Annotated in this window: 53 protein-coding genes, 1 tRNA gene, 1 other RNA gene and 1 pseudogene (2 of these 56 running past the window's edge); 30 read left to right on the plus strand and 26 right to left on the minus strand. The window is 74.3% G+C overall.

Annotated elements, in window-relative coordinates; translation table 11 throughout:
- A protein-coding gene (locus CELGI_RS06855) for a MetQ/NlpA family ABC transporter substrate-binding protein (RefSeq protein WP_013883390.1) crosses the window boundary here: on the minus strand, positions 1 to 169 show its 5' portion. 794 nt of this gene lie to the left of the window's left edge; the window shows 169 of its 963 coding nt (coding positions 1-169); its start codon is at positions 167 to 169; its stop codon lies beyond the left edge, outside the window.
- 630 nt (positions 170 to 799) lie between these two features.
- Between CELGI_RS06855 and CELGI_RS06860 the strand changes: the two genes are divergently transcribed.
- Positions 800 to 1,300 carry a DUF3145 domain-containing protein gene (locus CELGI_RS06860; RefSeq protein WP_013883391.1) on the plus strand — a complete coding sequence of 167 codons (501 nt, stop codon included), beginning with the start codon at positions 800 to 802 and terminating at the stop codon, positions 1,298 to 1,300.
- Between the two features lie 84 nt (positions 1,301 to 1,384).
- Here CELGI_RS06860 and fabF read toward each other — a convergent pair whose 3' ends face one another.
- The 5 genes from fabF to CELGI_RS06885 all read right to left on the minus strand — a co-directional run bounded on the left by fabF (position 1,385) and on the right by CELGI_RS06885 (position 6,473).
- Positions 1,385 to 2,629 carry a beta-ketoacyl-ACP synthase II gene (gene fabF / locus CELGI_RS06865; protein ID WP_013883392.1) on the minus strand — a complete coding sequence of 415 codons (1,245 nt, stop codon included), beginning with the start codon at positions 2,627 to 2,629 and terminating at the stop codon, positions 1,385 to 1,387.
- 91 nt (positions 2,630 to 2,720) lie between these two features.
- Positions 2,721 to 2,969, minus strand: coding sequence for an acyl carrier protein (locus CELGI_RS06870; protein ID WP_013883393.1), 249 nt, complete (start codon positions 2,967 to 2,969; stop codon positions 2,721 to 2,723).
- A gap of 88 nt (positions 2,970 to 3,057) precedes the next feature.
- Positions 3,058 to 4,059, minus strand: coding sequence for a beta-ketoacyl-ACP synthase III (locus CELGI_RS06875; RefSeq protein WP_013883394.1), 1,002 nt, complete (start codon positions 4,057 to 4,059; stop codon positions 3,058 to 3,060).
- Positions 4,056 to 5,051 carry an ACP S-malonyltransferase gene (locus tag CELGI_RS06880; protein ID WP_013883395.1) on the minus strand — a complete coding sequence of 332 codons (996 nt, stop codon included), beginning with the start codon at positions 5,049 to 5,051 and terminating at the stop codon, positions 4,056 to 4,058. The genes CELGI_RS06875 and CELGI_RS06880 overlap by 4 nt, the downstream gene beginning before the upstream one ends.
- A 78-nt stretch (positions 5,052 to 5,129) precedes the next feature.
- Positions 5,130 to 6,473 carry a PucR family transcriptional regulator gene (locus CELGI_RS06885; protein ID WP_013883396.1) on the minus strand — a complete coding sequence of 448 codons (1,344 nt, stop codon included), beginning with the start codon at positions 6,471 to 6,473 and terminating at the stop codon, positions 5,130 to 5,132.
- A 248-nt stretch (positions 6,474 to 6,721) separates the two neighbouring features.
- On the opposite strand from CELGI_RS06885, the gene CELGI_RS06890 reads away from it, so the two are divergent.
- Positions 6,722 to 7,282 (plus strand): hypothetical protein, encoded by a 561-nt coding sequence (locus tag CELGI_RS06890; RefSeq protein ID WP_013883397.1) that lies wholly within the window; start codon positions 6,722 to 6,724, stop codon positions 7,280 to 7,282.
- 72 nt (positions 7,283 to 7,354) lie between these two features.
- On the opposite strand, the gene aceE is transcribed toward CELGI_RS06890, so the two are convergent.
- The gene (aceE, locus tag CELGI_RS06895; protein ID WP_013883398.1) at positions 7,355 to 10,102 is read right to left on the minus strand and encodes a pyruvate dehydrogenase (acetyl-transferring), homodimeric type; all 2,748 of its coding nucleotides are present in this window, start codon (positions 10,100 to 10,102) and stop codon (positions 7,355 to 7,357) included.
- 321 nt (positions 10,103 to 10,423) lie between these two features.
- Here aceE and CELGI_RS06900 point away from each other — a divergent pair, with 321 nt between their 5' ends.
- The 10 genes from CELGI_RS06900 to CELGI_RS06945 all read left to right on the plus strand — a co-directional run bounded on the left by CELGI_RS06900 (position 10,424) and on the right by CELGI_RS06945 (position 19,075).
- Positions 10,424 to 10,846 carry a DUF3052 domain-containing protein gene (locus CELGI_RS06900; RefSeq protein ID WP_013883399.1) on the plus strand — a complete coding sequence of 141 codons (423 nt, stop codon included), beginning with the start codon at positions 10,424 to 10,426 and terminating at the stop codon, positions 10,844 to 10,846.
- A complete protein-coding gene (locus tag CELGI_RS06905) occupies positions 10,843 to 11,304 on the plus strand; it encodes a redoxin domain-containing protein (RefSeq protein WP_013883400.1) in 462 nt (153 codons plus the stop codon). Before CELGI_RS06900 ends, CELGI_RS06905 begins: the two co-directional genes overlap by 4 nt.
- A gap of 151 nt (positions 11,305 to 11,455) precedes the next feature.
- Complete coding sequence (locus CELGI_RS06910; protein ID WP_013883401.1) at positions 11,456 to 12,820, plus strand: cystathionine beta-synthase; 1,365 nt, start codon at positions 11,456 to 11,458, stop codon at positions 12,818 to 12,820.
- A gap of 43 nt (positions 12,821 to 12,863) precedes the next feature.
- Positions 12,864 to 14,030: a cystathionine gamma-synthase gene (locus CELGI_RS06915; protein WP_013883402.1), complete on the plus strand. Its 1,167-nt coding sequence runs from the start codon at positions 12,864 to 12,866 to the stop codon at positions 14,028 to 14,030.
- 70 nt (positions 14,031 to 14,100) lie between these two features.
- Positions 14,101 to 14,177 (plus strand) — tRNA-Val (locus tag CELGI_RS06920).
- A gap of 133 nt (positions 14,178 to 14,310) precedes the next feature.
- Complete coding sequence (locus CELGI_RS06925) at positions 14,311 to 15,390, plus strand: GIY-YIG nuclease family protein (protein WP_150104684.1); 1,080 nt, start codon at positions 14,311 to 14,313, stop codon at positions 15,388 to 15,390.
- A gap of 43 nt (positions 15,391 to 15,433) precedes the next feature.
- Positions 15,434 to 16,258: an MOSC domain-containing protein gene (locus tag CELGI_RS06930; RefSeq protein WP_013883404.1), complete on the plus strand. Its 825-nt coding sequence runs from the start codon at positions 15,434 to 15,436 to the stop codon at positions 16,256 to 16,258.
- An 87-nt stretch (positions 16,259 to 16,345) separates the two neighbouring features.
- Entirely contained in the window at positions 16,346 to 17,551 is a 1,206-nt protein-coding gene (locus CELGI_RS06935; protein WP_013883405.1) for a Nif3-like dinuclear metal center hexameric protein, read from the plus strand.
- A 50-nt stretch (positions 17,552 to 17,601) separates the two neighbouring features.
- Positions 17,602 to 18,339 (plus strand): zinc ribbon domain-containing protein, encoded by a 738-nt coding sequence (locus CELGI_RS06940; protein WP_013883406.1) that lies wholly within the window; start codon positions 17,602 to 17,604, stop codon positions 18,337 to 18,339.
- Between the two features lies 1 nt (position 18,340).
- Complete coding sequence (locus CELGI_RS06945) at positions 18,341 to 19,075, plus strand: histidine phosphatase family protein (protein WP_013883407.1); 735 nt, start codon at positions 18,341 to 18,343, stop codon at positions 19,073 to 19,075.
- A 6-nt stretch (positions 19,076 to 19,081) separates the two neighbouring features.
- On the opposite strand, the gene CELGI_RS06950 is transcribed toward CELGI_RS06945, so the two are convergent.
- Positions 19,082 to 20,257 (minus strand): SLC13 family permease, encoded by a 1,176-nt coding sequence (locus tag CELGI_RS06950; protein ID WP_013883408.1) that lies wholly within the window; start codon positions 20,255 to 20,257, stop codon positions 19,082 to 19,084.
- On the minus strand, positions 20,254 to 21,030 hold the full coding sequence (locus tag CELGI_RS06955) for a YaaA family protein (RefSeq protein WP_013883409.1): 777 nt from the start codon (positions 21,028 to 21,030) through the stop codon (positions 20,254 to 20,256). Before CELGI_RS06955 ends, CELGI_RS06950 begins: the two co-directional genes overlap by 4 nt.
- A 108-nt stretch (positions 21,031 to 21,138) precedes the next feature.
- Between CELGI_RS06955 and CELGI_RS06960 the strand changes: the two genes are divergently transcribed.
- From CELGI_RS06960 to CELGI_RS17760, 5 genes and pseudogenes are all read left to right on the plus strand, one after another.
- The gene (locus CELGI_RS06960) at positions 21,139 to 21,522 is read left to right on the plus strand and encodes a tautomerase family protein (RefSeq protein WP_041574136.1); all 384 of its coding nucleotides are present in this window, start codon (positions 21,139 to 21,141) and stop codon (positions 21,520 to 21,522) included.
- Between the two features lie 136 nt (positions 21,523 to 21,658).
- Positions 21,659 to 22,055, plus strand: an RNA gene (rnpB, locus tag CELGI_RS16670) — RNase P RNA component class A.
- A 95-nt stretch (positions 22,056 to 22,150) separates the two neighbouring features.
- Complete coding sequence (locus tag CELGI_RS06965) at positions 22,151 to 22,786, plus strand: hypothetical protein (RefSeq protein ID WP_150104685.1); 636 nt, start codon at positions 22,151 to 22,153, stop codon at positions 22,784 to 22,786.
- Between the two features lie 71 nt (positions 22,787 to 22,857).
- Positions 22,858 to 23,586 carry a YcnI family copper-binding membrane protein gene (locus tag CELGI_RS06970; protein ID WP_013883412.1) on the plus strand — a complete coding sequence of 243 codons (729 nt, stop codon included), beginning with the start codon at positions 22,858 to 22,860 and terminating at the stop codon, positions 23,584 to 23,586.
- A gap of 31 nt (positions 23,587 to 23,617) precedes the next feature.
- Positions 23,618 to 23,968, plus strand: a pseudogene (locus tag CELGI_RS17760) (copper resistance CopC family protein); the annotation flags it as partial.
- A 117-nt stretch (positions 23,969 to 24,085) separates the two neighbouring features.
- Here the strand turns inward: CELGI_RS17760 and CELGI_RS06980 are convergent.
- The 4 genes from CELGI_RS06980 to map form a co-directional block, all read right to left on the minus strand.
- Positions 24,086 to 25,201, minus strand: coding sequence for a DUF817 domain-containing protein (locus CELGI_RS06980; RefSeq protein ID WP_013883414.1), 1,116 nt, complete (start codon positions 25,199 to 25,201; stop codon positions 24,086 to 24,088).
- A gap of 79 nt (positions 25,202 to 25,280) precedes the next feature.
- The gene (locus CELGI_RS06985; protein ID WP_013883415.1) at positions 25,281 to 26,087 is read right to left on the minus strand and encodes an MBL fold metallo-hydrolase; all 807 of its coding nucleotides are present in this window, start codon (positions 26,085 to 26,087) and stop codon (positions 25,281 to 25,283) included.
- Positions 26,088 to 26,101: 14 nt separating this feature from the next.
- On the minus strand, positions 26,102 to 26,857 hold the full coding sequence (ppgK, locus tag CELGI_RS06990; protein ID WP_013883416.1) for a polyphosphate--glucose phosphotransferase: 756 nt from the start codon (positions 26,855 to 26,857) through the stop codon (positions 26,102 to 26,104).
- Entirely contained in the window at positions 26,854 to 27,717 is an 864-nt protein-coding gene (gene map / locus CELGI_RS06995; RefSeq protein WP_013883417.1) for a type I methionyl aminopeptidase, read from the minus strand. The genes ppgK and map overlap by 4 nt, the downstream gene beginning before the upstream one ends.
- 90 nt (positions 27,718 to 27,807) lie before the next feature.
- On the opposite strand from map, the gene CELGI_RS17080 reads away from it, so the two are divergent.
- Positions 27,808 to 27,984, plus strand: coding sequence for a hypothetical protein (locus CELGI_RS17080; protein ID WP_013883418.1), 177 nt, complete (start codon positions 27,808 to 27,810; stop codon positions 27,982 to 27,984).
- Positions 27,985 to 28,002: 18 nt separating this feature from the next.
- Here the strand turns inward: CELGI_RS17080 and panB are convergent, their stop codons facing one another.
- Positions 28,003 to 28,815 (minus strand): 3-methyl-2-oxobutanoate hydroxymethyltransferase, encoded by an 813-nt coding sequence (gene panB / locus CELGI_RS07000; RefSeq protein ID WP_013883419.1) that lies wholly within the window; start codon positions 28,813 to 28,815, stop codon positions 28,003 to 28,005.
- Positions 28,816 to 28,876: 61 nt separating this feature from the next.
- Positions 28,877 to 30,625, minus strand: coding sequence for an NAD+ synthase (locus tag CELGI_RS07005; protein ID WP_013883420.1), 1,749 nt, complete (start codon positions 30,623 to 30,625; stop codon positions 28,877 to 28,879).
- A 164-nt stretch (positions 30,626 to 30,789) separates the two neighbouring features.
- On the opposite strand from CELGI_RS07005, the gene CELGI_RS07010 reads away from it, so the two are divergent.
- On the plus strand, positions 30,790 to 32,127 hold the full coding sequence (locus tag CELGI_RS07010; protein ID WP_041574140.1) for a glutamine synthetase family protein: 1,338 nt from the start codon (positions 30,790 to 30,792) through the stop codon (positions 32,125 to 32,127).
- Positions 32,128 to 32,134: 7 nt separating this feature from the next.
- Positions 32,135 to 35,179, plus strand: coding sequence for a bifunctional [glutamine synthetase] adenylyltransferase/[glutamine synthetase]-adenylyl-L-tyrosine phosphorylase (locus CELGI_RS07015; RefSeq protein WP_013883422.1), 3,045 nt, complete (start codon positions 32,135 to 32,137; stop codon positions 35,177 to 35,179).
- Positions 35,180 to 35,183: 4 nt separating this feature from the next.
- On the opposite strand, the gene CELGI_RS07020 is transcribed toward CELGI_RS07015, so the two are convergent.
- A complete protein-coding gene (locus tag CELGI_RS07020) occupies positions 35,184 to 36,443 on the minus strand; it encodes an AI-2E family transporter (RefSeq protein ID WP_013883423.1) in 1,260 nt (419 codons plus the stop codon).
- 129 nt (positions 36,444 to 36,572) lie between these two features.
- Between CELGI_RS07020 and CELGI_RS07025 the strand changes: the two genes are divergently transcribed.
- Together CELGI_RS07025 and CELGI_RS07030 are read left to right on the plus strand one after the other, a co-directional pair.
- Positions 36,573 to 37,826 (plus strand): hypothetical protein, encoded by a 1,254-nt coding sequence (locus CELGI_RS07025; RefSeq protein ID WP_013883424.1) that lies wholly within the window; start codon positions 36,573 to 36,575, stop codon positions 37,824 to 37,826.
- Positions 37,827 to 38,083: 257 nt separating this feature from the next.
- Positions 38,084 to 39,076: a hypothetical protein gene (locus CELGI_RS07030; RefSeq protein ID WP_041574141.1), complete on the plus strand. Its 993-nt coding sequence runs from the start codon at positions 38,084 to 38,086 to the stop codon at positions 39,074 to 39,076.
- 94 nt (positions 39,077 to 39,170) lie between these two features.
- On the opposite strand, the gene glnA is transcribed toward CELGI_RS07030, so the two are convergent.
- Entirely contained in the window at positions 39,171 to 40,595 is a 1,425-nt protein-coding gene (gene glnA, locus CELGI_RS07035; RefSeq protein WP_013883426.1) for a type I glutamate--ammonia ligase, read from the minus strand.
- A 176-nt stretch (positions 40,596 to 40,771) separates the two neighbouring features.
- Between glnA and CELGI_RS07040 the strand changes: the two genes are divergently transcribed.
- The gene (locus CELGI_RS07040) at positions 40,772 to 41,266 is read left to right on the plus strand and encodes an RDD family protein (protein WP_041574142.1); all 495 of its coding nucleotides are present in this window, start codon (positions 40,772 to 40,774) and stop codon (positions 41,264 to 41,266) included.
- A gap of 7 nt (positions 41,267 to 41,273) precedes the next feature.
- On the opposite strand, the gene CELGI_RS07045 is transcribed toward CELGI_RS07040, so the two are convergent.
- Together CELGI_RS07045 and lipA are read right to left on the minus strand one after the other, a co-directional pair.
- On the minus strand, positions 41,274 to 41,990 hold the full coding sequence (locus CELGI_RS07045) for a DUF4191 domain-containing protein (protein WP_013883428.1): 717 nt from the start codon (positions 41,988 to 41,990) through the stop codon (positions 41,274 to 41,276).
- Between the two features lie 60 nt (positions 41,991 to 42,050).
- A complete protein-coding gene (lipA, locus tag CELGI_RS07050) occupies positions 42,051 to 43,052 on the minus strand; it encodes a lipoyl synthase (protein ID WP_013883429.1) in 1,002 nt (333 codons plus the stop codon).
- A 226-nt stretch (positions 43,053 to 43,278) separates the two neighbouring features.
- Between lipA and CELGI_RS07055 the strand changes: the two genes are divergently transcribed.
- Entirely contained in the window at positions 43,279 to 43,773 is a 495-nt protein-coding gene (locus CELGI_RS07055) for a flavodoxin domain-containing protein (RefSeq protein ID WP_013883430.1), read from the plus strand.
- A 2-nt stretch (positions 43,774 to 43,775) separates the two neighbouring features.
- Here the strand turns inward: CELGI_RS07055 and lipB are convergent, their stop codons facing one another.
- A complete protein-coding gene (gene lipB, locus CELGI_RS07060) occupies positions 43,776 to 44,459 on the minus strand; it encodes a lipoyl(octanoyl) transferase LipB (RefSeq protein ID WP_013883431.1) in 684 nt (227 codons plus the stop codon).
- A gap of 31 nt (positions 44,460 to 44,490) precedes the next feature.
- On the opposite strand from lipB, the gene CELGI_RS07065 reads away from it, so the two are divergent.
- A complete protein-coding gene (locus CELGI_RS07065) occupies positions 44,491 to 45,561 on the plus strand; it encodes a Gfo/Idh/MocA family protein (RefSeq protein WP_013883432.1) in 1,071 nt (356 codons plus the stop codon).
- A gap of 58 nt (positions 45,562 to 45,619) precedes the next feature.
- On the plus strand, positions 45,620 to 47,002 hold the full coding sequence (locus CELGI_RS07070) for a serine/threonine-protein kinase (protein WP_013883433.1): 1,383 nt from the start codon (positions 45,620 to 45,622) through the stop codon (positions 47,000 to 47,002).
- A gap of 6 nt (positions 47,003 to 47,008) precedes the next feature.
- Here CELGI_RS07070 and CELGI_RS07075 read toward each other — a convergent pair whose 3' ends face one another.
- The 5 genes from CELGI_RS07075 to CELGI_RS07095 all read right to left on the minus strand — a co-directional run bounded on the left by CELGI_RS07075 (position 47,009) and on the right by CELGI_RS07095 (position 53,270).
- A complete protein-coding gene (locus CELGI_RS07075) occupies positions 47,009 to 47,899 on the minus strand; it encodes a TIGR01777 family oxidoreductase (protein WP_013883434.1) in 891 nt (296 codons plus the stop codon).
- Positions 47,900 to 48,001: 102 nt separating this feature from the next.
- The gene (gene sucB, locus CELGI_RS07080; protein WP_013883435.1) at positions 48,002 to 49,807 is read right to left on the minus strand and encodes a 2-oxoglutarate dehydrogenase, E2 component, dihydrolipoamide succinyltransferase; all 1,806 of its coding nucleotides are present in this window, start codon (positions 49,805 to 49,807) and stop codon (positions 48,002 to 48,004) included.
- 26 nt (positions 49,808 to 49,833) lie between these two features.
- Positions 49,834 to 51,219 (minus strand): dihydrolipoyl dehydrogenase, encoded by a 1,386-nt coding sequence (lpdA, locus tag CELGI_RS07085; RefSeq protein ID WP_013883436.1) that lies wholly within the window; start codon positions 51,217 to 51,219, stop codon positions 49,834 to 49,836.
- A 176-nt stretch (positions 51,220 to 51,395) separates the two neighbouring features.
- Positions 51,396 to 51,740, minus strand: a complete 345-nt coding sequence (locus tag CELGI_RS07090) for a hypothetical protein (protein WP_013883437.1) — start codon at positions 51,738 to 51,740, stop codon at positions 51,396 to 51,398.
- Between the two features lie 48 nt (positions 51,741 to 51,788).
- A complete protein-coding gene (locus CELGI_RS07095; RefSeq protein WP_013883438.1) occupies positions 51,789 to 53,270 on the minus strand; it encodes a leucyl aminopeptidase in 1,482 nt (493 codons plus the stop codon).
- Positions 53,271 to 53,373: 103 nt separating this feature from the next.
- On the opposite strand from CELGI_RS07095, the gene CELGI_RS07100 reads away from it, so the two are divergent.
- Genes CELGI_RS07100 through CELGI_RS07115 form a run of 4 tightly spaced genes read left to right on the plus strand, consistent with a single transcriptional unit; the run spans position 53,374 to position 55,434 of the window.
- Positions 53,374 to 53,730 carry a hypothetical protein gene (locus tag CELGI_RS07100; protein ID WP_013883439.1) on the plus strand — a complete coding sequence of 119 codons (357 nt, stop codon included), beginning with the start codon at positions 53,374 to 53,376 and terminating at the stop codon, positions 53,728 to 53,730.
- Positions 53,731 to 53,733: 3 nt separating this feature from the next.
- Entirely contained in the window at positions 53,734 to 54,159 is a 426-nt protein-coding gene (locus CELGI_RS07105; protein WP_013883440.1) for a hypothetical protein, read from the plus strand.
- Positions 54,160 to 54,163: 4 nt separating this feature from the next.
- The gene (locus CELGI_RS07110; RefSeq protein ID WP_013883441.1) at positions 54,164 to 55,225 is read left to right on the plus strand and encodes a quinone-dependent dihydroorotate dehydrogenase; all 1,062 of its coding nucleotides are present in this window, start codon (positions 54,164 to 54,166) and stop codon (positions 55,223 to 55,225) included.
- Complete coding sequence (locus CELGI_RS07115; RefSeq protein WP_013883442.1) at positions 55,225 to 55,434, plus strand: hypothetical protein; 210 nt, start codon at positions 55,225 to 55,227, stop codon at positions 55,432 to 55,434. The genes CELGI_RS07110 and CELGI_RS07115 overlap by 1 nt, the downstream gene beginning before the upstream one ends.
- A gap of 2 nt (positions 55,435 to 55,436) precedes the next feature.
- On the opposite strand, the gene yczR is transcribed toward CELGI_RS07115, so the two are convergent.
- Positions 55,437 to 55,979: the end of a MocR-like transcription factor YczR gene (yczR, locus tag CELGI_RS07120; RefSeq protein WP_013883443.1), read on the minus strand. The gene runs 915 nt beyond the window's last position; only the last 543 of its 1,458 coding nucleotides appear in the window; the start codon falls outside the window, past its right edge; it ends in the stop codon at positions 55,437 to 55,439.

The raw sequence follows: 55,979 nt of genomic DNA on the forward strand, positions 1-55,979 counted from the left end.
GTGCGGCGCTGCCGGACGGGCCGGCGGCGGGGGAGTCGGACGACGAGTCGCGCGTGACGAACCACGCGACGCCACCGGCGACCACGAGGACGGCGACGACGACGGCCGCGACGAGGCCACGCCGGGACCGGGTGGGCCGCGGGGGGAGGACGGGTGCCTGATCGGACATGGTGTGCTCTCCAGGGAGTGAGGCGACGGGGACGGGTGCCGTCGACGGCGCACGCCGCGCTCGGCGTGCTGCGGGTGACGGCCGTGGCCCGCGGTGCGGGGCGACGGTCGTCGTCGGACTTCGGTGGGGCGAGGCCGGGGCGCGGCGTGGGACGCGTGAGGTCGCGTGCCGGGCCGGCCCGGCAGGCTGCCGGGGGCAGCAGGGTCCGCGGAGGACCGCGGCGGGGCGCTCAGCGCATCGACATGAGACGACACGCGGAGCGCGCACACATGACGACCGTGCCCGAGGGCTCGGTGGTCCGGGTGCTCGTGGTCCGCGTGCTCATCGTCGACCTCTCGTCGGGCGGCCCAGGGCCGCAGGGCGCGGGCGGGGCCCGCGCGGCGGACGGCGTGCTGCCGTCCGGGGCGAGTGAAGACCAGACGTGCCGGGGCTGTCAAACCCCGACCGCCCAAGTCGGCCTTGACGTGGCGGGAATCACAGCCCGCCGGACGCCGCGCGGAGGCGCACCCTGGCGTGCGCGGCCCGCATCAGGCATGCTGGGCCCGTACGCCGTGGAAATCCGTGCGTGCTCCGCGCAGTGGGACGAGGCCGTTGGGGAAGGCGAACCTCGAGCCGCTGATGGAGGACGACATGGCTGGTGCGATCACCCGCGGTGTGCTTTTCGTGCACTCTGCACCCCGCGCACTGTGCCCCCACATCGAGTGGGCGGCAGGCAACGTGCTGGGTCAGCACGTGAGCCTCGACTGGACCGAGCAGCCCGCCGGGCCGGCGTTCTACCGCGCCGAGCTCTCCTGGCAGGGTGCCTGCGGGACCGGTGCGCGGCTCGCGTCCGCGCTGCGCGGCTGGGCCCACCTGCGGTACGAGGTGACCGAGGAGGCGAGCCACGGCGTCGACGGCTCACGGTGGAGCCACACGCCCGACCTGGGCATCTTCCACGCTCAGACCGACGTGCACGGGAACGTGGTCGTGCCCGAGGACCGGATCCGAGCCGCGCTCGAGCACGCCGCCGACCCGCAGCGGCTGCGCGACGAGCTGGACCTGGCGCTCGGGCAGGCGTGGGACGACGAGCTCGAGCCGTTCCGCTACGCGGGTGCGGGAGCGCCCGTGCGCTGGCTGCACCGCGTCGGCTGACCGGCGGCCCGGACGGCACGCCGGGCCGCACCCACGACGAAGGGGCGCCCCCCGGCCGGGAGCGCCCCTTCGTCGTGCCCGGTGTCAGGCGGACGTCACGACCAGCGCGACGTTGTGCCCGCCGAAGCCGAACGAGTTGTTGATGGCCGCGACGTCACCCGCGGGCAGCGCGCGCGGGGTGTCCCGGACCAGGTCGAGGACCAGCTCCGGATCGGGCTGCGCGACGTTGATCGTCGGCGGCGCCTGACGCTCGTGCAGCGCGAGCACCGTGAAGATCGTCTCGAGCGCACCGGCCCCGCCGAGCAGGTGCCCCGTCATGGACTTGGTCGCGGAGAGCGCGACGTGGTCGCTGTCATCGCCCAGCACGCCGCGGACGGACCGTGCCTCGATGAGGTCCCCGACCACGGTCGAGGTCGCGTGCGCGTTGACGTGCACCACGTCGGACGCGGCCACGCCCGACTCGGCGAGCGCGGCGCGCATCGCCCGGATCTGGCCGTCACCGCTCGGCTCGGGAGACGTGATGTGGTAGCCGTCGGCGGACAGGCCGACGCCGGCGATGCGCGCGTAGACCCGGGCGCCGCGTGCAGCGGCGTGCTCGGCGCTCTCGAGGACGACGACGCCCGCGCCCTCGCCGATCACGAACCCGTCCCGGTCCACGTCGTACGGACGCGACGCACCCTGCGGGTCGTCGTTGCGCAGCGAGAGCGTGCGCGACGCGGCGAACGCCGCGATCGGCATGGGGTGGATCGTGGCCTCGGTGCCGCCCGCGATCACGACGTCCGCGCGTCCGGCGCGGATCATGTCGACCGCGTAGCCGATCGCCTCGGCGCCGGAGGCGCACGCCGAGACCAGCGCGTGCGCGCCGGCCTTCGCGCCGAACTCGAGCGAGACGTAGGCGACGGGGGAGTTCGGCATGAGCATGGGCACCGTCATCGGCAGCACGCGCCGGGCGCCCTTCTCCTGCAGCAGGTCCCAGCCGTCGAGCGTGGTCCAGATGCCGCCGATGCCCGACGACACGACGGCGCCGAGCCGCTCGCCGTCGACCTCCGGCGAGCCCGCGTCGGACCACGCCTCACGCGCCGCGATCATCGCGTACTGCGCGGAGGGGTCCATGCGCTTGAGCTCGGGACGCTCGAGGACGTCCTCGGGCTTGACCTTGATCGTCGCGGCGAACTCGACGGGGATGCCGTAGCGCTCCGACCAGTCGTGCTCGAAGGGCCGGGCCCCGGACTCGCCGGCGAGCGCGGCGGCCCACGTGCTCCTCACGTCGCCACCCAGGGGCGTGGTGGCGCCCAGTCCGGTGACGACGACGTCGGTCGTGCGGCTCATCGTTGCTCCAGGTCGGTTCGAGGAGTCGGGTGGTTCGGCCGGCGGGCCGGCGGTCCGCCCTGCGTGCAGGGGCAGGGCGGACCGGGTGGGCTCAGGCCTGCGCGTTGGTGATGAAGCTCACCGCGTCGCCGACGGTCGCGAGGTTCTTGACCTCGTCGTCGGGGATGCGGACGTCGAACTTCTCCTCGGCGAGCGTGACGATCGTCATCATGGAGAGCGAGTCGATGTCGAGGTCGTCGGTGAACGACTTCTCGGCCTGGACCGCGTCGGCCGGCAGGCCGGTCTCCTCGCTGACGATCTTGGCCAGGCCGGCCAGGATCTCCTGCTCGCTGTACGCCATGGGTGTCTCCTTCATCGGTCGAAAGGGTCGGACGAACGGTACAGCCGGCAGGCCGGACCGAGGTTTCGGGTGATCCGTGGGGTGCGGATCAGGGCAGCACGACCACCTGCGCGCCGTACACGAGCCCTGCGCCGAAGCCGATCTGCAGCGCGAGCGCGCCCGAGGAGATCTGGCCCTCACGCAGCAGACGCTCGGTCGCGAGCGGGATCGAGGCGGCGGACGTGTTCCCGGTGTCTGCGATGTCGCGGGCGACGACGACGTCCGCGGGCAGGCCCAGCTGCTTGATCATCTGGTCGATGATCCGCATGTTCGCCTGGTGCGGGATGAACGCGTCGAGGTCCGCGGCCGTCACGCCCGCGGCGTCGAGCGCCTTCTGCGCGACCGGGGCCATCTGCCACACGGCCCACTTGAAGACGGACTGGCCCTCCTGCCGCAGCGTCGGCCAGCCCGCGCCGGTCTGCGTGTCCTTCCACGAGTGCGTCTGCCGGATCGCCTGCGCCTGCGCGCCGTCCGAGCCCCAGATCGTCGGGCCGATGCCGGGCGTGTCCGACGGTCCGACGACGACCGCGCCGGCCCCGTCACCGAGCAGGAAGGAGATCGAACGGTCCGTCGGGTCGACGAAGTCGCTCATCTTCTCGGCGCCGATGACCAGCACGTGACGCGCGCTGCCGGCCCGCACGAGCGCATCGGCCTGGCCGATGCCGTAGCAGTAGCCCGCGCACGCCGCGGAGATGTCGAACGCCGCAGCCGGCGTCGCGCCGATGCGGTCGGCGATGATCGCCGCGCCCGCGGGCGTCTGGTGGAAGTACGTGACCGTGGACAGGATCACCGCGTCGATGTCGGCGCCCGTCAGCCCGGCGTGCTCGAGCGCGCGCAGCGCGGCCGCCTCGGCGAGGTCCAGCACGTCGGTCTCGGCGCCCGCGCGGGCTCGCGTGACGATGCCGGTGCGCTGGCGGATCCACTCGTCGGACGAGTCGATCGGGCCCGCGACGTCGTCGTTCGTGACCAGGTTCTTGCCGCGCACCCCGCCGATGCCGAGGATGCGGGTGTGGGCGGGTCCGGTGGCCTGCGTGAGGGTGGGACGGGTCACGACGACTGCTCCTGGCTGCTCGCGGACGGGGTGGTGCCGGCGGCTGGGCGGCCGTGGCGGCGCACGAGGTCGCGCGCGGCATCCAGGTCGGCGGGGGTCTTGACGGCGACCGTCTCGACCCCGGGCAGCGTACGCCGGGCCAGACCGGTCAGGACACCGCCCGGCGCGAGCTCCAGCAGGCCCGTCACGCCCAGGTCCAGCAGCGACGTGCAGCACAGGTCCCACCTGACGGGGTGCGCGACCTGCGCGACGAGCAGCTCGAGCGCACGCGCGCCCGTGGGCACCACCGAGCCGTCGGAGTTGGTGAGCAGACGGAGCGTCGGGTCGCCCGGGGCGACGCCGCGCGCGGCCGCAGCGAGCTCGGCGACCGCGGGGGCCATGTGCTCGGTGTGGAACGCGCCCGCGACCTGGAGCGCGATCACACGCGCCTTCGCGGGCGGCTGCGCGCCGAGGGCGGCGAGCGCCTCGAGGGTCCCCGCAGCGACCACCTGACCGCCGCCGTTGACGTTGGCGGGCACCAGGCCGTGCGCGTCGAGCGCCGCGAGCACCTCGTCGGGGTCGCCGCCGAGCACCGCGCTCATGCCCGTGGGCGTCGCGGCCGCGGCCCGCGCCATCGCGGCGCCGCGCACCGCGACCAGGCGCAGCGCCTCGTCCTCGGTGAGGACCCCGGCCACCGCGGCCGCGGCGAGCTCCCCGACGGAGTGGCCGGCGGTCACGTCCACGGTCGCCGCGGCGGCCGCGGCGAGCGGCGCGTCGGGCGTGAGGTCGAGCACGGCGCGCAGGCTCGCGAGCGCGGAGGCCACCAGGAGCGGCTGCGCCACCGCCGTGTCGCGGATCGTGTCCGCGTCGGACGTGGTGCCGTGCGCGACCAGGTCGATGCCGGTCGTCGTGGACGCCCGGCCGATCGAGTCGGCGACGGTCGGCAGCTCGAGCCACGGGGCGAGCATGCCGGGGGACTGGGCGCCCTGGCCTGGGCAGACGACGACGAGCACGCGACCACTCTGCCCTGGTCGGGTGCGCGCACCCGGTCGCGCCGCGCACCAAGGTCGCGGCGAGGAGTTGTGCGTGTCCTACAAACGCGTGCGCTCGGACGTCTGCGGCTCGGGGCGTGCGTCGAGGCGGCCGACCGCGAGCGCGGTCTGCAGCACGTACGACTCGCGCGCGTCGAGCGGGTCCCAGCCCGTCACGTCCGCGACGCGCTTGAGGCGGTAGCGCACGGTGTTCGGGTGCACGTACAGCGACCGTGCCGCGGCCTCGAGCGACCGGCCCGTGCCGAGGTAGGCCGAGACGGTCTCGAGCAGCGCGCCCTGGCTCGCCGCGAGCGGCTCGTACGCGTGCGAGATCAGGGTCCGCCGCGCGGTGGGGTCGCCGACCAGCACACGTTCGGGCAGCAGGTCGTCGGCCTGCACGGGCCGGGGCGCCTGCGGCCATGCGGCCGCGGCCTGCAGGCCGGCGAGCGCGGCACGCGCCGAACGCGCGCACTCGGCGAGGTCCTGCACCACGGGCCCCACGACGACGGGGCCGGGCCCGAACCGGGGCAGCAGCGCGGTCACCGCGGCGCGCAGGTCGCCCCGGCCGCCCAGGAAGATCACCAGCCGGTCGCCCTGGATCCCCACGAGCGCGTCGTCGGCGGCGCGGCGCGTCGCACGGCGCAGGTCGGCCGCGCGCACCTCGTCGATCGGGGCCGCCGTCGTCCCGACCAGCACGAGCGTGGAACCCGCGCCGCTCCAGCCCAGCGCGGCGACGCGGGAGCGCACCGAGTCGTCGACGTCGCCGCGGACCAGCGCGTCGACCACGAGCGCCTCCAGCCGCGCGTCCCACGCGCCGCGCACCTCGGCGGCGCGTGCGTAGACCTCGGCCGCGGAGAACGCGACCTCGCGCGAGTACAGCAGCACCGCCTCGCGCAGCTCGCGCTCGTCACCCGGGGCGGCGAGCCGGTCGGCGTGCGACTCGACGACGTCCACGACGACGCGCACCAGGTGCAGCGTGTGCTGCAGCGAGATCGAGCGCGTGAGCTCGGTGGGTGCGCTCGCGAAGATGTCACCCACGCCGTGCGGCGGACGCGACGCGTCGGCGTACCAGGCGATGAACGCGCTGATGCCGGCCTGGGCCACGAGTCCCACCCACGAGCGGTCCTCGGCGGGCAGCGCCCGGTACCACGCGAGGTCCTCGTCGAGGCGACGCATCGCGGCCGCGGCCAGCAGGCCCGCACCCTCGCGGACGCGCCGCTGCGTCTCCGGGGTGCCGCCCACGCCGGGGCCGGCGGCCGCGGCCGACGAGGTGCGCGCGGGCGCGCGCCGTGCGCGGACGGGCCCCGCGGCGCGGTCGAGCGGGTCGCCCGCGGCCGGGTCGCCGGTTGGGGGCGCCTGCGGCGGCACGCCGGGCGGGACGGTCGCGTCGGGCGTCGGGGGCATGGCGCGAGCATAGGGGCGGCATTGTGGGAAGTCGACAAAGCCGGGCGACCGTGCCGGGGCCGCCGACGGTCCACCTCGCCGCCCGCCCGGTGGGCCGGCCGGACGCAGGCTAGTGTCACTGCATGGCTCTGCTGCCCCGTCTGAGACAGCTCATGCGTCGGCCGTCGTCGGCCTCACGTGTGGGTGCCCGCCGACCGACCACCACTGCACGGCGCGGCGACACGCTCCACGAGGATGCGCTGCGGTCCATGCTGAGCGACGACCCGAACAACGTCCGGGCGTTCGCCGCGCTCGCCGAGATCGTGCGGCGCCGCGCCGCCGACGCGGGCCCGGACGGCGACCCGCTGACCGCACCGCACGACGACGCCGAGCGGCAGCGCGCCGCCGACCTCGCGGTGTGGGCGCTCGGCGAGGAGCTCGCGGGCAACCCCCGCGCGTGGTACCCGCTCATCGAGGTGGCGCGCCTGTCGGCACGTGACGACCACGAGGGGACGCTGCGTCGCCTGACGACCGCCGCGGAGCGTGACCCGTCGGGCACCGCGCTGCGCGAGGCCCTCGCGCTGCTGCGCGAGGCGGGTCAGCCCGTGGACGCGCTCGGGCTCGGCGTGGGCCACTGGCGCCCGCGCGAGCACGACCCCGAGGTCGCGCGTGAGCTGGTGCTCGCGGCGATCGAGGCCGACCGCCCGCTCGAGGCCAAGCAGTACGTCGCGAACCTCGAGCTGTACCCGGACCAGCGCGCGGTCGCGGCGCTCCGCGACGAGCTGACCCACGTGGTCGCCGAGGCGCAGCAGACGATCCCCGGGACCTGACGCCCGGGGGAGCACAGACGGAAGGGGCCGACGAGATCGCTCGTCGGCCCCTTCCGCTGCGTCAGGACGCGGTCAGCTGTCGCCGCCCGTGTTGCCGGACGTGCCGGCCGTGACGTCGTGCAGGCGGTAGCGCTCGATCGCCTGCGCGGGTGCGTCGGCGGGCACGGCTCCCGTGCGTGCGAGCTGCTGGAGCACGCGCACCACGGTCGACGGCCCGTCGATCTTGAAGTGGCGGCGCGCCGCGGCCCGCGTGTCCGAGAACCCGAAGCCGTCGGCACCCAGGGTCGCGTACGTGCCCGGGATCCAGGCGCGCACCTGGTCGGCGACCAGGTGGTCGTAGTCCGTCGTCGCGACGAACGGACCCTCCGCACCGGCCAGCTTCTGCGTGAGGTACGCGGTGCGCGGCTCCTCGCCCGGGTGCAGGAACGCCTGGGCGTCGGCGGCCAGGCCGTCGCGCCGCAGCTCGCTCCACGACGTGACGGACCACACCGCGGCCCGCACGCCCCAGTCCTGCGCGAGCAGCTCCTGGGCCTCGAGGGCCCACGGCACCGCGACGCCCGACGCGAGGATCTGGGCCCGGGGCCCGTCACCCTGCGCGGGAGCGATCAGGTGGATGCCGCGCAGGATGCCCTCGACGTCGACGCCCTCGGGCTCGGCGGGCTGCACGATCGGCTCGTTGTAGACCGTGAGGTAGTAGATGACGTCACGGTCGCGTCCGCCGTTGTCGGCCGCGTACATCCGGTCGATGCCGTCCTTGACGATGTGCCGGATCTCGTACCCGTACGCGGCGTCGTAGTGGACCATGTGCGGCATCGTGCCCGCGAGCAGCGGCGAGTGGCCGTCCGCGTGCTGCAGGCCCTCACCGGTCAGCGTGGTGCGGCCCGCGGTGGCGCCGATCAGGAAGCCGCGCGCCATCTGGTCGCCGGCCGCCCAGAACTGGTCGCCCGTGCGCTGGAACCCGAACATCGAGTAGTAGAAGTAGAACGGCACGAGCGGCTCGCCGTGCGTCGCGTAGGACGTGCCCACCGCCTGGAACGCCGAGGCCGAACCGGCCTCGTTGATCCCGGTGTGCATGATCTGCCCCGCCTCGGACTCCTTGTAGCTCAGCATCAGGTCGCGGTCGACCGCGAGGTAGTGCTGACCCACGGTGTTGAAGATCTTCGCGCTCGGGAAGATCGCGTCCAGGCCGAACGTGCGCGCCTCGTCGGGGATGATCGGCACCAGGCGGTGGCCGAACTCCTTGTCCTTGAGGAGGTCCTTGAACAGGCGCACGAGCGCCATCGTCGTGGCGACCTCCTGCGTGCCCGACCCCTTGGCGAGGCCCTCGTACTTCTCGGCGGCGGGAGTGGTGACCGGCGTGTGCGTGGAGCGGCGCTCCGGCACGAACCCGCCGAGCTGGCGACGCCGCTCGAGCATGTACTGGATCGCCTCGTCCTGCGCACCCGGGTGGTAGTACGGCGGCAGGTACGGGTTCTCCTCGAGCTGCGCGTCCGTGAACGGGATGTGCAGCGTGTCGCGCAGCGTCTTGAGGTCGTCGATCTTGAGCTTCTTCATCTGGTGCGTCGCGTTGCGCCCCGCGAAGCCCGAGCCCAGCCCGTAGCCCTTGATGGTGTGCGCCAGGATGATCGTCGGCGCGCCCGTGTGCTCACGTGCGGCCTTGTACGCGGCGTAGATCTTGCGGTAGTCGTGCCCGCCGCGCTTGAGCGCCCAGATCTCGTCGTCCGTCATCTTCTCGACGAGCTGCTTGGTGCGCGGGTCACGGCCGAAGAAGTGCTCGCGGATGAACGCGCCGTTCTCGGCGCGGTACGTCTGGAAGTCGCCGTCGGGCGTGGTGTTCATCAGGTGCACCAGCGCGCGGTCCTTGTCCGCGTTGAGCAGGACGTCCCACTCGCGGCCCCAGACCACCTTGATGACGTTCCAGCCCGCGCCGCGGAACTCGGCCTCGAGCTCCTGGATGATCTTGCCGTTGCCGCGCACCGGGCCGTCGAGGCGCTGCAGGTTGCAGTTCACGACGAACGTGAGGTTGTCCAGGTTCTGCTGCGCCGCGAGGTGGATCAGGCCGCGCGACTCGGGCTCGTCCATCTCGCCGTCGCCCAGGAACGCCCACACGTCCTGCTGGCTCGTGTCCTTGATCCCGCGGTTGTGCAGGTACCGGTTGGTCCACGCCTGGTAGATCGCGCCCGACGGGCCCAGACCCATCGACACGGTCGGGAACTCCCACAGGTCCGGGGCGAGGCGCGGGTGCGGGTAGGACGGGAGGCCGCCGCCCGGGTGGGACAGCTCCTGACGGAACCCGTCCAGCTGGTGCTCGGTCATGCGGCCCTCGAGGTACGCGCGTGCGTACACGCCGGGGGAGGCGTGGCCCTGGAAGTAGATCTGGTCGCCGCCGCCGACGTGGTCCTTGCCACGGAAGAAGTGGTTCAGGCCGACCTCGTACAGCGTCGCGACCGACGCGTAGGACGAGATGTGCCCGCCGACACCGATGCCCGGGCGCTGCGCACGCGTGACCATGACGGCCGCGTTCCACCGGTTCCACGAGCGGTAGCGCCGCTCGATGACCTCGTCACCGGGGAAGTACGGCTCGTTGTGCACCGCGATGGTGTTGACGTACGGGGTGTTCAGCGAGGCCGGGATCGCGACGTTCTTCTCCCGCGCGTGGCGCAGCATGCTCATGAGCACGTAGCGCGCGCGAGGTCCGCCCTTCTCGTCGATGAGCCCGTCGAGCGACTCCACCCACTCCCCGGTCTCCTCGGGGTCGATGTCCGGTACCTGGCTGAGCAGGCCGCCGATGAGCGGGCCTGTCTCGTCGATCTGAGCCACCAGTGCTCCTCGCCTCTCGTCCGCGCGCGTGGCCGGATCGGCCTCGGCGCTGTCCACGGCCCCGGCGTGCGCTCGCGGCGGCTGAGAGCCGGACGGCGCGCGCGGGTAGTCCGCCCATTGTCGGACCCAGGGGGGCCGAAAGTCACACGCAGGCCAGGTCGCGGGCACGTGACGTCGATGACACACGCCCTCGTGGGGGCCGCGACGCGCCCGGAGCGCGAGCACCCTTGCCAGGTGGCGCGCGGTGCGGTGGGCTAGGTTGTGCGCACATCAGCAGCCGGTCCCGCAGGGGGTCGGCAGGAGGAAGGGATCGGTCGGGACGTGTCAGCCAGTGCGGACGACGCCGGACAGCAGGCGATTGCTCGTCTGGGGTTCGCCTCGGGCCAGGTCATCCAGGAGTTCGGCTACGACGACGACGTCGACGACGCGCTGCGCGCGGCGCTCGAGGGCGTCACGGGGACCGAGCTGGTCGACGAGGACTACGACGACGTCACCGACGGTGCGGTCATCTGGTTCCGCGACGACGACGGCGACCTGACCGACTTCCTCGTCGACGCCCTGACGGTGCTCGACGACAACGGCCCCATCTGGGTGCTGACGCCGAAGGCCGGCCGCAGCGGCCACGTGACGCACTCGGACATCGAGGAGGCCGCGACCACGTCCGGCCTGCACGCGATGACGACGTTCGCGGTCGCGCCCGACTGGTCGGCGACGCGCCTGTCCACGCGGGGCCGCGGCAAGTGAGCCAGGCCCCGGTCGTCGGTGAGCCGGCGCCCGGCTTCTCGCTGCCGGACACGCACGGCACGCCGGTCTCGCTCGACGGCCTGCGCGGCGGGCCGGTGGTGGTGGTGTTCGTGCCGTTCGCGTTCTCCGCGACGTGCACGGGCGAGCTGTGCGAGCTGCGGGACAACATCGCGGAGTTCCGTGACGCGGACGTGCACCTGGTGGTCGTGTCCTGCGACCCGATGTTCTCGCTGCGCGCGTGGGCCGCGCAGGAGGGCTACGAGTTCGACCTGCTGTCCGACTTCTGGCCGCACGGCGACGTCGCGCGTGCGTACGGCGTGTTCGACGAGGCGAGCGGCCACGCGCTGCGCGGGTCGTTCCTGATCGACGGCGAGGGCGTGCTGCGGTGGAGCGTCGTCAACCCGCGGGGGCAGGCTCGGCCGCTCGCCGCGTACCGCGAGGCGCTCGCCGCCCTGTGAGCCCCGGCCCGTGCCGCGGCCCTGCTCCCTGCGGCCCGGTCGTCCGGGGACGGCTGGGCTAGGCTGACGGCGTGCTGCGCTGCTGTCGTCCCTGACGATCACCGGACCGATCAGTCGTCGCGTGCGCGCGACCGGGCGAAGGACCTCAGCCATGCACTACGCCTCCCACATCACCGACCTCGTCGGCGGCACGCCGCTCGTACGGCTGACCGCGGTGACCGAGGGCATCGACGCCCTGGTCCTGGCGAAGGTCGAGTACCTCAACCCCGGCGGGTCGTCCAAGGACCGCATCGCCGCGCGGATCATCGACGCGGCCGAACGTGACGGTCTGCTGCGCCCGGGCGGCACGATCGTGGAGCCCACCAGCGGGAACACCGGCGTGGGGCTCGCCCTGGTCGCCCAGCGGCGCGGGTACCGCTGCGTCTTCGTCGTGCCGGACAAGGTGGGTGCTGACAAGCGCGCGGTGCTCACCGCGTACGGCGCCGAGGTCGTCGTGACCCCGACGTCCGTGGCACCCGACGACCCCGAGTCCTACTACTCGGTGTCCGACCGCCTCGCGGCGCAGATCCCCGGAGCGTTCAAGCCCAACCAGTACGAGAACCCGAACGGACCGCTCAGCCACTACGAGTCCACGGGACCCGAGATCTGGCACGACACCGACGGTCGGATCACGCACTTCGTCGCCGGCGTCGGGACGGGCGGCACCATCAGCGGCACGGGCCGGTACCTCAAGGAGGTCTCCGGCGGAGCGGTGCGCGTGATCGGTGCGGACCCCGTGGGCTCGGTCTACTCGGGCGGCACGGGCCGGCCCTACCTGGTCGAGGGCGTGGGCGAGGACATGTGGCCCGGCGCGTACGACCGCACGGTCGTCGACGAGGTCGTCGCGATCGGCGACGCGGAGTCGTTCCACCTCACGCGGCGGCTCGCGCGCGAGGAGGGCCTGCTGGTCGGCGGCTCGAGCGGCATGGCGGTGGCCGCCGCGCTGCGCGTCGCGCGCGGGCTGAGCGCCGACGACGTCGTCGTGGTGCTGCTCCCGGACGGCGGGCGCGGCTACCTCGGCAAGATCTTCGACGACGCGTGGCTGCGCTCGTACGGGTTCAGCGAGCTGCCGGAGGAGCGCACGGTGCGGGACGTCGTGACGGCCAAGGACGGGTCGCTGCCCGCCCTGGTGCACGCGCACCCGGGCGACACCGTGCGGGATGCGATCGCCATGATGTCCGAGTTCGGCGTCTCGCAGCTGCCGGTCCTCACGGCCGAGCCACCCGTCGTGATCGGCGAGGTGGCCGGCGCGGTCGACGAGGAGTCGCTGCTCGAGAAGGTGTTCTCGGGCGAGGTGGAGATGGGCGACGCGGTCGCCCGCGTGCTGCAGGACGGGCTGCCGCAGATCGGCGCCAACGAGTCCGTCGCGCATGCCCGCAAGGCGCTCACCGACGCGAGCGCGCTGCTCGTCGTCGACGAGGGCGCGCCCCTGTCCGTGCTCACGCGTGCGGACCTGCTCACGTTCCTGAGCCACTGACCTGACCACCCGGCGCACGCGCGCCCGACCGAGGAGCCCCCGCATGACGCACGCCCACGACCTGTCCGCCGCGGGGTTCGAGACGCTCGCGATCCGCGCGGGGCAGGACCCCGACCCGACCACGGGCGCGGTCATCCCGCCCGTGCACCTCAGCTCGACGTTCGTGCAGGACGGCATCGGCGGGCTGCGCGGCGGCTACGAGTACGGACGTGCGGGCAACCCGACGCGCACCGCGCTCGAGACGCAGCTCGCGACGCTCGAGGGCGGTGCGCACGGGCTGTCGTTCGCCTCGGGCCTGGCGGCCGAGGACGCGCTGCTGCGCGCGGTCCTGAAGCCCGGCGACGAGCTGCTCATCGGCGACGACGCGTACGGCGGCACGTACCGGCTCGTCTCGCGCGTGCTGGGAGCCTGGGGCGTGCGGCACCGCGTCGTGGACCTCACGAACCTCGACGCCGTACGCGCCGCGCTGCAGGAGTCCCGGCCGCGCCTGGTGTGGGCCGAGACGCCGAGCAACCCGTTCCTGCGCGTCACGGACATCGCGGCGCTCGCCGAGCTGGTGCACGCGCACGACGCGCTGCTCGTGGTCGACAACACGTTCGCGACGCCCGCGCTGCAGCGGCCCCTGCTGCTCGGTGCGGACGTCGTCGTGCACTCGACGACCAAGTACCTGGGCGGCCACTCCGACGTCGTCGGGGGAGCCGTCGTGCTGCGCGACGACACGTTCGCGGAGCAGGTGCGCTTCGTGCAGTTCGCCGCGGGCGCGGTGTCCGGGCCGCTCGACGCGTGGCTCACGACGCGCGGCATCAAGACGCTCGCCGTGCGCATGCAGCGGCACGGCGAGAACGCGCTCGCGGTGGCGCAGCGGCTCGTCGGCCACGCGGCCGTGACGCGCGTGCACTACCCGGGCCTGCCCGAGCACCCGGGCCACGCGATCGCCGCACGGCAGTCGAGCGGGTTCGGCGGCATCGTCACGGTCGAGCTCGCCGACGGCGGCGCCGCGCGCCGGTTCGCCGAGGCCACGCGGCTGTTCACGCTCGCCGAGTCGCTCGGTGGCGTCGAGTCGCTCGTCAACCACCCCGCGAGCATGACCCACGCCTCGGTGCGCGGCACGCCGCTCGAGGTCACCGAGTCGATCGTCCGGCTGTCGGTCGGGCTCGAGTCCGTCGGTGACCTCGTCGCGGACCTGGAGCAGGCGCTCGCGGCCGTCTGAGCGGCGCGGACGCGCGCCGGGCGGCCCGGTAGGCTGGGCCGCCGTCGGCCGCCCGGGTGCGCGTCGGCAGGGGCCTGTAGCTCAGCTGGTCAGAGCACCGCGCTTACACCGCGGGGGTCGTCGGTTCGAACCCGGCCGGGCCCACCACGCCGTGGCAGGGGTGTCCTGAGGCAGCAGCCATCGGCGGTGCACGCCGGTGGACCTCTGCTTGGCTAGACACACGGACTGAAGTGCTCGATGTCGGCATCATGGCAGCAGGCGGGCTGACATGATGACGCGCATGACTGCAGAGGGCGTCGCATTCGACGGCGGACGTTGGTACGTCTATGCATTGATCGACCCGATCATGTTCCGCAAGACTGGAAGCCACCTTCTGAGCGTCCTGTACGTCGGCAAGGGCACCAAGGACCGGGCCAACCAGCACGCACGTGACGAGCGCAAGGCCCTCGAGCGGGCTGCGGCGTCATTGCCGATGCACGGGTCGAAGTCGGAGCGGATCCGGTGGCTTCTGGGAAGCGGCGAGGACATCCCCGCTGTGACGCTCGCGTCGGGCTTTGTCGACGAGAATGACGCGTACCGAGCGGAGACACTCGCGATGGAGCTGATCAGCAGGCTCTTGGCGGCGCACGGTCTAGAACCGCTGGGCAACGCCGTGCCGGGGCACGGGCAGGCGTCTGGTATGCAGATCAGCGGGCAAGCGCACGAACTGGGTGGACCCAAGCGACCGGCCCTGAGCCCCGTTGCGGTCGACGGCGAGCCGACGTTCGAGTTGCGCTCGGTGAGGGAGTCTCTCTATGCATCTACGTCTCGTCGGGTCGACTGGCGATCCGCTCAGGTGGTTCGGAGGCCTTCGATTCTCGTCAAGGGAACTACCGAGGCGATGCCAAGCGGCAGCCATTCTCCGCTCCCGCGGGAGGCACTTCCCCCCAGCCTGGCGGACGTCGCGCATCGCGTGACGCCTCGCGATATCGAGATCGCGGCAGGCTCCGAGTTCGTGAGGCGCGGGTACGACCCCGACGACCCCTGGACGGACCACGAGGCTCGCGAACGGGCCACGCGATACTGGCCTTTCGCGGCCACGACGGTTCGTGAGTGGCTGCTCGACGACGATCAAGGTCCCCTCGACCTCTTGCTCGCGGTGCCTGGGACGGGCGGAACCACGGTGCGGTATGCCTGGGAGGTCAACCGTGCTGCCGTGTTCGATTTCTATCCTGCTATCGGGCGATGGGGCATTCCGCTGGGTAGGGCGTTGCTCGACCACCCAGCTCGGGGCCTGTGTCTCGTGGAAGACCGTGAGGAGCGCAAGGGCGTACAGGTGCTGCTCAACCACGTCGCCGGGTGCAGGCTCCTGATTCCATGACGTCGTCGCGGGACGGCGTCGATCGCGAAGGACCGGAGGACGCATGACGGGTGCCGCCACCGGCTGGGTGGGCGCGTTGAGCGTGCGGCCCGTCAAGTCGCTGAGCGGCGTCGCGGTCGACCGTGTCGCCCTCGACGCGCTGGGCCCGCGTGGCGACCGGCGCTGGATGCTGGTGGACGGTGACGGCGAGACCGTAACGGCGCGCGAGGTGCCGACGATGCTCGGGATCACCGCGCGCGTGCTGCCGGGATCGATCGAGCTGGCGACGCGTGACGGAGCGCGGCTCGTCGTCGCCGAACCCGTGGACGGCCGACGCACCCCGGTGGGGCTGTCGCGGCTCGGCTGGGCGCTGGCGTGCCCGGGCGAGGTCGACGACTGGATCAGCGCGGTGCTGGGTCGGCCGGTGCGCCTGGTCTGGCTCGACGACCCGGCCCGGCGGTCGGTCTCACCCCGGCACGGGGGCCTGCCGGGAGATGCGCTGAGCCTCGCCGACGCGGGGCCGGTGCACCTGACCACGACCTCGTCGCTCGATGCGCTCAACCGGTGGCTCGCCGAGGAGCAGGGGCACCCGCCGCTGCCGATGGAGCGGTTCCGGCCGACGCTCGTCGTCGACGGCCCGCTCGAGCCGTTCGAGGAGGACGGCTGGACGCGGGTGCGCGTCGGTGACGTGACGCTGCGGTTCGCCGAGCGCTGCGACCGCTGCGTCATGACGACCATCGACCTGGACTCGCTGCGCACCACCAAGGAACCCACGCGGACGCTCGCGCGGCACCGCCGTGACGAGGGCAAGGTGTGGTTCGGGATCCGCCTGGTGCCGCAGGCGCCGGGTGAGCTGGTGGTCGGGGCGCCCGTGGTGCCGCTCGGCTGAGCCGCGTCGGTAGCATCGGGCGGCGGCGCGCCGTGGGACCGCGAGCCCTGCGCGGACCGCGTGGACGTCGACGAAGGGTGCGGGCAGATGGCGCAGCGTGCTGAGGCCGGGACGGCGACGTTGGCGGACGTCGTGCGTGTCCTCGAGCGGCGCTACCCGCCGGGCACCGCGGAGTCGTGGGACGCCGTCGGTCTCGTCGCGGGCGACCCCGCGGCACCCGTGCGCCGCGTCCTGCTCGCGGTGGACCCGGTGGCCGACGTGGTCGACGAGGCGCTCGACTGGGGAGCGGACCTCGTCGTGACGCACCATCCGCTGCTGCTGCGGGGCGTGCACTCGATGGCCGCCACCACGTTCAAGGGAGCGCTGCTGCACCGGCTGGTGCGCGGCGGGTGCGGGCTGTTCGCCGCGCACACGAATGCCGACGCCGCCACGCGGGGCGTCGCGGACGCACTGGCGGGCGCGCTCGGCCTGGTCGACGTCGCCCCGCTGGTCGCCGAACCGGGACCGGCGCTCGACAAGCACGTCGTGCTCGTGCCCGTCGCCGCGGCGGGCGCCGTGGTCGACGCGATGTCCGCCGCGGGCGCGGGGGCGCTCGGGGACTACGCGCGGTGCGCGTGGACCACCACGGGCGAGGGCACGTTCGAGCCGCAGCCGGGCGCGGAGCCCGCGATCGGAGCGGTGGGCGAGCGCACGGTCGTCGTCGAGGCCCGGGTCGAGATGGTCGCGCCGCGCGCGCGGCGGGCCGCGGTCGTCGCGGCGGTGCGGGACGCGCACCCGTACGAGGAGCCCGCGTTCGACGTGCTCGAGCTCGCGCGCGAGGCCGGGCCCACCGGCACGGGCCGGGTGGGCCGGCTCGCCGAGCCGACGACGCTGCGCGGTCTCGCGCAGCGAGCGGCCGACGCGACGCCCGCGACCGTGCAGGGTGTGCGGTTCGCGGGTGACCCGGACGGCCGCGTCGAGCGGGTCGCGGTGTGCGGCGGATCGGGTGACGGCTTCTTCGACGCGGTGCGCGCCAGCGGCGCGGATGCCTACGTGACCGCGGACCTGCGACACCACCCGGTCTCGGAGCTCCGGGAGCGCGCGGAGTTCGAGGCCGCACGCTCGGGTGGACCCGCGACCCCGTATCTCGTCGACCTCGCGCACTACGCGTCCGAGTGGCCGTGGCTCACGCTCGCGGCGCAGGACCTGACGGCGGACCTGGCCGCGCTGGGCACTACGGTGGAGACCCGCGTGAGCGTGCGCCGCACCGACCCCTGGACGGGCCGGGCGGACCGCGCCGACGCCCACATCTGAAGACGCCGAACCAGCCACCGCCCCACCGGGCGCGTGCCGGAAGGACCCCCGTGCCGAACGCCCCCGCAGCGGACCAGCGACGACTCCTCGACGTGCAGGCGCTCGACACGCGCCTCGACCAGATCGCGCACCGCCGCCGCACGCTCCCGGAGCTCGCACGGATCGCGGAGCTCGACGCGCAGCTCGCCGACCTGCACACCGCGCTCGTCACGTCGCAGACGGCCGTCACGGACCTGCGGCGCGAGCTCGCCAAGGCCGAGGCCGACGTCCAGCAGGTGCGCGACCGCGCCGCACGCGACCAGGCCCGGCTCGACAGCGGGCAGGGCAGCCCCAAGGACCTGCAGGCCCTCCAGCACGAGCTCGAGTCGCTCGCCAGACGGCAGGGCGACCTCGAGGAGGTCGAGCTCGAGGTCATGGAGCGGCTCGACGCGCACGAGGGCACGCTGACCGAGGTGACGTCGGCGCACGCGCAGCTGGTCGCGAGCAAGACCGGGGTCGAGGCGGAGCGGGACGCGGCGCTCGCGCAGCTCGACGCGGAGGCCGAGCAGGTCCGCGCCGACCGCGCGGCCCGCGCCGGGGGCCTCGACGCGGGCCTGGTGACGCTGTACGACCGTCTGCGGGGCCAGCTCGGCACGGGCGCCGCGGCGCTGCGGGGCCGGCGCTGCGAGGGCTGCCGGCTCGAGCTCAACCCGCTCGACCTGGACGGCATCAAGGCCAAGGGACCGGACGTCGTCGTCCGGTGCGAGGAGTGCGGCCGCATCCTGGTCCGCCTGCCCGAGGGGGAGTGACATGACGGACCGCACGCCCACGAGCGCGCCGGACCCCGGGACCGGTCGCGTGCCGCGGCCCTCGGGTGCGGGTGTGCGGTTCGACGACGACCAGCCGGTCACCGTGGTGCTGGTGCGCCACGGCGAGACCGCGATGACGGTGGCGCGCGGGTACTCCGGCTCGAGCGTGCCCGGCCCGCCCCTCGACGAGCGCGGCCGCGAGCAGGCGCGGGCCGCCGCGGCGCTCGTCGAACGCGTGGGACGCGACCTGTGGGGCGACATCGCGTACCCCAGCGAGGTCCTCGCCTCGCCGATGGTGCGGACGCAGGAGACCGCGGCGATCGTCGCCGAGCGGCTGGGCCTGCGCGTGCAGACCGAGGACCGGGTCAAGGAGGCCGACTTCGGGCAGTGGCAGGGGTTCACCGCCGAGCAGATCGAGGAGCGGTGGCCGGGCCAGCTGGAGCCGTGGCACACGCGCGCGGACCTGCGGCCGCCGGGCGGGGAGTCCATCGTCGACGTGGGTGAGCGGCTCGCGGCGGTGTTCGACGACCTGCTCGCGGGTGCCCGCGGGCGCACGGTTGTCGTGGTCTCGCACGCCGTGGCCATCCGCGCGGCCCTCGGCGTCGCGATGGGCGCCAACCCGGGTTCGTGGAGCCAGCTGCGCGTCGCCCCGGCGTCGGTGAGCATCGTGCGCCTGTTCGCCGACCGCCGGCACGAGATCGCGGTCGCTGGTGCGCCGAGCGACGGCTGGGCGTGACGCGCGTCAGGCCGTGACGAGCAGCGCCGTGGTCGCGAGCACGAGCGTCACGGGCGCCAGGAGGAGGCCCTGCCGCACGATCGTGCGTGCGGGGACGTCGAGCAGCAGCTGACGGCAGCGCTGCCACCACAGCACGGTCGCGAGCGAGCCCCACGGGGTGAGCAGGGGCGCGACCCCGGTGCCGATGAGCAGCGCCGCGATGCGCTGCGGCTCGCCCGCGGTCGCGGGGTCGAGCGCCAGGTAGGCCGGCAGGTTGTTGACCGCGTTGGCCGTCAGCGCGCCGACCGCGGCCAGGCGCAGCAGTGCGCCCGGTCCGTCGCCCTCGCCCGCCGCCGCGTGCAGGACGGTGCCGAAGCCGTGCGCGTGCGCGGCCGCGACGACCACGAACAGCGCACCGACGACGACGAGCGTCCGCCACGGGACGAGGTCCGCGGCGGTCACCGGGAGCGGGCGGCGCCGCACGAGCGTCACGGTGAGCAGCACGGCGGCGGCGAGGGACGCGGCGAGCGCGGGTTGGACGCCGACCAGGAACGCCAGGGCCATCGCGCCCACGACGAGCCCGGCGACGCGCAGGAGCACCCGGTCCGGCGCCACCGGTCCCGCGGGCGGCTCGCTGAACCGCCCGCGCAGTGCCGTGCGGTCCCGCACGGCGAGGACCGCGACCGTGACGAGCACCGAGACGAGCGCCGGCGCCCACATCAGGGCCAGGAAGTCGGCGCCCGCCCGGCGCAGGGCGTGGTCGGCCAGCAGGTTGGTGAGGTTCGAGACGGGCAGGACCAGCGAGGCCGTGTTCGACAGCGCGAGCACCGCGAGCGCGAACGGCAGCGGAGCGGTGCCGGTCCGGCGCGCGAGCGCGATGACCACGGGCGTGAGCAGCACCGCGGTGGTGTCCAGGGACAGCACGGCGGTGCTGAACGTCGCGAGGCCGACGACCAGGAGCCACAGCACCCAGCGGCGCCCGCGCGCGAGCCGGGCCGCGATCCCCGCGGCGGCGGCGAACAGCCCGGCCCCGGCGCACAGCTCGGCCACCACCGTCAGCGCCGCGACGAACACCAGCACGGGACCGGTGCGCTCGGCGAGCGCGACGGCGTCGTCCCGCGGGAGCCAGCCGGTGGCCAGGGCCAGCACCGACACGACGAGCGCGAGCGCCCACCAGGGCCGGCGGCGGCGTCGCTCGGTCACGCCACCACGAGCGTGAGCGTGCGGGCGCCCCGCGCGGGACGTGGTGCGAGCTCGACGGCCAGCAGCGCGGAGCCGACGAGCTCGTGCGCCGCGTCCGCGAGCCCCTCGGCGTCGGCCGGTGGCTGTGCGCGCCGCGTCAGGAGGTGCCGTGTGAGGACGCCGCGCGCGTGCTTGGCATTGTGCGAGACCACCGAGCGTCGTCCCGCGAGCTCGCGCTCGACGCGGACGGTCACCCACTCCGCTCTCACCGGGCGCCACATCGCCACATAGTCGGCCGAGCGGGCGTCCACGACGAGCCCGCCCGCCGCCTGCTCGTCGAGCACGTCGCCCAGGTGCGTGCGCCACAGCGCACCGAGCGGACCCACCCCGGGCAGGTCGACGCCGCCCGAGAGCCGGTAGGCGGGGATGACGTCCTGCGGCGTCACGACGCCCCACAGTCCGGAGAAGATCCGCACGCTGCGCTCGGCGCGTGCCCGCTGCGCGGGCGTGAGGTGCGCGAGGCAGGCCGCGGTGTGCAGCACTCCGGTGTAGACGGAGCGCGCGGGTGCGGCCGGTGCGTCACGGAGGCCGACGTTGCGCGCGACCTCGTCGGCCAGGCCCGCGGACACGTGCAGCACGTCCGCCGCGTCCGGACGCGCGCTCACCTCGACCAGCGCGTCGAGCACCTTGGCCCGGACCGGCGACAGCGCGGGGCAGGAGAGCGCGTCGAGGTCGACCGGGCGACCGCGCCGCGGCGGGGTCTTGCCCTCGGACGGGGGCAGCAGCACGAGCACCGGACGACTGTAGGCCCGCGGCGCGGCCCGCGCGCTGGACGCGGGCGGCCGCGCGATGAGGCGTGCGCCACGATGACCCGGACGGACGGTTCGAGCGGGGGAGCGCGCGTGGCACAGGTGAAGATCTACGGCCGACGGTCCGTGTGGGCGCCGCGACGGGGCGCGCTGTCCGACGCGGTCCATGCCGCGCTCGTCGGCGCGTGGGGCCTGCCCGCGGACAAGCGGTTCCACCGGTTCCTGCTGCTGGACGACGAGGACCTGGTGGCACCGCGCTCGCCGGACTACCTCGTGATCGAGGTGGTGTGCTTCACCGGCCGGAGCCCGGAGGCGAAGCGCGCGCTCCTGACCGCGTTCTTCACCGACGTCGCACCCGCGGTCGGGCTCGCACCCGACGACCTCGAGATCGTGATCCTCGAGAGCCCGCCCGAGCACTGGGGCATCCGCGGCGTCGCGGGCGACGAGCTCGCACTGAGCTACCGGGTCGACGTGTAGGCCGACGGGACCGGCCTACGCCTGCATCGCTGCGCGCTGGGCCGGTGTGGAGAGCAGCAGGGCACGACGAGACCCAGGCCGTCACGCTGGCCACGGGCACGGACACCCCGTGGACGGCTAGGATCGACCACGCGGATGAGTCAGTCAGGCGGCCGCGTCGGCATCTCCTTCGGGCGGTGCCGCCGAGGAACGTCCGGGCTCCGCAGGGCAGGGTGGTGGGTAACACCCACCCGGGGTGACCCGCGGGACAGTGCCACAGAGAACAGACCGCCACGGCCGACCGGTTCGCCGGACGGACGCGGTAAGGGTGAAACGGTGGTGCAAGAGACCACCAGCGCACCGGGTGACCGGTGCGGCTAGGTAAACCCCACCCGGAGCAAGACCAGACAGGGAGCGTCCGAGGGCTGCCCGCCCGAGCTCCCGGGTAGGTCGCTGGAGGCGTGCGGCAACGTACGTCGTAGATGGATGGCCGCCACCCGTGCGGGGGCAACCGCGCACGGGGACAGAACCCGGCGTACCGACTGACTCATCCGCTCCGACCCGTGCGACGCACCGGGCGACGAGCGTCACAGCTCCCGTCCCGTGCACGGGTATGCCGGTGTCCGGGGCGGTCGCTACCGTGAGCGGCGTGAACCGGCCGACCACGGGTGCCGCGCGGCTGCTGCGTGCCGCGCTGCTGTCGTCGCTGGTGGTCGCGCTCGCGGCGGGAGCGCATGCGCTCGCGGGTGGCACGGTCCCGCCCGTGCTCGCGCTCGCGGGCCTCGCGGCACTGGTGCTGCCCGTCGCCGTCGTGGTGACGGCCCACCGGGTGCGGACGGCCGCCGCCCTGGCCGTGCTGGGTGCCGGCCAGGTCGCGCTGCACGCGGCCTTCGGGCTGACGGAGCGGTGCGGGGCCGTCCTCGGTGGGCACGCGCCCCGCGGCGTGGGGTCGCACGCCGGTCACGTCGTCGCCTCGTCGGCGGACGCGTGCGTCTCGCACGTCGGCGCGCATGCCTCCGGCGCGGTTATCGCGGCGCACGCCGGCGCGACCGTCGTGACCGCGTTGCTCGTCGCGGGCGCGGAGCGTGGGTGGTGGCGCGTGCTCGCGTACCTGGCTCCGCTGCTGCGGCCCGCGCGGCCCGTCGCCGGCCCCGTCGTCGCGCGCCCGGTGGTCGTGTCCGCGCTCGCGGCGCCGCCTGCCGCGCTGCACCTGCGGGTGCCGCCGCCGCGCCGCGGGCCTCCCGTGCTCGGGTCCCTCCCTCGCCCCCTCGTGCGCGCCGCCTGACCACCTCCAGGGTCGGGTCGCCTGGCGCGTCCCTTCCCCGTGCCGGTTGCCGGCCCATGTCAGGAGCTCTCATGTCGAAGTCTCCGCGCGCTCTCGCGCGGCTCATCTCCACCGGCGTCGCGGCGGCCGCGCTCGTCGTCGTCCCCGCGATCGGTGCCTCCGCGCACGTGCGCGTCGTGCCCGAGAGCACGGCCGCCGGGTCCTGGACCGCGCTCACCTTCCGGGTTCCCACCGAGTCCGAGACGGCCTCCACCACGGGCCTGGCCGTCGAGCTGCCCACCGCGACACCGTTCCTGCACGTCTCGGTGCGGCCCGTCCCCGGCTGGTCCGCGAGCGTCGAGGAGGGCGACCTGCCCGAGCCGGTCGAGATCGACGGCACCACCGTCACCAGGGCGCCCCTGCGGGTGGTGTGGACCGCGACGGGTGACGCCGCGGTCGCCCCGGGGCAGTTCCAGGAGTTCGCGATCTCGGCCGGGCCGCTGCCCGACGAGGGGACAACCGTGGTCCTGCCCGCCGCGCAGACCTACTCCGACGGGACGGTGGTCCGGTGGGCGGACGTGCCTACCGGCGACGACGAGCCCGAGCACCCCGCGCCGGTGTTCGAGGTGACGGCCGCGGACGGCTCCGCCCACGGCGCAGGAGCAGATGAGCACGGCGCCGCGACGCCGGGCGCCACCGCGGCGCAGGGCTGGTCGGACCCGGTCGCGCGCGGCCTGGGCGCGGGAGCGCTGGTGCTGGGCGCTGCGGCCGTCATGCTGGCCCTGACCGGTCGCCGCCGCGCGGCCCGAGAGGAGCGCTGAGATGAGGGGTGCGGTGATGCGGGGTGCGGTGATGCGGCGCGTGGCCGCCGCGGGAGCCGCCGTGGCGACCGTGGCGGTCCTCCTGCTGACGGGGACCACGGCGGCGCACGCGCACGACGTGCTCGTCGCGACCGACCCCGCCGACGGCTCGACGGTGACGACCGTGCCCGACGCGGTGACGCTGACGTTCTCGGCGCCGGCGCTCGCGCTCGGGACGCAGGTGGTGGTGCGGACCCCGGACGGCCGGGACGTCGCCGACGGTGACGTGGTGATCGTCGACGCGACCGTCACCCAGACGATCGCCGACGTCCCCCTGCCCGCGGGCACCTACGTGGTCGAGTGGCGTGTCACCTCCTCGGACGGGCACACGATCGACGGCACGTTCTCGTTCGACGCGCGGGAGGCCGCGGGTCCGACGCCCACCCCGAGCGCGACCCCGGAGCCGTCGGCGAGCCCCGCGCCGACCAGCACGGCCTCGGCCGGCACCACGGCGAGCGCGTCAGCGACGGCTCGGCCGACGATCGACCCCGGGCCCCGCGGGGGCGGGCCTGCGGCGTTCGTCGTCGGGGGGGTCCTGCTCGTGCTGCTCGGCGCCGTGGTCGCCGTGGTCGTCTCCGCCGCCCGACGACGCGACCGCTGACACCGCCGCGTCACGCGTGCCGCGCGCCTCCAGGAGCGCGCGCGGCACGCGTGACGCCGCGGCGTGCCAGGGCGCGTCGGGTGCACGTGGCGGGTGCACCCAGGTCACCAGCACCACGGAGATGATCATCAGCAGGAACCAGGCCGCGAGCTTCTGGACCGAGACGGGGTGCCAGCCGTCCGCCTGGGCGGGGTACAGCCACGCGCCGGCCCGCGTGGCGAGGTTCTCGGCGAGCCAGATGAACGTCGCCACCAGCACGAACGCGACGACCACCGGCATGCGCCGCACGCGGTGCAGCACCCGGAAGTGCATGACCGACCGGCCGAACACCACGAGCACGGCCGCGACGAGCACCCACCGCGCGTCGGCCACCCAGTGGTGCGTGAAGAAGTTGGCGTAGATCGCCGCCGCGAGCACCGCGGTGACCCAGCGCCGCGGGTAGCGGTCGAACCGCAGGTCGAAGATCCGCATGACGCGCACCAGGTAGGAGCCGACGGCCGCGTACATGAACCCGGAGAACAGGGGCACCGCGCCGATGCGCAGCACGCCGTCGGCGGCGTAGGCCCACGAGCCGACGTCGGTCTTGAACAGCTCCATGACGGTCCCGACGACGTGGAACGTCAGGACCACGCGCAGCTCACGGACCGTCTCGAGGCGCGTGACCAGCATGAGGACCTGGATCGCGATCGCCACGAGCGTGAGGGCGTCGTTGCGCGCGAGCGGTGCGTCATCCGGGTACCAGAGCCGCGAGGCCAGGATCGCCGCGAGCATGAGGGCACCGAACAGGCACGCCCACGCCTGCTTGAGCCCGAACACGACCAGCTCGACGAACGCCGCGCGGTGCCCGTCGGTGCGCAGCCGCGCCAGCCGGTGCAGCGCGGCCGCGTCGATGCGCTGCTCGACGCTCGTGAAGCCGCGCTCGGCCGCGGACGCGACGCCGTGCAGGGGAGCCAGGAGTCGTCGTCGCAGCAGCACGTGCCCAGCCCAGCACCTCGGGGCACGCTCGCGGGCCGGGTTCGTGTGAGCGTTCCGCGCAGGCTCTGCGCAGGAGTGCTCAGCGGCCGCGCACGTGCGTGCGTTGGCGGGCGTCCTCGTCGCGCAGCCACCCCGCGCGTGCGCGGGGGTCCGGCGTGGCGCCGTCGTCGAGCAGCGCGTGCAGGTAGGCGCGGTCGGCGGCGACGCGGGCGGCGAGGTCGCCGGGGCTGCCGTGCCCGGGCACGACGAGGTCCGCGCGGGTCGCGGCGAGCGCGTCGAGCACCGCGTGGTGCTCAGTCAGCGGGTCGGCGCGCTCGAGCGCGAGCAGCGGGATCTCGACGTCGGAGAGCAGGTCGCCCGCGACCACCACCCCCGCCCCCGGCAGCCACAGCGCGCTCGAGCCCGCCGCATGCGCGTCGTGCACCAGCACGCGCACCACCGGGCCCGGCCAGTCGAGCGCGACCCACCCGTCACGGTGCGTCGCGCCCCGGGGGAACGTGCGCGGCGCTGGAGCGATGCGTGCCGGGCGGTCACCGCGCCGCGAGGTCAGCACGCGCGCGAGCTCGGCGTCCTCGTCGCGCTGCCGCGCGAGGTCGGTGGACGCGACCGACGAGCCCGTGCCCGACCACCGGGGGCAGCCGTCGAACGGGTCGCCGTCGAGCCGGTGGTCCCAGTGGTCGTGCGTGGACCACACGGCCACGGGGCGCAGACCCGCGTGCCGGAGAGCGGCGCCGATCGCGTCGACCTCGTCGGCGGTGACACCCGGGTCCACCACCAGGCACGCGCCGTCGTCGCCGACCAGCACGGTCGTCGTCGTGGCGTACACCGCGCTCGTCGCGACGAGCACACCGGGCGCGACGTCGACGAGGGACGGGGCCCGCTCCACGCGCGCCGGGTCGCTCAGTGCCGCGCGGCCAGTGCGGCGGCGCCGACGATGCCGGCCGCGTTGCGGAGCGCGGCGGGGACGATGCGCGTGCGCAGGTCCAGCAGCGGCAGGAACTTCTCGTGGTGCTTGCTCACGCCGCCGCCCACCACGAACAGGTCCGGCCAGAACAGGTTCTCGACCACGGAGAAGTACCGCTGCAGGCGCTGCGCCCACGCCTCGAAGTCGAGGCCGTCCCGGTCGCGTGCGGCGTCGGACGCGCGCGTCTCGGCGTCGTGCCCGTCGATCTCCAGGTGCCCGAGCTCGGTGTTCGGCACCAGGTTGCCGTCGACCACGAGCGCGGAGCCGATGCCCGTGCCGAGCGTGACCACCAGCACCACGCCGTCGACGCCGCGGGCCGCGCCGTAGCGCGCCTCGGCGACGCCGGCCGCGTCGGCGTCGTTGACCGCGACGACGCTGCGACCGGTCGCCTCGGAGAACAGCGCCTGCGCGTCGGTGCCGATCCACGAGTCGTCGACGTTGGCCGCGGACTGCGCGACGCCGTGCAGCATCACGGCCGGGAACGTCACGCCGATCGGCACCTTCTTGTCGAGGTCGAACGAGTCGACGATCTGCGCGACCGTCTGCGCGACCGCGTCGGGGGTGGCCGGTTGCGGTGTCGGGATGCGCAGCCGGTCCGCGGCGAACTCACCCTTCTCCAGGTCGACGGGAGCGCCCTTGATGCCGCTGCCGCCGATGTCGATGCCGAACGCGAGGTGCGAGTGATGGCTCATGGCAGTGTCAGGATCTCCGCTCCGTCATCGGTGACCAGCAGGGTGTGCTCGAACTGTGCGCTGCGTCGTCCGTCGGCCGTCAGGACCGTCCAGTCGTCGTCCCACATGACCCAGTCGGGTGTGCCGAGGTTGAGCATGGGTTCGATGGTGAACACCATGCCCGCCTCGATGACCGTGTCGTACTGCGGTGCCGCGTCGTAGTGCGGGATGACCAGGCCGGTGTGGAACGCGGGGCCCACGCCGTGCCCGGTGTAGTCCCGCACCACGCCGTACCCGAATCGTGCGGCGTACTTCTCGATCACGCGACCGATGACGTTGACCTCGCGTCCCGGCCGCACGGCCTTGATCGCCCGGTCGAGCGCCTCCTTCGTCCGTTCGACGAGCAGGCGCGACTCCTCGTCCACGTCGCCGGCCAGGAACGTCGCGTTGTTGTCGCCGTGCACGCCCTCGACGTACGCGGTCACGTCGATGTTGACGATGTCGCCGTCCTGCACCACGGTCGAGTCCGGGATGCCGTGGCAGATGACCTCGTTGAGGCTGGTGCACAGCGACTTCGGGAAGCCGCGGTAGCCGAGCGTCGACGGGTACGCGCCGTGGTCCAGCAGGAACTCGTGACCGATGCGGTCGAGCTCGTCCGTGGTGACGCCCGGGACCACGTGCCGGCCGACCTCGGCGAGCGCCTGCGCACCGAGCCGCGCGGCGACGCGCACGCGCGCGATCGTCTCGTCGTCCAGGACGTCCGGGCCGCGGTACGGCGTGGGGCCCGGCTTGCCGACGTACTCGGGGCGGGCGATGGTGGCGGGGACGGCACGACGAGGGCTGATCGTGCCCGGGACGAGCGCGGAGCGGACGGGCGACATGCCTGGCAGTCTACGGACGGGCACGTCAGGGCCGACGGGACGCACCCGGGCCGCCGCCCGACGAGAGCACGGACGACCGAGGAGGCCACGGTGAGCGACGGCGACTACTGGTACAACACCGACACGGGCGAGGTCGAGCAGGGGCGCCGCAGCGACTGGAGCAAGGTCATGGGGCCCTACCCCTCACGCGAGGCGGCCACGCACGCGCTCGAGCAGGCCCGGGCCCGCACGCAGGCCTGGGACGAGGAGGACGCCGAGCGGCGCTGACACGCCCCCGGCGAGGACTCAGGACCGGAAGCTGTGCTCGTCGTCCGGGAACGTGCGTGCGCGGACCTCGTCGACGTACGCGGTCGCGGCCGCACGCAGGGCCGCGCCCACCTCGCCGAAGCGCTTGGCGAACCGCGGCGACCAGTCGCCCATGCCGGCCATGTCCACCCAGACCAGCACCTGACCGTCGCACTCGGTGCCCGCACCGATGCCGATCGTCGGGATCGCGACGATCTCCGTGACCCGGGCGGCGACCGGCGCGGGGACCATCTCGAGCACCACGGCGACGGCACCCGCGTCGGCGACCGCGACCGCGTCGGTGCTGAGCTCGGCCGCAGCCTCGTCGCCCCGGCCCTGCACGCGCGGGCCGCCCAGCAGGTTCTCCGACTGGGGCGTGTAGCCCAGGTGCCCGACGACGGGGATGCCCGCGTCCGTGAGCGCACGGATCTGCGCCGCGGAGCGCCGCCCGCCCTCGAGCTTGACCGCGTCCGCGCCCGTGGCCTTCATGATGCGGACCGCGGTCTCGAGCGCCTGCGTCGGCCCCGCCTCGTAGGAGCCGAACGGCAGGTCCACGACGACGAACGCCCGCTGCGCGGCACCGGCGACGGCGCGCGCGGCGGGGATCATGTCCTCGACCGTGACGGGCAGCGTGGTGCGGTGGCCGTGCATCGTGTTCCCGATCGAGTCGCCCACCAGCAGCATGTCGACGCCCGCGTCGTCGAAGATGCGCGCCGTGACCGCGTCGTACGCGGTGAGCATCGTGAGGCGCTCGCCGCGCGCCTTGGCGGCCTGCAGGTGGTGCACGCGCACGCGCTTGGCGGTCTCGGTCATCGTCGGCTCCAGTCGGTGGGGTCCATCGGGCGGGGACGGGTGGGCGCCGGGCCCGGGGTGCTCACGGCTCGCGCCAGCGGGACGTGATGGGCAGGCGACGGTCGCGGCCGAACGCGAGCGCGGTGACCTTGGGGCCTGGCGGGTACTGCCGCCGCTTCCACTCGGCGCGGTCCACGAGCTGCAGCACGCGGTCGACGACGGCGGGGTCGAAACCGCGGGCCAGGAGCTCGGCGCGGCCCTCGGCGTGCTCGACGTACGCGTCGAGCACCTCGTCGAGCAGCGCGTAGGGCGGCAGCGAGTCCTGGTCGAGCTGACCGGGCCGCAGCTCCGCGCTCGGCGGCTTGGTGATCGACGACTCGGGGATGGGCGGGATCTCGCCGCGGTCGATCGCGTGGTCGTTGCGCCACCGCGCGAGCGCCCACACGCGGGACTTGTCCACGTCCTTGAGCGGCGCGTACCCCCCGATGCTGCCCGCGTCGTAGATCGTCGCGTACCCGGTCGCGAGCTCGGACTTGTTCCCGGGCGCGATCACCAGGTGACCCTCGCGGTTGGAGATCGCCATGAGGATCATGCCGCGCACGCGCGCCTGCAGGTTCTCCTCGGCGACGCCCTCGAGCGCGAGCTCGCGCTGGAAGGCCTCGACCATGCCCGCGATCGGCTGGACGCGGTAGTCCGCACCGATCCGCTGCGCGAGGTCCGCGGCGTCGTCCTTGGAGTGGTCGGAGGAGAACGCCGACGGCATCGAGACGCCCACGACGTTCTCGCCGCCGATCGCGTCCGCCGCGATCACCGCCGTCAGGGCGGAGTCGATGCCGCCGGACAGGCCGAGCGTCACGGTGCGGAACCCGTTCTTGCGCACGTAGGCGCGCAGGCCCGCGACGACCGCGCGGTACGTCTCCTCGTCGGGGTGCAGCGGGGGAGCGACCGGGCCCCGCTGGGCGGGCTCACCCTCGTCGGCCAGGTCCCAGACCAGCAGGTGCTCGACGAGCTGCGGCGCGGACGCGAGCAGGCTCCCGTCGCGGTCGACGACGAACGAGCCCCCGTCGAACACGAGGTCGTCCTGGCCGCCGACGAGGTTGACGTACACGACGGGCGCATCCACCTCGGCCGCGCGGCGCGCGGCGAGCTCGGCGCGCACGTGCCCCTTGCCCTCCTCGAAGGGCGAGCCGTTGAGCACCACGAGCGCCGCGACCTCGCGCTCGTCCATGAGCGAGACCGGACCGCCGTCCTGCCAGATGTCCTCGCAGATCACCACGCCGATCCGGCGGTCGGCGACGTCGATCACGCAGATCTCGTCACCCGGCGCGAAGATCCGGAACTCGTCGAACACCCCGTAGTTCGGCAGGTGGTGCTTGGAGTAGCGCGTCTCGACGCGTCCGCCGCGCAGGAGCACGGCGTCGTTCGTCGGGCGCACCGCGTCGCGCGCCTCGGGGCGTCCCGCGACCACGTCGCCCACCAGCTCGGAGTCGGGCAGCGGCTCGGTGCCCGACTCACGCGGCGCCTCGGCCGCGTCGTCGGCCCCGGGACGGCGCCGGCGGGACGCGCGTTCACCGACCGACCCGACGAGCACCGCGACGTCACCCAGCCCGTCCGCGTCGAGGTCGCGCGCGAGCTGCTCGAGCGTCTCCTGCGCGGCGCGGCGGAACGACGCGCGCAGCGCGAGGTCCTCGATCGGGTAGCCCGTCAGTGTCATCTCCGGGAAGACGACCAGCTGCGCGCCGGTCTGCGCCGCGCGCCGCGTCCACTCCAGCACCGCGGACGCGTTCCCCGCCAGGTCCCCGACGCACGTGTCGATCTGCGCCGCCGCCATCCTCACCCGAGCCACCCCCCGACCCTACCCACGCGGTCCCGGGACGCCCGCACACCCGCGAGGGCGGCGGCCCCCGCGGGCGGCCCGCACCGGCGTGCCGCCGACGCGCGCCGATGCGTGGGACGGGTGCGGAAACCGGGGGGTGATCGGGCAGAATGCAGCGCATGGACAGGCAGCAGGAGTTCGTGCTCCGCACGGTCGAGGAGCGGGACATCCGCTTCATCCGTCTCTGGTTCACCGACGTGCTCGGGATCCTGAAGTCGGTGGCGGTCGCGCCCGCCGAGCTCGAGGCCGCCTTCTCCGAGGGCATCGGGTTCGACGGCTCGTCGATCGAGGGCCTGACCCGCGTGTACGAGGCGGACATGATCGCCCGACCCGACCCGTCGACGTTCCAGGTCCTGCCCTGGCGGGGCGAGCGGCACGGCACGGCACGCATGTTCTGCGACCTGCTGACGCCCGACGGCGAGCCCAGCCTCGCGGACTCGCGCAACGTGCTCAAGCGTGCGCTGAGCCGGGCCAGCGACAAGGGGTTCACGTTCTACACGCACCCCGAGGTCGAGTTCTACCTGTTCGACGCCCCCGCGGACCCGGCGCTGCCGCTGACGCCCGTCGACCAGGGCGGCTACTTCGACCACGTCCCGCGCGGCACCGCGCACGACTTCCGTCGCGCCGCGATCACGATGCTCGAGTCCATGGGCATCTCGGTGGAGTTCTCGCACCACGAGGCCGGTCCCGGCCAGAACGAGATCGACCTGCGCTACGCCGACGCGCTGACCACCGCGGACAACATCATGACGTTCCGCACGGTGGTCAAGGAGGTCGCGCTCGAGCAGGGCGTGTTCGCGAGCTTCATGCCCAAGCCGCTCGCGGACCAGCCGGGTTCGGGCATGCACACGCACCTGTCCCTGTTCGAGGGCGACCGCAACGCGTTCCACGAGGCGGGCGGCCACCTCGAGCTGTCCAAGACCGCGCGCAGCTTCATCGCCGGTCTGCTGGTGCACGCGGCCGAGATCACGGCGGTGACGAACCAGTTCGTCAACTCCTACAAGCGCCTGTGGGGCGGTGCCGAGGCGCCGAGCTACATCTGCTGGGGCCACAACAACCGGTCCGCGCTGGTGCGCGTGCCGATGTACAAGCCCGGCAAGGGCAACTCGAGCCGCATCGAGTACCGCGCGGTGGACAGCGCCACGAACCCGTACCTCGCGTTCGCGGTCCTGCTCGCGGCCGGGCTCAAGGGCATCGAGGAGGGGTACGAGCTGCCCGAGGGCGCCGAGGACGACGTGTGGGAGCTCACGGACGCCGAGCGCCGCGCGCTCGGCATCGAGCCGCTCCCGCAGTCGCTCGAGGCCGCGATCGCCGTCATGGAGAAGTCCGAGCTCGTCGCGGAGACGCTCGGCGAGCACGTCTTCGACTTCTTCCTGCGGAACAAGCGTCAGGAGTGGGACGAGTACCGCGCGCAGGTCACGCCGTACGAGCTGAAGCGGTTCCTGCCCGTCCTGTGAGCCGACGATGAGCGAACGCACCGACCGGGGCACGCTCGCCGGCCGCCTGACGCGCGTGGGCGTCGACGACGTGCCGCGTGCCGAACGGCTGCTGGCCGACGCGGCGCTCGTCGAGCTGCTGCCCGGCGTCGCCGACGTGCTAGTGGGGGCGCTGCCCGACGTCGCCGACCCCGATGCGGCCCTGCTCGCGGTCGCCAAGCTCGCGGGCGCGGTGCGCGGCGACGACGCGCTCGCGGACCTCCTGCGCGCGACGCTCGCCACGGACGGGCCCGCGCGGCAGCGCCTGCTCGCGGTCACCGGTGCGTCGGTCGCGCTGGGGGACACGCTCGCGGCGCACCCGACCAACCTGCACGCGATCGTCGACGAGACACCGGGCACCGCCGTGCCCGCCGCGCAGGTGCGCGCCGAGCTGCTCACGGCCGTCGGTGCGGCTCCGGACGACGAGGTGCCCGTGGCGACGCTGACCGGCGCCGCCGGCACCGACGCCATGCGCCGCGCGTACCGGACGCGTCTGCTGCGGATCGCCGCGACCGACCTGACCGTGACCGACCCGCTCAACCGCATGCCGGGTGTCGCCGCCGCGCTCGCGGACCTGGCAGCAGCCGCGCTGGAGGCGGCGCTCGCGCTCGCGCGCGCCGACCTGCCCGACCACGGCGCCGGCGTGCGGATCAGCGTGATCGGCATGGGCAAGGCCGGGGGCCGCGAGCTCAACTACGTGTCCGACGTCGACGTGATCTACGTGGTCGAGCCGGCCGAGGGCAGCGGCGTGAGCGAGGCGGACGCGCTCGCGACGGGGACCCGGCTCGCGACCGGCCTCGCGCGCGCCTGCTCCACGCCGTCCGCGGAGCCCGCGCTGTGGCCGGTGGACGCCGCGCTGCGGCCCGAGGGCAAGGACGGACCGCTGGTCCGCACGCTCGCGAGCCACCGTGCCTACTACGAGCGCTGGGCCAAGACGTGGGAGTTCCAGGCGCTGCTCAAGGCCCGGCCGCTCGCGGGTGACCTGGTCCTGGGCCGGTCGTACGTCGAGATGACGCAGCCGCTGGTCTGGGCTGCCGTGCAGCGCGAGAACTTCGTCGAGGACTCGCAGGCGATGCGGCGGCGCGTCGAGGGCAACATCCCCGCGGCCGAGGCCGACCGTCAGCTCAAGCTCGGCGTGGGCGGGCTGCGCGACGTCGAGTTCACGGTGCAGCTGCTGCAGCTGGTGCACGGCCGCTCGGACGAGGAGATCCGCAGCGGCTCGACGCTCACGGCGCTCGCGGCGCTCGCGAGCGGCGGGTACGTGGGCCGCGACCACGCGGCGCGGCTCGCGGTCTGCTACCGCTTCCTGCGGCTGCTCGAGCACCGGATCCAGCTGCACCGGCTCCGCCGCACGCACCTGCTGCCCACGGCCGAGGCGGACCTGCGCCGCCTGGCCCGGTCGGTCGGCATGCGCGCCGAGGGCGCGCAGGGTCTGCTCGAGCGGTGGCGGCAGGTCCGGCGCGACGTGCGCCACCTGCACGAGGAGCTGTTCTACCGGCCGCTGCTGCCGGCCACGGCACAGCTGTCCGCCGAGGAGGCGAGCCTGGCGCCCGAGGCCGCGCGCGCCCGGCTCGCGGCGATCGGGTACCGCGACCCCGCGGGTGCGACGCGGCACATCGCGGCGCTCACCGAGGGCGTCTCGCGGCGTGCGGCGATCCAGCGCCAGCTGCTGCCCGTCATGCTCGGCTGGTTCGCCGACGGCCCCGATCCCGACGGCGGGCTGCTCGCGTTCCGCCGCCTCTCCGAGGAGCTCGGCACGACCCACTGGTACCTCAAGCTGCTGCGCGACTCCGGCACGGCCGCGCAGCGGCTCGCACGCGTGCTGTCCACGTCGCGGTACGTGGCCGATGCCCTCACGCGCTCGCCCGAGTCGGTGACGTGGCTCGCGGACGACGACGAGCTCGAGCCGCGCGGCCACGAGCGCCTGCAGGCCGAGGCCGACGCCGTGCTCACCCGGGCCCAGGAGCCGGTGCCCGCGACGCAGGCGCTGCGCGGGCTGCGCCGACGCGAGCTGGCCCGCACCGCGGCGGCCGACGTGCTCGGCGTCGTCACGGGCCAGCGTGCCGCGCAGAGCCTCACGGTCGCGGCGGACGTGGTGCTCGCGGGTGCGCTGCGCGTCGCGCGGTGGGAGGCGCGCGCGGCCCGCGGGCTCGACGCGGACCCGACGCGCATGCTCGTCGTCGCGATGGGGCGCCTGGGCGGACGCGACATGGGCTACTCCTCGGATGCGGACGTGCTGTTCGTGCACGACCCGATGCCGGGTGCCGACCCGCGCGCCGCGCAGGACTTCGCACTCGCGGTGGCCACGTCGATCCGGCAGCTGCTGGGTGCGGTCGGACCCGAACCGCCGCTCGCGGTGGACGCCGACCTGCGCCCCGAGGGTCGCAACGGCCCGCTGGTCCGCTCGTTCGACGCGTACGCCGAGTACTACGAGCGGTGGTCCTCGCCCTGGGAGAGCCAGGCGCTGCTGCGCGCTCGGCCCGCCGCGGGGGACGACGAGCTCGCGCAGCGGTTCGTCGCGCTGATCGAGCCCCTGCGCTACCCGCCGGGCGGCCTGGAGGCCGCCACCGTGCGGGAGGTGCGCCGGATCAAGGCGCGGGTCGAGGCCGAACGGCTCCCGCGCGGCGCCGACCCGGCCCGCCACCTCAAGCTGGGCCGGGGTGGCATCGCCGACGTCGAGTGGACCGTCCAGCTGCTGCAGCTGCAGCACGCCGCCGAGCACGCCGCGCTGCGCACCACGGGGACGCTCGAGGCGCTCACGGCCGCCGCCGACGCCGGGCTGCTCGACGACGCCGACCGGCGTGCGCTCGTCGAGGCGTGGGAGCTCGCGTCGCGCCTGCGGGACGCGAACGTGCTGTGGACGGGGCGCAGCCACGGCGCGCACGCGGACGTGCTGCCGCACGACCGTCAGGCGCTGGCCGGTCTCGCGCGCGTCGTCGGATACCCGTCGGGCTCGGGCAGCGAGCTCGAGGAGGACTACCTGCGCACGGCGCGGCGCGCCCGGACCGTCGTCGAGCGCGTCTTCTACGGCTGAGGGCTCACGCCCGCGGCTCGTCCGACGGCTCGGTCCCGCTCGCCGGCTCGGCGGCGGGCGCCGCGGTCAGGGGTGCGGCGATCGGCGGACCCGGCTTCCTCGCGGGCCGGGCGGCCGGGTCGGTCCGGCCCTCCTCGTCCTCCTCGTCGACGTCCACCCAGTCCGGCCGCGGTTCGCCGCCGTCGGCGTCCTCCTTGAGCAACGGGTCGTCGACCAGCTCGTGGCGCCGCACGTACGTCGAGGCGACCGCCTGGATTGTCGCCATCACGGGCAGTGCGAGGAACGCGCCCATGGCGCCGAACACCGCGCCGAACGCGATCACGCCCAGGAACGCGACCGCGGGGTTCAGCGCGAGCGCGCGGGCCGAGACCTTGGGCGCGAAGATGAGGTTCTCCACCTGCTGGTAGGCGATGATCCACGCCAGCACCCCGAGCGCGGTCAGCGGTGAGACGGTCAGCGCGAGCGCGACGGGCAGCGCGCCGCCGATGTACGTGCCGATGGTCGGCACGAACTGCGAGACGATCCCGGTGAACGCCGACAGCGCGAGCGCGTACGGCACGTCGAGCACCATGAGCACGACCCACGTGAACACGGTCGACAGGCCCGCGAGAACCAGCCGGGACGTGATGAAGTCGGCGACCTTCTCCTGCGAGACCTCCCACACGCGCAGCACCTCGCGCTGGCGGTCGGGCTCCAGGAACCCGAGCACGGCCGCGCGGAACCGGGGCCCCGCGCTGGCCATGTAGTACGTCACCAGGCCGATCGACGTGAGCATGAAGAAGCCGCCCGCGATGGTCACCCCCGCACCGATGACGCCCGGCGCCAGGGACTGCCAGTTGTCGGTGAGCGCGTTGACGGCCTCGTCGCTGCTCGGCAGGTCCATCTCGAAGCGCTTGTCCAGCCACTGCGCGAGCTGTTCGTAGTAGTCCGGCAGGTTCTGCGCGAACGCCACGACCTGCTGGATGAACAGGTTGCCGAACAGCGCGAGGATCACGCCGGTCCCGACGATGCCCGCGAGCATGACCAGGCCCGTCGCGCGCGTGCGGCGGATCCCGTGCCGCACCAGCCACCGGATCGGCGGCTCCATGGCCAGCGCGATGAACCACGACAGCACCGTGATCGTGAGCACGGTGGTCAGCTGGCCGAGCGCCCGCCAGACGAGGATGCCGGCGAACACCGTGCCCGCGGCCATGAGCAGCGCGCGGCCCAGCCACGCCGGAGGGCGGTGCGTGACGGACGGTGCGGCAGGGCGGTTCTTGGGCATCGTGGTCCTCGGTTCGGAGCGTTGATCCGCACCGTACCGGGAGGTCGTTGAGCAGCGCGGACGCTCGCCGCACGGGGCTCCCCGCGGGTCCGGTCGCTGCCATGCTCGGGACGACGAGAGGACGTGACGATGACCGACGCTCCGTCCGCGGTGCCGGGCCGCCGTCGGTGGCGCGTCCGCTCGGCGGCGGCCGTCGGCGCGATCCTCGTGGGTGCGCTGCTGGCGCCGCCGGCCGTCGTCGCGGCCTGGGCCCGCGGGGTCGTCGACGACACGGACCGGTGGGTCGCGACCGTCGGCCCGCTCGCCGCGGACCCGGCCGTGCAGGCCGCCGTCGTCGAGCGGGTCACGCGCGCGATCGTCACGGGCGCGGACCTCGAACGGCTCGTCGCGGACGCCACCGGAGCGGTCGCCGCGCTCGACCTGCCGCCCGTGGCCAGGACCGCGGTCGAGACGTTGCGGGGTCCGCTGGTCGTGGCCGCGACCGACGTCGTCCGGCAGACCGTGACGCGGGTCGTCACCTCGGAGAGGTTCTCGACCGTGTGGGTCGAGGCGAACCGTGCGGTGCACGCCCGCGTCCTCGCGGTGCTGCGCGGTGACCCGGGGGCACTCGCCGCGATCGGGGCGGACGGCGCGCTGTCCGTCGACCTGGCACCGGTCGTCGATGCCGCGCGGACGGCGCTCGTGGACCGCGGCTTCACGGTGCTCGAACGGCTGCCCGCGATCGACGCGACATTCGTGCTGGTCCGCAGCCCCGAGCTGGTGCGGGTGCAGAGCGCGTACCGCGCGCTCGACGCGGCGGGGACGTGGCTGCCGTGGCTCGCCCTGGGGCTGCTGGCTGTGGGCGTCGTGCTGGCCCGGCGGCGCGCGCCGGCTCTGGTCGCCGCCGGGCTCGCGCTCGGCGCGGGGATGGTGGTCCTCGCGCTGCTGCTCTGGGCGGGCGAGCGGGTGTACGTCTCGTCGTTGCCGGAGACGGTGCAGCGGCCCGACGTCGCACTCGTCGTGTACGACCAGGTCGTGTCGCTGCTGCGCGTCGCGCTGCGCTCCGGGCTCGTGCTGGGACTCGTCGTCGCCGCCGTGGCGTTCCTCGCGGGCGGCTCAGGTAGGGCGCGTGCGCTGCGTGCGTCGTGGGCGCGTGCCGTGGCCGCGGTGCGACGCGCGGGGGACCGGCGGCGGATCTCGACCGGCCCCGTCGGGGAGGTTCTGCACCAGCAACGGGTGCTCGTGCGCGTCGTCGTGGCGTGCGCGGCGGGCCTGGTCCTGGCCCTGGCCGACCACCTCACCCCGGGGCTCGTGCTGTGGACCGCGGCCGCGGCCGCCGGGGTCCTGCTCGTCGCATCGCTGCTGGGGCGCCCCGGACCCGCCGCAACGCCCCGACCGGACTGACCCGGCGTATCTCCCGGGCCCGCGCCGACCTCCTTCCCCGCTGCAGGGGCTCCCGGAACGGTGGAGGTACCGCGATGTCGACGATCTCGAGCAACGGTCGCGCCCGGCGCACCACGAGCCCACGACGCACGCCCGCGCGCGCTCCGCGGCATCCCGCCCGCGCGGTGTCGGTACCGGCGCGTGTCACGGCGCCATCGGTGCCGCCGGTGCCGCCCGCCCCTGCACCGACGCCCGTCGGTCCGGTGCCCGGGTCACCCGTGACCCGCGTCCGGTCGGTCCGTGCCGCGGCGGTGCTCTCCGACCTGCAGCTGGTGCGCAACAGCCTGCGCACCGCGGGCGAGGGCCCACCCGGGAGCGACGCGGTGCGCGAGATCTGCTCCGCCGAGCTCACGTCCGCCGAGCAGGTGCTCGAGGGCATCGACGCGCGGCGGCTGAGCCAGTCCGCACGCGACGCCCGGCTCGAGTACGCGTGGACCGCGGTGCACCGGGCACGCGCGCTGCTGCCGCTGGTCGTCGCCGACGACGCGCTCGAGGTGCAGTACCTCTACGCCGTGGAACGCGCGACGCGGATGCGGCCGCGTGACGCGCGGCTCCTGGCGAGCATCGGGCGCACCGCGAGCAGCCGGGCGGGTGAGGAGAGCGACGGCGTGCGGCGGCGCCGCCTGAGCTACGCGCTGTCCGCCGCGTACTGCGCCGCCGACCGCGAGCACCAGCAGATGCGTGTGCTGCGCGACCGCCTGGTCCGGGTCGCATGGCTGACGTTCGTCGCGCTCGTCGTCGTTGTCGCGGCCGGCACGCTGGTCCCGACGCTGTTCCCGCTGTGCTCCGTCGCGGCCGGACGCACCATCTGCCCCGCGGGCGGTGGCGCGCCCACCGCGGGCGACGTCGCGACCGTCGTGTTCCTCGGCGTGATCGGGGCGGGGCTGACCGCGGTCCTCGCGATCCGGCGCGCGCAGCCGTCGCAGTCGCCCTACCGACTCATGCCGGTGCTCGGCTTCCTGCGCATCCCGCTCGGCGGGATCGTCGCGGTGCTCGGCGTGGTCCTCATGCAGAGCGGCGTGGTGCCGGGCTTCGACGGGCTGCAGACCACGCAGCAGATCGCCGTGTACGCGATCGTGTTCGGCTTCGCGCAGGAGGCCGTGACGCGCCTGCTGGAGAACCGCGCCCGCGCGGTGCAGGACGTCACGTCGGCCGGCAGCACGCTCGTCGAACCGACCGCCGCCCCTCCGGTGCGCGCCGAGCAGGCATGAGCCGGCATGCCGCACCCCCGCCGCCTCGACCGGGCGACGGGGGTGCGGTTACTGCAGGTCACCGGCCCCCGGGAGCAGCCGGGGGCCGGGACGATCACACGTCGTAGTACAGCTCGAACTCGTGCGGGTGCGGCCGCAGACGGATCGGGTCGACCTCGGCGGAGCGCTTGTAGTCGATCCACGTCTGGATGAGGTCGGGCGTGAACACGTTGCCGGCGGTCAGCCAGTCGTGGTCGGCCTCGAGGTTGTCCAGCACCTCGGACAGCGAGCCCGGGACCTGCTGGATGAGCGCGTGCTCCTCGGGGGGCAGCTCGTACAGGTCCTTGTCGACCGGCTCGGGCGGCTCGATGCGGTTCTGGATGCCGTCGATGCCGGCCATGAGCATGGCCGCGAACGCCAGGTAGGGGTTCGACGACGGGTCCGGCACGCGGAACTCGATGCGCTTGGCCTTCGGGTTCGAACCGGTCACCGGGATGCGGATGCACGCGGAGCGGTTGCGGGCCGAGTAGACCAGGTTGACGGGCGCCTCGAAGCCGGGCACCAGGCGGTGGTAGGAGTTCACCGTCGGGTTGGTGAACGCGAGCAGCGCGGGCGCGTGCTTGAGCAGACCACCGATGTACCAGCGGGCGAGGTCGGACAGGCCGCCGTAGCCCTTCTCGTCGAAGAACAGCGGCTCGCCGTCCTTCCAGAGGGACTGGTGCACGTGCATGCCCGAGCCGTTGTCGCCGAACAGCGGCTTCGGCATGAAGGTCGCGGTCTTGCCGGCGGCGTGCGCGACGTTCTTCACGACGTACTTGAACAGCTGCACCTTGTCGGCCGACTTGGCGAGCTCGTCGAAGCGGTAGTTGATCTCCGCCTGGCCGGCGGTGCCGACCTCGTGGTGCGCGCGCTCGACGCCGAGGCCCAGGGCGTCCAGCTGCAGCGAGATCTGGTCGCGCAGGTCGGCGAAGTGGTCGACCGGCGGGACGGGGAAGTAGCCACCCTTGTAGGGCGTCTTGTGGCCGAGGTTGCCACCCTCCTCGACGCGGCCCGTGTTCCAGGCGGCCTCGATGGAGTCGATGTAGTAGTACGACGCGTTCTGCTTCGTCTCGAAGCGGATGTCGTCGAAGATGTAGAACTCGGCCTCGGGCGCGAAGAACGCGGTGTCCGCGATGCCCGTCGACTTGAGGTACGCCTCGGCCTTCGCGGCGACCTGACGCGGGTCGCGGCTGTAGGGCTCGTCGGTGTACGGGTCGACGATGTGGAAGTTGATGTTGAGCGTCTTCTCCGTGCGGAACGGGTCGACGTAGGCCGTCGTGACGTCCGGCACCAGCTTCATGTCCGACTCGTGGATGGCCTGGAAGCCGCGGATCGAGGAGCCGTCGAACATCTGGCCCTCGGTGAAGAAGTCCGCGTCCAGCGACTGCGCCGGGACGTTGAAGTGCTGCATGACGCCGGGCAGGTCACAGAACCGCACGTCGACGAACTTGACGTCCTCGCTCTTGATGAACGCCAGGACTTCCTCTGGCTTGCTGAACATCCGCTGCTCCTCGGTTGGTGGTGCCCTTCGCGCGGGCTAGGCCGACGCTAGGGCGAGGGGGTTTCCCTGATGTGAGCCGATTGTTTCCGTGAGGTTACGCACGTGGCCTGGGTGTAACGATCGTGCGACCGGGCCCCGGGCGCGGGACGTCGGTCCCGCCCGCTTAGTCTGACCCCGTGACGACGAGGCAGAACGTGGGTTCGTGGCTCGAGGGCGGCCCCTCGGGCGAGCAGGGCGGCAGGGGAGCGCGGCTCGGGCTGCCCGCGCAGGGACCGGGCGCCGCCGCGGGCCTCGGCCGCCGCGCCGCGGCACTGGTCGTCGACTGGACGGTGTGCCTGCTCATGTCCGCGACGTTCTTCCCCGCGACGCGCGAGGGCTCGCTGCTGGAGCGCGCGGACTCGCTCGTCACGCTCGTGATCTTCGCGGCCGAGAACCTGCTGCTGGTCGGCCTGCTCGGGTTCACGCTCGGGCACCGCGTCCTGGGCCTGCGGGTGCGCACGGCGGGCGTCGGCCCGGAGGGGCCGGTCGCCGACGACGGCCGCGCACCCGGCCTGATGCGGGGGCTGGTCCGCACGCTTCTGCTGTGCGGGGTCATCCCGGCGGTCGTCTGGGACGCCGACGGTCGCGGGTTGCACGACCGCGCCGCAGGCACCGCGATCGTGCGGCGCTGAGCCGGGCTCAGCGGCCGCGCATGCCCTTGCGGTCCGGGCGCGCCTTGGTCGGGTCGATGCCCTTGGGCAGCGGCGGCCGCATCGCGCCGAGCGCGGTGAGGCGCTTGTCGACCTCCGCGACCTCCTGCTTGGTGAGCTGCGGCTTGAGCTTGCGCACCGCGACGGGCAGCTTGCGCAGCGGCACCTGACCCTCGCCGTTGCCGCACTGCAGCAGCGTGATCGGCACGGACGGGACCACGCGTGCGGTGCGCTTGCGCTCGTTCTCCAGGAGCCGGGACGCCCGGCCCGCGGGGCCCTCGGCGATGAGGACGATGCCGGGGCGGCCCACGCCCCGGAACACCATGTCCTGCGTGCGCGGGTCCACCGCGACGGGCTCCTCGGGGAACGTCCAGCCGCGGCGGATGGTGCGCAGCGCGGCGAGCGCGGCACCAGGCTTGCCCTCGATGCGCGAGTACGCGGCCGTCTCGGCCCGCCGCACCAGCACGAACATCGCGGCCAGGAACGCGAACGGGATGGCCAGCAGCAGCCAGTAGACGACGGCGCCGGTGAGCGTGCCGACGATGACGCCGACCGCGATGATCCCGACGAACACCGCCAGCAGGATCCACGTGACGCTCGGGTCGACCTCCCGCGTCATGCGGTAGGCCTCCCACACCTGGTGGTACCAGCGGACCTTCTTGGTCTTGGTGGCTGCAGGCGTGGCGGGGTCGGTGTTGCGGGCCATGCGGGGGAGTCTACCGAGCGCGCGGGCCGACTCCGGCCGGGTCGGGTCCGGGGTCGGGCGTCAGCGCGCGAGCAGGCTCGCGGCCTCCTGGCGTGCGGTCGTCGGCTCACCCAGGTGCGCGAGCGCCTCCGGGATCGGCAGCCCGCGGCGGCGCATGGCCTGACCCCACAGCCGGCCGGCACGGTACGACGAGCGGACCAGCGGCCCGGACATGACGCCCAGGAAGCCCATGGCCTCGGCCGCGTTCGAGTGCTCGACGAACTCCTCGGGGCGCACCCATCGGTCCACGGGGTGGTGCCGGACCGAGGGGCGCAGGTACTGCGTGATGGTGACCAGGTCGCAGCCCGCCTCGTGCAGCGCGGCGAGTGCCTCGACCACCTCGTCGGGCGTCTCTCCCATGCCCAGGATGAGGTTCGACTTGGTCACCAGCCCGGCCTCGCGCGCGCGCGTGATGACGGACAGCGAGCGGTCGTAGCGGAAGCCGGGACGGATCTGCTTGAAGATGCGCGGCACGGTCTCGAGGTTGTGCGCGAGCACCTCGGGCCGGGACTCGTTGACCTGGTCCAGCAGCTCGGGGATCGCGTTGAAGTCCGGGATGAGCAGCTCGACGCCCGTGCCCGGGTTGACCGCGTGGATCTGGCGGACGGTCTCGGCGTACAGCCACGCCCCGCCGTCGGGCAGGTCGTCGCGGGCCACGCCCGTGACGGTCGAGTACTTCAGGCCCATCGCCTGCACGGACTCGGCGACGCGCCGCGGCTCGTCGGCGTCGAAGTCCGCGGGCTTGCCGGTGTCGATCTGGCAGAAGTCGCAGCGCCGCGTGCACTGGTCGCCGCCGATGAGGAACGTGGCCTCGCGGTCCTCCCAGCACTCGAAGATGTTGGGGCAGCCCGCCTCCTCGCACACCGTGTGCAGGCCCTCGCGCTTGACCAGGCCCTTGAGCTCGGAGTACTCCGGGCCCATGGTCGCCTTGGTCCGGATCCACTCGGGCTTCTTCTCGATGGGCGTCTCGGCGTTGCGGGCCTCGACCCGCAGCATCCGGCGCCCTTCGGGTGCGATCGTCACGTCAGCCACCCTAACCGCTCGTCGCGTCCGGACCACGTGACGCCCACCACGTGCGGCGCCGCGCGTGGCACGCGCCCGGGACTCAGGTCCCGGGACGCGCGGCGGGTCCCGCATGAGGCTGGAGAGGCACGAACGCGCCCGGCCGCACGGTCGGGCGCCGGCAGCACGGCGGGCGACGAGGCCCGACGAGAGCGCGGGCGACGAGGCCCGCGGAGGGGAGCGCCCCATGCGCGTGCTGGTGAGCGTCGCGTCGCGGCACGGGTCGACGAGCGAGATCGGCGAGGTCGTCGCGCAGGTGCTGCGCGAGGCCGGGCACACGGTGGACGTGACGCCGCCCGACGACGTCGAGCGGGTCATGCCGTACGACGCCGCGGTGCTGGGCTCGTCCGTCTACGTGGGACGGCTGTCGGCCTCGTTGCGCGACCTGGTGCAGCGCCAGGGTGCGCACCTGCGCCTGCGGCCCGTGTGGATCTTCTGGTCGGGGCCGGTCGCCGCCAACCCCGTGTCGATCAGCGTGCCCGACGACGTCGGCGCGATGGTCGACGCGGTGGCCGCACGCGAGGCGAAGTGCTTCGTCGGGGCGCTCGACAAGGCCGCGCTGAGCCTGTCCGAGCGCGCGCTCGTGGCGCTCGTGCGGGCCGAGGACGGCGACTTCCGCGACTTCGACGCGGTCCGTGCGTGGGCCGTCGGGATCGCCGACGAGCTGACACGCGCGGCCTGACGTCAGCGCGCCGCGAGCCAGCCGCTCGCGGCCGCCCCGGCGGGGGACAGCAGCGGCGTGAGCGTGTCGGTCAGGTGGCCGCGGACCGCGGGCACGACGTCGGCGATCGTGATGCGGCGTCCGCACTCGACCGACAGCGACGTGACGTCCGCGTCGGGGATGCCGCAGGGCACGATGCGGTCGAACACCGTCAGGTCCGGCTCGCAGTTGAGCGCGAACCCGTGCATGGTCACGCCGCGCGAGACTCGCACACCGATCTGGGCGACCTTGCGCTGCCGCGCGCCGGGCCCGGCGGCCTCGAACCACACGCCGCTGCGGCCCTCGACGCGGATCGCCTCGAGTCCCAGGCCCGCGCACGTGCGGATGAGCGCCTCCTCGAGCGCGCGGACGTACGCGACGACGTCGACGGGGGCGGCGAGCCGGACGATGGGATAGCCGACGAGCTGCCCGGGTCCGTGCCACGTGATGCGTCCGCCGCGGTCGACGTCGACGACGGGCGTTCCGTCGACCGGACGGTCCCACGACGCGGTGCGACGACCCGCGGTGTAGACGTCTTCGTGCTCGCACAGCAGGACCGTGTCCTCCTGCTCGCCGGCAGCGACCGCCGCGTGCACCTGCCGCTGCAGCGCCCACGTCGGCTCGTACGGCAGCAGCCTGCTGCCCAGGTCGAGCTCCTCGAACCGCATGCCCGCCAGCCTAGGTCCTAGGGTGACGAGCATGAGCGCGGCGCAGGCGGGGACGGCTGACGGAGCGGGAGACGAGCGGCGCGACGCGCTGCGCGTCGGGCTGATCGGCTACGGCGGTGCGGGACGTGGCATCCACGCGCGGCTCGTCCGGCAGGCGGGTCAGCGGGTGGCCGCGGTCGTCACGCGCGGGCGCGCTGCGCAGGTGCACGAGGACTGGCCGGGCGCGCACGTGGTGCCCGACGTCGACGGCCTGCTCGAGCGCCGGGACGAGCTCGACCTGGTCGTGGTCGCGAGCCCGACGGGCGCGCACGTCGAGCACGTGACCGCCGCGCTGGACGCCGGGCTGCACGTGCTCGTCGACAAGCCGCTGGCGACGACGGCCGACGACGCGGCCGCGCTGGTCGCGCGTGCCGACGGCCGGCTGACCGTGTTCCAGAACCGGCGCTGGGACCCCGAGCAGCTCGCTCTCGTCGACCTGATCGGCCGGGGCGCGCTGGGCGAGGTGCACCGGTTCGAACGTCGCTGGGAGAGGTACCGGCCGCAGCCGCAGGACCGCTGGAAGGAGAACGACCCGGTGGGCGGCGGGCTGCTGCTCGACCTCGGCGCGCACCTGGTCGACTCGGCGGTCCAGCTGTTCGGGCCGGTCCGGGAGGTGTACGCCGAGCTCGCCGCGCGCACGACGCCCGCGGTCGACGACGTGTTCCTGGCCCTGCGGCACGAGTCCGGCGTGCTCGCGCACCTGCAGGCCGGCTCGCTCGTCGGGGCTCCAGGCCCGCGCACGCGCGTGCTGGGGACCGCGGCGGCGTACCTGGTGACCGCGTACGAGGGCGAGCCGACGCCGTTCGCCGTGCTCGACGACGCGTACGAGGAGGGCCGCCGTCCGGGTGAGCCCGTGCACGAGGGGTGGTTGGTGACGGGCGCGGAGCGCCGCCCGGTCCCGGCGCCGACCGGCGGGCACCACGACGTCTACCCGCTGGTCGCGCGGTGGGTGCGGGGGCGTGCACCCGTCCCGGTGGACCCGGCGGACGCGGTCGTCACCGCACGCGTGCTCGACGCCGCGCGGGTCTCGGCCGACGAGCGTCGGGTCGTCACGCTGGCCTGAGCCCGCCCCCTGTGGATGGCCGCGGACGCACCGGCGCGACCTCGGCTTGCATGGGCGCATGACCACACACGTGCCCGTGGGCGCCGAGCGCGCGCTCGCCGCGGCGGGCTTCCGCGCCGACGGGAGCGTGGGGCCCGGCGCCGTCCTGGGCGTGGCCCTGGACGGTTCGGGCCGGCGCGTCGAGCTGCACGCGGTGCGCGCCGACGAGGGCGTCGCCGAGCGCGTGCGCATCCTGCGGGCGGTGCGGCACGACCACCTGCCGGCGGTGCTGGAGGTCGTCGAGCTCGGGTCCGCGATGCTCGGCGTGTTCGTCGAGCACGTCCCCGGCCTGCCGCTCACGCGTCTGCAGGCGGCGCGCGGGCCGCTCGGTCCGGGTGAGGCCGTGACGGTGGCGGTCCCCGTCGCGCAGGCGCTGGGCGCCCTGCACGCCGCCGGTCTGGTCCACGGCGAGGTGGACGCCGCCGCGGTGGTGCTCGACGCCGAGGGACGCCCGGTCCTCACGGGCGTCGCCGCGATCCTGCGCGGCCGGGGGACCGCGCCCGCCGACGTGCGCGCGCTGATCGCGCTGGTGGTGCACGCGCTGGCCGACGAACCGACAGGTGCGACCGACGTGGTCGGGGGGCTCCGCGAGGCGCTCACGGACCTGCTCACCCTCCCGGACACGGGCCGCGCGGCGCTGACCGCCGACCGCGTCGTGGACCGCTGCTTCCGCAGCACGGCACCACGGCCCGTGGTGCTCCCGGGTCCGGCCGAGCTCGCGGCCGCGGAGCGTGGGCCGGTGGGTGCGCTGCGCAGCAGCCGTGCGGGCCGACGAAGCGCCGGCGCCCGCGGGACCGCGCGGCCGTGGGTGCTGGCGGGCGCCGGGGCCGTGTGCGCGGTGGTGCTCGTCGCCGTGGCGGTGCTCGCGCTCGGCGCCGACGAGCCCGGCCGGGCCGCGGCGACCGAGCCCACGGCCCGGGCGCACGGCGGGCCCGCCTCGACGGCACCGTCTGGCGCGGTCCCCACCGAGGCGCCCACCCCTCAGCCCGCTCGCACGGCCGGTCCCGCAGCCGACGCCCCGCGCGCTCTGCCCGACGACCCCGCGCAGGCCGCGGCGGAGCTCACGCGACGCCGCGTGCACGTCCTGCAGCAGGGTGATGCGGCCACGCTGGGCGACGTCGAGGTGCCCGCGGGCCCTGCGCACGTCGCCGACACGCGCGTGCTCGCCGAGCTCGCGGGTGCGCGGCTGGACGGCCTGACCGTGCGGGTGCACGAGGCGCTGGTGCTGAGCCACGACGACGAGCGCGCGCGTGTGCGCGTCACCAGCACGACGAGCGCGTACACGCGCGTGCAGCCCGACGGGAGGGCGCTGCCCGGCGGCCCGCGGGCCCGCGAGAGCGTGGTGCTGGAGCTGCGGCGGACGCCGCAGGGGTGGCGCGTCTGGGCGGTGAGCGCCGCGTAGCCCCGGCTACCCCTGCTCGACCAGCCAGCGTGCGGCGGACGCGAGGTCCGGGTGCGCGGGCACGAACCCGCTCGCGGTGAGCGCCGCGGGCGTGGCCCGCACGGAGCCCAGCACCTCGGACGAGAAGTCCTGCAGCACGAGCCGCAGTGCCCAGGCCGGGGCAGCGACGACCGCGGGTCGGTGCAGCGCCTGCGCGAGCGCGGCCGTGACGTCCTGGTTGCGGTCCGCGCGCGTCACGAGGTTCACGGGGCCCGCGACGTCGGCGGTGAGCAGGTGCTCGATCGCGCGCACCTCGTCGTGCAACGTGATCCACGACCAGTACTGCCGGCCCGAGCCCAGCCGCCCCCCGAGGCCCAGGCGCAGCAGCGGCCACAGCGGCCGCAGCGCGCCGCCGCCCGGCCCGAGCACCACACCCGTGCGCAGCAGCACGACGCGCGCTCCCGCGTCCTGCGCGGGCCGCGTCGCGTCCTCCCACTGGCGGACGACCTCGGCGAAGAACGTCCGACCGAGCGGCTCGGTCTCGTCCAGCAGGGTGTCGCCGCGGTCGCCGTACGCGCCGATGCCCGACGCCTGCAGGAGCGCCGGCCGTGGCGCGTCGAGGCGCGCGATGGTCCGCGCCAGCAGGCCGGCGGTGTCGACGCGCGACGACATGACCTCGCGCTTGCGCGCGGCGGTCAGCGGGCGCGTGCCGGGGTTGACGCCCGCGAGGTCCACCACGGCATCGGCCCCGTGCAGAGCCGCGGGGTCCAGCCGGCCCGCCGCGGGGTCCCACCAGATCTCCTCGGGACGCGTGACCGCGTGCCGGACCAGCACGCGCACGTCGTGGCCCGCGTCCTGCAGCGAGGACCGCAGTGCCGTGCCGATGAACCCGTGCGATCCCGCCAGGACGATGTGCATCTGGTCACCCTAGGCGGCGGGACGCGCACCGGCGCGCCGCCGCGTGCAGCACGACGGCCGGGCCCCGCGGGGGGACCCGGCCGTCGTGGCGTGCGGAGGGCGTCAGAGGCCGAGCTCGGCCTCGAACGCGCCGTCCTCGAGCCGCGCCTTGAGCGCCGACAGGTACCGCGACGCGTCGGCGCCGTCGACCAGACGGTGGTCGTAGGACAGGCACAGGTAGCACAGCGAGCGGATGGCGATGACGTCCTCGCCGTCCGGGCCCTTGACCACGGCGGGACGCTTGACGATCGCGCCCGTGCCGAGGATCGCGGACGTGCCGCCCGGGACGATCGGCGTGTCGATGATCGCGCCGCCCGATCCGGTGTTGGTCACCGTGAAGGTCGCACCCGACAGCTCGTCGGGCCCGATCTTGTTGGTGCGGGTCCGGCCCGCGAGGTCGGCGATCTTGCGGGCGATGCCGCCGAGGTTCAGGTCGCCCGCGTCACGGATGACCGGGACCACGAGGCCGCGGTCGGTGTCCACCGCGATGCCCACGTTCTCCTGGCCGTGGTACGTGATCGTGTTGCCCTCGAGCACCCCGTTGATCTTGGGGAACGCCTTGAGGCCCTCGATCGCCGCAAGGACGAAGAACGGCAGGAACGTGAGGTTCACGCCCTCCCGCGCCTTGAAGTCCTCCTTGGCCGCGGTGCGCAGCTTGGCGATGCGCGTGACGTCGACCTCGACCACCGTCGTGAGCTGGGCCTGCGTGTGCAGCGCCTCGACCATGCGCTCGGCGATGATCTGGCGCAGCCGGCTGGCCTTCTCGGTGGTGCCGCGCAGGGGCGAGACCGCCGCGGGGGCAGGCGCCTTGGCTGCGGGTGCGGCCGCGGCAGGTGCCGGGGCAGCAGCCTTGGCGGCCGCCTCGGCCTCGGCCTTGGCCGCGGCCTCGAGGACGTCCTCCTTGCGGATGCGACCGCCGACACCGGTGCCCGTGAGCGACGCGACGTCGACACCCTTCTCGGCCGCCAGCTTGCGGACCAGCGGCGTGAGGTAGCCACCCGCGGCGGCGGGCGCGGCCTGGGGTGCGGCAGCGGGCGCCGCAGCAGGTGCCGGAGCCGCCGGGACCGGCGCGGGCTGCGCAGGAGCGGCGGGGACGGGCGCGGGCTGGGCGGGAGCCGCCGGTGCGGACTGCTCGGCCGGAGCCGGAGCGGGGGCCGGCGCGGGCGCCTCGGCGGCGGGTGCGGCGGCCGGAGCGGCCTGCGCCGGGGCGGAGCCCGAGCCGATCAGTGCGAGCACGGCGCCCACCTGCACGGTCTCGTCCTCCTGGACGACGATCTTCTGCAGCGTGCCGGCGACCGGCGACGGGATCTCGGTGTCGACCTTGTCGGTCGAGATCTCGAGCAGCGGCTCGTCGACCTCGACCGAGTCACCCTCGGCCTTGAGCCACCGCGTCACGGTGCCCTCGGTGACCGACTCGCCGAGCGCGGGGAGGGTGACCTCCTGCCCGTCACCGGCGGGTGCGGCCGACGAGCCGGAGTCGGCGGCGGCCGGGGCGGCCTCGGCGGGCGCCGGCGCGGCCTCCTCGTGCTGCTCGGGGGACTGCTGCTGCGGCGCGGCCTCGGCCGCGGGCTGCTCGGCGGGTGCCTGCTCGGGCGCCTGCTCGGGCGAGGCGTCGGGCTGACCCGCACCCTCGCCTGAGCCGATGACGGCGAGCGTCGCGCCGACCTCGACCGTCTCGTCCTCCTGCACGAGCACCTGCTCCAGCACGCCGGCGAACGGCGACGGGATCTCGGTGTCGACCTTGTCGGTCGAGATCTCGAGCAGCGGCTCGTCGACCTCGACGCGGTCGCCGACGTTCTTCAGCCAGCGGGTGACGGTGCCCTCGGTGACGGACTCACCGAGCGCGGGGAGCTGCACGTTCTGCGACATGACCGCTCGTCTCCTTCGATCTCAGGTCAGTTGTGGGCGTGCAGCGGCTTGCCCGCGAGGGCCAGGTGGGCCTCGCCGAGCGCCTCGTTCTGCGTGGGGTGGGCGTGGATGAGGGCGGCGACGTCCTCGGGGTAGGCCTCCCAGTTCACGATGAGCTGGCTCTCGCCGATGAGCTCGCCGACGCGGGCGCCGATCATGTGGACGCCGACGACGGGGCCGTCCTTCTGCCGCACGAGCTTCACGAAGCCCTGCGTGCCGAGGATCTTGCTCTTGCCGTTGCCGGCCAGGTTGTACTCGAGGATCTCGACGGCGTCCGCGCCGTAGATCTCCTTGGCCCGCGCCTCGGTGACGCCGACGGAGGCGACCTCGGGCTCGGAGTAGGTGACGCGCGGGATGCCGGACTCGACGATCGGCGCGGGGTTGAGCCCGCAGATCTGCTCGGCGACGAAGATGCCCTGCGCGAAGCCGCGGTGCGCGAGCTGCAGCCCGGGGACGATGTCGCCCACGGCCCAGATGTTCGCGACGCCGGTGTGCAGCTTCTCGTCGGTGATGACGAAGCCGCGGTCGAGCGTGATGCCCTGCTCCTCGAAGCCGAGACCCGCGGTGCTCGGCCCGCGGCCCACGGCCACGAGCAGGACGTCCGCGTCGAACGTCTTGCCGTCCTCGAGCGAGACGTGCACGCCGTTGTCGTCCTGCGTGACGCCGGAGAACCGGACGCCCAGGTTGAACTGGATGCCGCGCTTGCGGAACGCCCGCTCGAACGCCTTCGACAGCGCCTCGTCCTCGTTCGGGACCAGGTGGGGGAGCGCCTCGATGATCGTGACGTCCGCACCGAACGACTTCCACACGCTCGCGAACTCGGAGCCGATGACGCCGCCGCCGAGGATGATCGCCGAGCGCGGGATCCAGTCGAGCTGGAGCGCCTGGTCGGACGTGATGACCCGGCCGCCGATCTCCAGGCCCGGCAGCGAACGCGCGTAGGAGCCGGTGCCCAGGATGATGTGCTCACCCGTGAGCGTCTGACCCGCGACCTCGACCGTGTTCGGGCCGGTCAGCTTGCCGTAGCCCTCGACCACCGTGATCTTGCGCGACTTGATGAGCCCCTGCAGGCCCTTGTAGAGCCCGCCGATCACGCTGTCCTTGTACTGGTTGACCCCCGCCATGTCGACGTGGTCGAGCGTGGTGTGCACGCCGTAGTGCGCACCCTCGCGCGCGTTGTCGGCCAGCTCGGCCGCGTGCAGGAGCGCCTTTGTCGGGATGCAGCCCTTGTGCAGGCAGGTGCCGCCGACCTTGTCGGCCTCGACCAGGGCGACGGTCTTGCCGAGCTGGGCGGCGCGGAGGGCAGCCGCGTAGCCACCACTTCCCGCTCCCAGGACGACGATGTCGAAGGCGGTGCCGGTGGTCTCGGCCACGTGCAGACTCCTCAGGTCGGACTGACTTCCGGTTCGCAGGCCACGCACGGTCGTGTGGGTCTGGAGATCGTCGTCCATCTTGTCACCCGGACCGCGGGGGGACGAACGCGCACCGGGGTGTGGGCGCTGTGACGCTCCGAACATTCATCCGACGAATATGCGCCCGGATCGTCCGGTCACGACGTGGCCCGACGCGCGCTCGCGCGCTGCCGGGCGTTGTAGTCGCGCCACCGCTGCGGGTACCCCGTGGCGTGCACGTCGTACGCCGGGATGCCGAGTGCCTGCGCCAGCTGGAAGGCCGCGCGCGCGTCGGGCACCCGGCGCCGCGTCCACTCGCCGTCGGTCGCGACGAGCAGGACGGTGGTCTGCGTGACGTTCGTCTCCGGCTCGACGTACGCCTCGACGCCGATGCGGGTCTCGGCGAACTCCCGCAGGTGGGCGACCGTCGCGTCGCGCGCCGCGCGCGACGACGTGGGCTGCTCGCCCGAGGGCGTGCGTGGTGAACGGCGGAACAGACCCATGCGGCGAGCGTAGCCGCGCGGGCGCGCGTCCGGGCGCGTTCGCTGAGGTCAGCCGCGCGCCTCGACGAAGCTCAGCAGCGTGCGGACGCCGACGCCCGTGCCGCCCACGGGCGTGTAGCCGTGCGCGGCCTTCTCGTTGAACGACGGCCCGGCGATGTCGAGGTGCGCCCAGGCGGCGTCACCGACGAACTCGCGCAGGAACACGCCGGCGGACAGCATGCCGCCCCAGCGCTCACCGATGTTCGCGATGTCCGCGACCTTCGACTTCAGGCCGGCGCGCAGCTCCTCGGGCAGCGGCATCGGCCAGAACTGCTCACCGCTGGCCGTGGCCGCGGAGACGACCTCGTCACGCACGTCCTCGGTGCCCATGACGGCCGAGACGCGGTAGCCCAGCGCGACCATCTGCGCACCCGTGAGCGTCGCGATGTCGACCACGACGTCCGGCTTCTCCTCGAGGGCCGCGACCAGGCCGTCGGCCATGACCAGCCGGCCCTCGGCGTCGGTGTTGAGCACCTCGACGGTCTTCCCGCCCCGGATCGTGAGGACGTCCGAGGGGCGCTGCGCGGTGCCCGACGGCATGTTCTCGGCGAGGCACAGCCAACCGGTGACCGCCACGGGCAGGCCCAGCCGCGCGGCGGCGACCACGGTGTGCAGCACGGCGGCGGCGCCGGCCATGTCCGACTTCATGGCCTCCATGCCCGCGGCGGGCTTGATCGAGATGCCGCCCGAGTCGAACGTGATGCCCTTGCCGACGAGCGCGACGTGCGCCTTCGCGCGCGACGGCGCGTACGCGACCTTGACCAGGCGGGGCGGCCGGGCCGAGCCCTGACCCACGCCGAGGATGCCGCCGTAGCCGCCCGCGGCGAGCGCCTTCTCGTCGAGCACCGTGATCTTGAGCCCCTTGGCCCCCGCGGCCTTGACCGCGGCCTTCGCCTCGTCGGCGAACGCCGCGGGGTACAGGTCGTTGGGCGCGGTGTTCACCAGGTCACGCGTGGCGTGCACGGCGGCGGCGATCACCTCGGCGCGCGCGACCGCCTCCTGCGCGGCGCGGTCGCGCGGGCGCTCGGTGACGATCTCGACCTGGCCGACGGGTGCGTCGTGCAGCGCGTGGTACCGGCTGAAGGCGTACGCGCCCAGCAGGGCACCCTCGGCGACCGCGGCGACCGTGGCCGCGTCCGGCGTGGGCAGCGCGATCGCGACCGACGTCAGGCCTGCGAGCTCGCGCGTGGCCGCGCCGACCGCACGCCGGACGGTCTCGGCGCCCTCGGGCGTACCCGCGTCCAGCGGCTTGTCGCCGACACCGGTCACGACGAGCGTCGCGGCCTTGATGCCGGCGCCGGGCAGGCGGCGCACCTCGTCGACCGCACCCGTGATGCCGAGACGCGCGGCGTCGCGCAGGAGCGTCTGCGTGAGCTCCTTGGGCAGCCACTCGGCACCGACCGCCACGACGGCCGTGCCACGGGGGCGGACGGCGACCACGACCGCGTCGACGGCGAGCTGGGCAGGGTTCTTGGAGGTCAGCGCGATCACGGACCGATGGTAACCGCGCCGACGCGGGCACCGGTGGTCCGGCGGTCCCGCGCGGGGGCCGGCCGCGCGTGCTGCACGTGCGGCGCCGGTAGGTTGTGCAGCCGTGACGCTCCCGCTCGCCCTGCTCGTGGGGCTCCTGTGCGCGGCCCTGGCCGCGTGGGCCCTGCTGTTCGTCGTGCGCGACCGTGCCGTGGTGCTGCGCCAGCTGTGGGGCGCGGCCGCGGTCGAGGGCGTGCTCGTCGTGCAGGCGGTGGTGCTCGGCGTCGTGCAGGCGACCGGTGACCACGCGGTCGACGGTCTGTTGCTGTGGGGCTACGTGGTCACGCAGCTGGTGGTCCTGCCGTTCGCGGCGGCATGGGCGTTCGCCGAGCGCACGCGCTGGAGCTCGGTGGTGCTGCTGGTCGCCGCGCTCACGGTCGCGTTCCTCGAGCTGCGGCTCGTGCAGATCTGGGGGGTGTGAGCGGTGACGAGGACGGGGACAGGCCCCGGCCGGCTGCTGGTGGCCGTCTACGGCGTGCTCGCGCTCGCGGCCACCGCACGGGGGCTCTACCAGGTCACGACGCAGTGGTCGCAGGCGCCGCTGGCGTACGCGCTGTCGCTGCTCGCCGGCGTCGTCTACGCGATCGCGACGGTCGCGCTCGCGCGTGACCTGCGGCCGCTCGCATGGGCCACGGTCGGGTTCGAGCTCGTGGGCGTGCTCGTGGTCGGGACGCTCTCGCTGGTCGACGTGGGCGACTTCCCCGACGAGACGGTGTGGTCGCAGTTCGGCGCGGGCTACGGCTACGTGCCGCTCGTGCTGCCGTTCGTCGGGCTCTGGTGGCTGCACCGCACGGGCCGTGACCGTGCGCCGGACGGCCCGGTGCCGCCGGCCTCCGCGCCCGTAGGGTGAGCGCGTGTACCGCCTGCTGTTCGACCTCGTCTTCCGGCGCATGGACCCCGAGCGTGCGCACGAGCTCGCATTCGGCCTGATCGGCGCGGTGGGCCGCACTCCCGTGCTCCGCGACGTCGTCGCGCGCGTGCTCGCGGTCCCCGCGGGCGGCACGGTGCGCGTGTGGGGCCGCATCCTGCCGGGTCGCTTCGGCGTGGCCGCCGGGTTCGACAAGGACGCGCGCGCGGTCGAGGGACTCGCGATGCTCGGGTTCTCGTTCGTCGAGATCGGCACGGTCACCGCGGAGCCGCAGCCCGGCAACGACAAGCCGCGCCTGTGGCGCGTCCTCGACCAGCGCGCGCTGCGCAACCGCATGGGCTTCAACAACCAGGGCTCGCAGGCCGTCGCGCAGCGCCTCGCGCGGTTGCGCGGATCGGCACGTGGTCGGGGTCTCGTCGTCGGCGTCAACATCGGCAAGACCAAGGTGACGCCCGCCGAGCATGCGGCTACGGACTACGCGACGAGCGCGGGGCGGCTGGCCCCGTACGCGGACTACCTGGTGGTCAACGTGTCGTCGCCCAACACGCCAGGGCTGCGGGACCTGCAGTCCGTCGAGGCGCTGCGCCCCATCCTCGAGGCGGTGCGCGTCGCAGCCGACCAGGCCACCACGCGGGCCGCGGCCGCGCCCGTCCCGCTGCTCGTCAAGATCGCCCCGGACCTGTCGGACGACGACGTGGACGCGGTCGCGGACCTCGCGGCGGAGCTCGGGCTCGACGGCGTGGTCGCGGTCAACACGACGATCGGCCACGACCTCGGGCCCGGCGGGCTGTCGGGACCGCCCGTGCTCGCGCGCGGTCTGGACGTCGTCGCGCGGCTGCGCACGCGGCTCGGGCCCGACGCGGTGATCATCGGCGTGGGCGGCATCACCACCGCGGCGGACGCACGCGAGTACCTGGCCGTGGGCGCGACCCTGGTGCAGGGCTACACGGGCTTCATCTACCAGGGCCCGGCGTGGCCCGCGCGGATCGGGCGTGCGCTCGCGTCCGACGAGCGCCGCTCGACGCGGACCTCGGCGGCGCGGCCGTGATGGCCCTGCGGCCGCAGTGGGAGTGGCGCCTGGCCGATCCCGCGGGGCCCGTCCAGCGGCCCGTCAGCCCCGTGTTCGCCAACCGCTACGATGCCGAGCAGTGGCTGGGCGAGCACTGGCGTGCGCTCGCGGGGCAGGGCGTGACCTCGGCACAGCTGCTGAACGAGGGCGCGGCGGTGGGTCCCGCGGTCGCGCTGCGCGCGGCCTGACCTCACACGACGAGCGACGCGGGCTCGGCGCGCACGTCACCGCCGGCGTCGAGGCCGAGGTCCGTCCACGCACGGGCCAGGCCGTCCACGGCGCGGACCAGGCGCTCGGGCGGCTCCGTGAACGGGATGCGCAGGTGCCGTTCGAGCCCCGCCTCGGCACCGAACGCCGGCCCGGGCGCGACGCGCACGCCGTGGCGCGGCGCGAGCGCGGCCAGGGCCGAGGACACGGGCAGCCCGAGGTCCACCCACAGCGACAGGCCACCCGCGGGCACCTCGACGCGCCAGTCCGGCAGCCGCTGGGCGAGCAGCCCGACGACGAGGTCCCGCCGGTCGCGCAGCTCGGCACGACGCTGCGGGAGGACGGCGTCGAGCCGGTCGAGCAGGCGCACCACCACGAGCTGGTCGATCACCGACGAGCCGATGTCCACGTGGCTGCGCTGCGTCGTGAGCCGGCCGACGAGGTCCCGGTGCGCACGCACCCACCCGATCCGCAGACCGCCCCAGAACGTCTTGGACGCGGAGCCGATGCACGCGACCGCGGCATC

Source organism: Cellulomonas gilvus ATCC 13127 (genome assembly GCF_000218545.1).
GTDB lineage: Bacteria > Actinomycetota > Actinomycetes > Actinomycetales > Cellulomonadaceae > Cellulomonas > Cellulomonas gilvus.

Excerpts from the sequence above, each read along its gene's own strand:
- CELGI_RS06860 (WP_013883391.1), top strand. The coding sequence starts at position 800 with ATGGCTGGTGCGATCACCCGCGGTGTGCTTTTCGTGCACTCTGCACCC.
- fabF (WP_013883392.1), bottom strand. The coding sequence starts at position 2,629 with ATGAGCCGCACGACCGACGTCGTCGTCACCGGACTGGGCGCCACCACG.
- CELGI_RS06870 (WP_013883393.1), bottom strand. The coding sequence starts at position 2,969 with ATGGCGTACAGCGAGCAGGAGATCCTGGCCGGCCTGGCCAAGATCGTC.
- CELGI_RS06885 (WP_013883396.1), bottom strand. The coding sequence starts at position 6,473 with ATGCCCCCGACGCCCGACGCGACCGTCCCGCCCGGCGTGCCGCCGCAG.
- CELGI_RS06890 (WP_013883397.1), top strand. The coding sequence starts at position 6,722 with ATGCTGAGCGACGACCCGAACAACGTCCGGGCGTTCGCCGCGCTCGCC.
- CELGI_RS06910 (WP_013883401.1), top strand. The coding sequence starts at position 11,456 with ATGCACTACGCCTCCCACATCACCGACCTCGTCGGCGGCACGCCGCTC.
- CELGI_RS06915 (WP_013883402.1), top strand. The coding sequence starts at position 12,864 with ATGACGCACGCCCACGACCTGTCCGCCGCGGGGTTCGAGACGCTCGCG.
- CELGI_RS06925 (WP_150104684.1), top strand. The coding sequence starts at position 14,311 with ATGACTGCAGAGGGCGTCGCATTCGACGGCGGACGTTGGTACGTCTAT.
- CELGI_RS06930 (WP_013883404.1), top strand. The coding sequence starts at position 15,434 with ATGACGGGTGCCGCCACCGGCTGGGTGGGCGCGTTGAGCGTGCGGCCC.
- CELGI_RS06935 (WP_013883405.1), top strand. The coding sequence starts at position 16,346 with ATGGCGCAGCGTGCTGAGGCCGGGACGGCGACGTTGGCGGACGTCGTG.
- CELGI_RS06945 (WP_013883407.1), top strand. The coding sequence starts at position 18,341 with ATGACGGACCGCACGCCCACGAGCGCGCCGGACCCCGGGACCGGTCGC.
- CELGI_RS06970 (WP_013883412.1), top strand. The coding sequence starts at position 22,858 with ATGTCGAAGTCTCCGCGCGCTCTCGCGCGGCTCATCTCCACCGGCGTC.
- ppgK (WP_013883416.1), bottom strand. The coding sequence starts at position 26,857 with ATGAGCCATCACTCGCACCTCGCGTTCGGCATCGACATCGGCGGCAGC.
- map (WP_013883417.1), bottom strand. The coding sequence starts at position 27,717 with ATGTCGCCCGTCCGCTCCGCGCTCGTCCCGGGCACGATCAGCCCTCGT.
- panB (WP_013883419.1), bottom strand. The coding sequence starts at position 28,815 with ATGACCGAGACCGCCAAGCGCGTGCGCGTGCACCACCTGCAGGCCGCC.
- CELGI_RS07005 (WP_013883420.1), bottom strand. The coding sequence starts at position 30,625 with ATGGCGGCGGCGCAGATCGACACGTGCGTCGGGGACCTGGCGGGGAAC.
- CELGI_RS07010 (WP_041574140.1), top strand. The coding sequence starts at position 30,790 with ATGGACAGGCAGCAGGAGTTCGTGCTCCGCACGGTCGAGGAGCGGGAC.
- CELGI_RS07015 (WP_013883422.1), top strand. The coding sequence starts at position 32,135 with ATGAGCGAACGCACCGACCGGGGCACGCTCGCCGGCCGCCTGACGCGC.
- CELGI_RS07020 (WP_013883423.1), bottom strand. The coding sequence starts at position 36,443 with ATGCCCAAGAACCGCCCTGCCGCACCGTCCGTCACGCACCGCCCTCCG.
- CELGI_RS07025 (WP_013883424.1), top strand. The coding sequence starts at position 36,573 with ATGACCGACGCTCCGTCCGCGGTGCCGGGCCGCCGTCGGTGGCGCGTC.
- glnA (WP_013883426.1), bottom strand. The coding sequence starts at position 40,595 with ATGTTCAGCAAGCCAGAGGAAGTCCTGGCGTTCATCAAGAGCGAGGAC.
- CELGI_RS07045 (WP_013883428.1), bottom strand. The coding sequence starts at position 41,990 with ATGGCCCGCAACACCGACCCCGCCACGCCTGCAGCCACCAAGACCAAG.
- CELGI_RS07055 (WP_013883430.1), top strand. The coding sequence starts at position 43,279 with ATGCGCGTGCTGGTGAGCGTCGCGTCGCGGCACGGGTCGACGAGCGAG.
- lipB (WP_013883431.1), bottom strand. The coding sequence starts at position 44,459 with ATGCGGTTCGAGGAGCTCGACCTGGGCAGCAGGCTGCTGCCGTACGAG.
- CELGI_RS07065 (WP_013883432.1), top strand. The coding sequence starts at position 44,491 with ATGAGCGCGGCGCAGGCGGGGACGGCTGACGGAGCGGGAGACGAGCGG.
- CELGI_RS07070 (WP_013883433.1), top strand. The coding sequence starts at position 45,620 with ATGACCACACACGTGCCCGTGGGCGCCGAGCGCGCGCTCGCCGCGGCG.
- CELGI_RS07075 (WP_013883434.1), bottom strand. The coding sequence starts at position 47,899 with ATGCACATCGTCCTGGCGGGATCGCACGGGTTCATCGGCACGGCACTG.
- sucB (WP_013883435.1), bottom strand. The coding sequence starts at position 49,807 with ATGTCGCAGAACGTGCAGCTCCCCGCGCTCGGTGAGTCCGTCACCGAG.
- CELGI_RS07090 (WP_013883437.1), bottom strand. The coding sequence starts at position 51,740 with ATGGGTCTGTTCCGCCGTTCACCACGCACGCCCTCGGGCGAGCAGCCC.
- CELGI_RS07115 (WP_013883442.1), top strand. The coding sequence starts at position 55,225 with ATGGCCCTGCGGCCGCAGTGGGAGTGGCGCCTGGCCGATCCCGCGGGG.